49 protein-coding genes are annotated in these 57,671 nt (G+C 52.1%); 29 read left to right on the forward strand and 20 right to left on the reverse strand.

Annotation, left to right across the window (positions count from 1 at the left end; translation table 11 throughout):
• Positions 1-160 precede the first annotated feature (160 nt).
• The gene (gene ldtB, locus LVQ79_RS12280) at positions 161-1,081 is read right to left on the reverse strand and encodes a L,D-transpeptidase (RefSeq protein ID WP_034458635.1); all 921 of its coding nucleotides are present in this window, start codon (positions 1,079-1,081) and stop codon (positions 161-163) included.
• A 228-nt stretch (positions 1,082-1,309) separates the two neighbouring features.
• Between ldtB and LVQ79_RS12285 the strand changes: the two genes are divergently transcribed.
• A complete protein-coding gene (locus tag LVQ79_RS12285) occupies positions 1,310-2,905 on the forward strand; it encodes an ABC-F family ATPase (RefSeq protein ID WP_232865153.1) in 1,596 nt (531 codons plus the stop codon).
• A 48-nt stretch (positions 2,906-2,953) separates the two neighbouring features.
• Here LVQ79_RS12285 and LVQ79_RS12290 read toward each other — a convergent pair whose 3' ends face one another.
• On the reverse strand, positions 2,954-5,317 hold the full coding sequence (locus LVQ79_RS12290) for a glycoside hydrolase family 31 protein (protein WP_232865154.1): 2,364 nt from the start codon (positions 5,315-5,317) through the stop codon (positions 2,954-2,956).
• 15 nt (positions 5,318-5,332) lie between these two features.
• The gene (locus LVQ79_RS12295) at positions 5,333-6,634 is read right to left on the reverse strand and encodes an MFS transporter (RefSeq protein ID WP_151994476.1); all 1,302 of its coding nucleotides are present in this window, start codon (positions 6,632-6,634) and stop codon (positions 5,333-5,335) included.
• Positions 6,635-6,930: 296 nt separating this feature from the next.
• Here LVQ79_RS12295 and LVQ79_RS12300 point away from each other — a divergent pair, with 296 nt between their 5' ends.
• Positions 6,931-8,004: a LacI family DNA-binding transcriptional regulator gene (locus LVQ79_RS12300; protein ID WP_232865155.1), complete on the forward strand. Its 1,074-nt coding sequence runs from the start codon at positions 6,931-6,933 to the stop codon at positions 8,002-8,004.
• Here the strand turns inward: LVQ79_RS12300 and moeB are convergent.
• Complete coding sequence (moeB, locus tag LVQ79_RS12305) at positions 7,992-8,753, reverse strand: molybdopterin-synthase adenylyltransferase MoeB (RefSeq protein WP_232865156.1); 762 nt, start codon at positions 8,751-8,753, stop codon at positions 7,992-7,994. The two genes, LVQ79_RS12300 and moeB, sit on opposite strands and share 13 nt — an antisense overlap.
• Positions 8,754-8,755: 2 nt before the next feature.
• Entirely contained in the window at positions 8,756-9,988 is a 1,233-nt protein-coding gene (moeA, locus tag LVQ79_RS12310) for a molybdopterin molybdotransferase MoeA (protein ID WP_232865157.1), read from the reverse strand.
• Between the two features lie 394 nt (positions 9,989-10,382).
• Between moeA and LVQ79_RS12315 the strand changes: the two genes are divergently transcribed.
• The 5 genes from LVQ79_RS12315 (at position 10,383) to gsiD (ending at position 16,665) form a co-directional block, all read left to right on the forward strand.
• On the forward strand, positions 10,383-11,330 hold the full coding sequence (locus LVQ79_RS12315) for an isoaspartyl peptidase/L-asparaginase (RefSeq protein ID WP_232865158.1): 948 nt from the start codon (positions 10,383-10,385) through the stop codon (positions 11,328-11,330).
• Positions 11,330-13,180, forward strand: coding sequence for a glutathione ABC transporter ATP-binding protein GsiA (gsiA, locus tag LVQ79_RS12320; RefSeq protein WP_232865159.1), 1,851 nt, complete (start codon positions 11,330-11,332; stop codon positions 13,178-13,180). Before LVQ79_RS12315 ends, gsiA begins: the two co-directional genes overlap by 1 nt.
• A gap of 37 nt (positions 13,181-13,217) precedes the next feature.
• A complete protein-coding gene (gsiB, locus tag LVQ79_RS12325) occupies positions 13,218-14,756 on the forward strand; it encodes a glutathione ABC transporter substrate-binding protein GsiB (protein ID WP_232865160.1) in 1,539 nt (512 codons plus the stop codon).
• A gap of 74 nt (positions 14,757-14,830) precedes the next feature.
• Positions 14,831-15,751: a glutathione ABC transporter permease GsiC gene (gene gsiC, locus LVQ79_RS12330; RefSeq protein ID WP_232865161.1), complete on the forward strand. Its 921-nt coding sequence runs from the start codon at positions 14,831-14,833 to the stop codon at positions 15,749-15,751.
• Positions 15,752-15,753: 2 nt separating this feature from the next.
• Positions 15,754-16,665, forward strand: a complete 912-nt coding sequence (gsiD, locus tag LVQ79_RS12335; RefSeq protein WP_232865162.1) for a glutathione ABC transporter permease GsiD — start codon at positions 15,754-15,756, stop codon at positions 16,663-16,665.
• Between the two features lie 97 nt (positions 16,666-16,762).
• Here the strand turns inward: gsiD and rimO are convergent, their stop codons facing one another.
• Positions 16,763-18,076 (reverse strand): 30S ribosomal protein S12 methylthiotransferase RimO, encoded by a 1,314-nt coding sequence (gene rimO / locus LVQ79_RS12340; protein ID WP_034496944.1) that lies wholly within the window; start codon positions 18,074-18,076, stop codon positions 16,763-16,765.
• Positions 18,077-18,283: 207 nt separating this feature from the next.
• On the opposite strand from rimO, the gene LVQ79_RS12345 reads away from it, so the two are divergent.
• From LVQ79_RS12345 to LVQ79_RS12360, 4 genes are all read left to right on the forward strand, one after another.
• Positions 18,284-18,592: a hypothetical protein gene (locus tag LVQ79_RS12345; protein ID WP_232865163.1), complete on the forward strand. Its 309-nt coding sequence runs from the start codon at positions 18,284-18,286 to the stop codon at positions 18,590-18,592.
• A 3-nt stretch (positions 18,593-18,595) separates the two neighbouring features.
• Positions 18,596-19,804: a serine hydrolase domain-containing protein gene (locus tag LVQ79_RS12350; RefSeq protein ID WP_232865164.1), complete on the forward strand. Its 1,209-nt coding sequence runs from the start codon at positions 18,596-18,598 to the stop codon at positions 19,802-19,804.
• A 142-nt stretch (positions 19,805-19,946) separates the two neighbouring features.
• Positions 19,947-20,330, forward strand: a complete 384-nt coding sequence (locus LVQ79_RS12355) for a biofilm formation regulator BssR (RefSeq protein ID WP_255666865.1) — start codon at positions 19,947-19,949, stop codon at positions 20,328-20,330.
• A gap of 102 nt (positions 20,331-20,432) precedes the next feature.
• Positions 20,433-21,545, forward strand: a complete 1,113-nt coding sequence (locus tag LVQ79_RS12360) for a PQQ-dependent sugar dehydrogenase (RefSeq protein ID WP_232865165.1) — start codon at positions 20,433-20,435, stop codon at positions 21,543-21,545.
• A gap of 10 nt (positions 21,546-21,555) precedes the next feature.
• Here LVQ79_RS12360 and LVQ79_RS12365 read toward each other — a convergent pair whose 3' ends face one another.
• Complete coding sequence (locus tag LVQ79_RS12365; protein WP_232865166.1) at positions 21,556-22,182, reverse strand: glutathione S-transferase family protein; 627 nt, start codon at positions 22,180-22,182, stop codon at positions 21,556-21,558.
• Between the two features lie 250 nt (positions 22,183-22,432).
• Here LVQ79_RS12365 and dacC point away from each other — a divergent pair, with 250 nt between their 5' ends.
• On the forward strand, positions 22,433-23,638 hold the full coding sequence (gene dacC / locus LVQ79_RS12370) for a serine-type D-Ala-D-Ala carboxypeptidase (protein WP_232865167.1): 1,206 nt from the start codon (positions 22,433-22,435) through the stop codon (positions 23,636-23,638).
• 138 nt (positions 23,639-23,776) lie between these two features.
• On the opposite strand, the gene deoR is transcribed toward dacC, so the two are convergent.
• Both deoR and ybjG read right to left on the reverse strand, forming a co-directional pair.
• Complete coding sequence (deoR, locus tag LVQ79_RS12375) at positions 23,777-24,541, reverse strand: DNA-binding transcriptional repressor DeoR (protein WP_232865168.1); 765 nt, start codon at positions 24,539-24,541, stop codon at positions 23,777-23,779.
• 71 nt (positions 24,542-24,612) lie between these two features.
• Positions 24,613-25,221, reverse strand: coding sequence for an undecaprenyl-diphosphate phosphatase (gene ybjG, locus LVQ79_RS12380; RefSeq protein ID WP_232865169.1), 609 nt, complete (start codon positions 25,219-25,221; stop codon positions 24,613-24,615).
• Between the two features lie 200 nt (positions 25,222-25,421).
• Here ybjG and LVQ79_RS12385 point away from each other — a divergent pair, with 200 nt between their 5' ends.
• On the forward strand, positions 25,422-26,642 hold the full coding sequence (locus tag LVQ79_RS12385; protein ID WP_232865170.1) for an MFS transporter: 1,221 nt from the start codon (positions 25,422-25,424) through the stop codon (positions 26,640-26,642).
• A gap of 84 nt (positions 26,643-26,726) precedes the next feature.
• On the opposite strand, the gene LVQ79_RS12390 is transcribed toward LVQ79_RS12385, so the two are convergent.
• The 6 genes from LVQ79_RS12390 to metG all read right to left on the reverse strand — a co-directional run bounded on the left by LVQ79_RS12390 (position 26,727) and on the right by metG (position 34,056).
• Complete coding sequence (locus tag LVQ79_RS12390; RefSeq protein WP_232865171.1) at positions 26,727-27,785, reverse strand: ABC transporter ATP-binding protein; 1,059 nt, start codon at positions 27,783-27,785, stop codon at positions 26,727-26,729.
• A gap of 2 nt (positions 27,786-27,787) precedes the next feature.
• The gene (locus LVQ79_RS12395) at positions 27,788-28,648 is read right to left on the reverse strand and encodes a carbohydrate ABC transporter permease (RefSeq protein ID WP_232865172.1); all 861 of its coding nucleotides are present in this window, start codon (positions 28,646-28,648) and stop codon (positions 27,788-27,790) included.
• Positions 28,626-29,531 carry a carbohydrate ABC transporter permease gene (locus LVQ79_RS12400; RefSeq protein ID WP_232865173.1) on the reverse strand — a complete coding sequence of 302 codons (906 nt, stop codon included), beginning with the start codon at positions 29,529-29,531 and terminating at the stop codon, positions 28,626-28,628. Before LVQ79_RS12400 ends, LVQ79_RS12395 begins: the two co-directional genes overlap by 23 nt.
• A 9-nt stretch (positions 29,532-29,540) precedes the next feature.
• A complete protein-coding gene (locus tag LVQ79_RS12405; RefSeq protein ID WP_232865174.1) occupies positions 29,541-30,872 on the reverse strand; it encodes an ABC transporter substrate-binding protein in 1,332 nt (443 codons plus the stop codon).
• A 23-nt stretch (positions 30,873-30,895) separates the two neighbouring features.
• Positions 30,896-31,831 carry a TauD/TfdA dioxygenase family protein gene (locus tag LVQ79_RS12410; RefSeq protein ID WP_232865175.1) on the reverse strand — a complete coding sequence of 312 codons (936 nt, stop codon included), beginning with the start codon at positions 31,829-31,831 and terminating at the stop codon, positions 30,896-30,898.
• A 191-nt stretch (positions 31,832-32,022) separates the two neighbouring features.
• A complete protein-coding gene (gene metG / locus LVQ79_RS12415; protein ID WP_232865176.1) occupies positions 32,023-34,056 on the reverse strand; it encodes a methionine--tRNA ligase in 2,034 nt (677 codons plus the stop codon).
• A 163-nt stretch (positions 34,057-34,219) separates the two neighbouring features.
• Between metG and apbC the strand changes: the two genes are divergently transcribed.
• From apbC to LVQ79_RS12445, 6 genes are all read left to right on the forward strand, one after another.
• Positions 34,220-35,332 (forward strand): iron-sulfur cluster carrier protein ApbC, encoded by a 1,113-nt coding sequence (apbC, locus tag LVQ79_RS12420; protein WP_232865177.1) that lies wholly within the window; start codon positions 34,220-34,222, stop codon positions 35,330-35,332.
• Positions 35,333-35,823: 491 nt separating this feature from the next.
• Positions 35,824-37,512, forward strand: a complete 1,689-nt coding sequence (locus tag LVQ79_RS12425; RefSeq protein WP_232865178.1) for a sensor histidine kinase — start codon at positions 35,824-35,826, stop codon at positions 37,510-37,512.
• The gene (gene btsR, locus LVQ79_RS12430; protein WP_232865179.1) at positions 37,506-38,234 is read left to right on the forward strand and encodes a two-component system response regulator BtsR; all 729 of its coding nucleotides are present in this window, start codon (positions 37,506-37,508) and stop codon (positions 38,232-38,234) included. The genes LVQ79_RS12425 and btsR overlap by 7 nt, the downstream gene beginning before the upstream one ends.
• Positions 38,235-38,290: 56 nt before the next feature.
• A complete protein-coding gene (locus LVQ79_RS12435) occupies positions 38,291-38,554 on the forward strand; it encodes a type II toxin-antitoxin system Phd/YefM family antitoxin (protein WP_151994450.1) in 264 nt (87 codons plus the stop codon).
• Positions 38,538-38,807, forward strand: a complete 270-nt coding sequence (locus tag LVQ79_RS12440) for a Txe/YoeB family addiction module toxin (protein ID WP_151994449.1) — start codon at positions 38,538-38,540, stop codon at positions 38,805-38,807. The genes LVQ79_RS12435 and LVQ79_RS12440 overlap by 17 nt, the downstream gene beginning before the upstream one ends.
• A gap of 85 nt (positions 38,808-38,892) precedes the next feature.
• The gene (locus tag LVQ79_RS12445; RefSeq protein ID WP_064512387.1) at positions 38,893-39,363 is read left to right on the forward strand and encodes a YehS family protein; all 471 of its coding nucleotides are present in this window, start codon (positions 38,893-38,895) and stop codon (positions 39,361-39,363) included.
• An 89-nt stretch (positions 39,364-39,452) separates the two neighbouring features.
• Here the strand turns inward: LVQ79_RS12445 and LVQ79_RS12450 are convergent, their stop codons facing one another.
• Positions 39,453-40,421 carry an XdhC family protein gene (locus tag LVQ79_RS12450; RefSeq protein ID WP_232865180.1) on the reverse strand — a complete coding sequence of 323 codons (969 nt, stop codon included), beginning with the start codon at positions 40,419-40,421 and terminating at the stop codon, positions 39,453-39,455.
• 2 nt (positions 40,422-40,423) lie between these two features.
• Positions 40,424-40,996 (reverse strand): nucleotidyltransferase family protein, encoded by a 573-nt coding sequence (locus tag LVQ79_RS12455; RefSeq protein WP_232865320.1) that lies wholly within the window; start codon positions 40,994-40,996, stop codon positions 40,424-40,426.
• Positions 40,997-41,199: 203 nt separating this feature from the next.
• Between LVQ79_RS12455 and LVQ79_RS12460 the strand changes: the two genes are divergently transcribed.
• The 3 genes from LVQ79_RS12460 to LVQ79_RS12470 are packed head-to-tail and all read left to right on the forward strand — an operon-like array spanning position 41,200 to position 45,781.
• The gene (locus LVQ79_RS12460; protein WP_232865181.1) at positions 41,200-43,989 is read left to right on the forward strand and encodes a xanthine dehydrogenase family protein molybdopterin-binding subunit; all 2,790 of its coding nucleotides are present in this window, start codon (positions 41,200-41,202) and stop codon (positions 43,987-43,989) included.
• A complete protein-coding gene (locus LVQ79_RS12465; RefSeq protein ID WP_120065299.1) occupies positions 43,986-44,540 on the forward strand; it encodes a (2Fe-2S)-binding protein in 555 nt (184 codons plus the stop codon). Before LVQ79_RS12460 ends, LVQ79_RS12465 begins: the two co-directional genes overlap by 4 nt.
• Complete coding sequence (locus tag LVQ79_RS12470; protein ID WP_232865182.1) at positions 44,537-45,781, forward strand: cytochrome c; 1,245 nt, start codon at positions 44,537-44,539, stop codon at positions 45,779-45,781. Before LVQ79_RS12465 ends, LVQ79_RS12470 begins: the two co-directional genes overlap by 4 nt.
• 93 nt (positions 45,782-45,874) lie before the next feature.
• Here LVQ79_RS12470 and LVQ79_RS12475 read toward each other — a convergent pair whose 3' ends face one another.
• Positions 45,875-46,030 (reverse strand): hypothetical protein, encoded by a 156-nt coding sequence (locus LVQ79_RS12475; RefSeq protein ID WP_232865183.1) that lies wholly within the window; start codon positions 46,028-46,030, stop codon positions 45,875-45,877.
• A gap of 120 nt (positions 46,031-46,150) precedes the next feature.
• On the opposite strand from LVQ79_RS12475, the gene LVQ79_RS12480 reads away from it, so the two are divergent.
• Positions 46,151-46,294, forward strand: coding sequence for a hypothetical protein (locus LVQ79_RS12480; RefSeq protein ID WP_232865184.1), 144 nt, complete (start codon positions 46,151-46,153; stop codon positions 46,292-46,294).
• A 391-nt stretch (positions 46,295-46,685) separates the two neighbouring features.
• Entirely contained in the window at positions 46,686-48,485 is a 1,800-nt protein-coding gene (locus tag LVQ79_RS12485; protein WP_232865185.1) for a carbon starvation CstA family protein, read from the forward strand.
• Positions 48,486-48,536: 51 nt separating this feature from the next.
• Here LVQ79_RS12485 and LVQ79_RS12490 read toward each other — a convergent pair whose 3' ends face one another.
• Positions 48,537-48,920 carry a hypothetical protein gene (locus tag LVQ79_RS12490; protein WP_232865186.1) on the reverse strand — a complete coding sequence of 128 codons (384 nt, stop codon included), beginning with the start codon at positions 48,918-48,920 and terminating at the stop codon, positions 48,537-48,539.
• Positions 48,921-49,121: 201 nt separating this feature from the next.
• A complete protein-coding gene (locus LVQ79_RS12495) occupies positions 49,122-51,536 on the reverse strand; it encodes a DUF3772 domain-containing protein (protein WP_502258314.1) in 2,415 nt (804 codons plus the stop codon).
• A 438-nt stretch (positions 51,537-51,974) separates the two neighbouring features.
• On the opposite strand from LVQ79_RS12495, the gene fimA reads away from it, so the two are divergent.
• The 5 genes from fimA to sfmF all read left to right on the forward strand — a co-directional run bounded on the left by fimA (position 51,975) and on the right by sfmF (position 57,474).
• On the forward strand, positions 51,975-52,526 hold the full coding sequence (gene fimA, locus LVQ79_RS12500) for a type 1 fimbrial major subunit FimA (protein ID WP_154155513.1): 552 nt from the start codon (positions 51,975-51,977) through the stop codon (positions 52,524-52,526).
• 117 nt (positions 52,527-52,643) lie between these two features.
• Positions 52,644-53,339, forward strand: a complete 696-nt coding sequence (fimC, locus tag LVQ79_RS12505; RefSeq protein WP_255668943.1) for a type 1 fimbria chaperone FimC — start codon at positions 52,644-52,646, stop codon at positions 53,337-53,339.
• Positions 53,340-53,373: 34 nt separating this feature from the next.
• Entirely contained in the window at positions 53,374-55,941 is a 2,568-nt protein-coding gene (locus LVQ79_RS12510) for a fimbrial biogenesis usher protein (RefSeq protein WP_232865187.1), read from the forward strand.
• A 17-nt stretch (positions 55,942-55,958) separates the two neighbouring features.
• Positions 55,959-56,963: a type 1 fimbria D-mannose specific adhesin FimH gene (fimH, locus tag LVQ79_RS12515; RefSeq protein WP_232865188.1), complete on the forward strand. Its 1,005-nt coding sequence runs from the start codon at positions 55,959-55,961 to the stop codon at positions 56,961-56,963.
• Positions 56,956-57,474 carry a fimbria assembly protein gene (sfmF, locus tag LVQ79_RS12520; protein WP_232865189.1) on the forward strand — a complete coding sequence of 173 codons (519 nt, stop codon included), beginning with the start codon at positions 56,956-56,958 and terminating at the stop codon, positions 57,472-57,474. The genes fimH and sfmF overlap by 8 nt, the downstream gene beginning before the upstream one ends.
• Positions 57,475-57,671: the final 197 nt, after the last annotated feature.

The following is a 57,671-nucleotide window of genomic DNA, read 5'->3' on the forward strand; positions in this document are numbered from 1 at the left end:
TTACAGCAACGCAGCGATGCTAAAACTCCCCTCGAGGCGTGAGCGTGAATATGCAAGGGAAGTGAGAGAAAAAAGGTCGAAATATCCCTTAAAAAACAATGCCGGTCACCTTAAGTGACCGGCATTAACCCGCAGGTCGCTTTTTTGCTCAAGCAACAGATTAGTTCAGGCGAACCGGCATACCGGAACGGCCCAGAATAGCCTGGTCTACCACGGCGCTATCAACATCAGGCTGAGCGGTAATCGCAGTCACATTGCTTTTCAGCGTGATTGGCACGATCTCAGTTGAGTTGAACTGTTCTTCAGTTGTAGACAGTGGGTTGTGTACTTCAATGTAGCGCGAACCATCAGGCTCAACAGTTGCTTTCACTGGTTCATTGATGAACTGAACACGCGTACCGACTGGCACTTTCTCGAACAGGAACTTGATGTCTTCATTACGCAGACGCACGCAACCGTGGCTTACACGCAGGCCGATACCAAAGTTCGCGTTGGTGCCGTGAATTGCATACAGGCGGCCAATGTACAGTGCATACAGACCCATAGGGTTGTCTGGGCCAGCTGGAACAACGGCTGGTAATGGCGTACCGGCAGCGATGTATTCTGCATGCATTTTTGCAGTCGGCGTCCAGGTTGGGCCTGCTTTCTTACGTTCTACTTTAGTCGTCCAGTTCAGCGGGGTGTCTTTACCCAACTGGCCGATACCGATTGGCAACACGATTACAGTGTTAGTACCCGCAGGGTAATAGTAGAGGCGCATTTCAGCACTGTTGATGACAATGCCTTCATGAACGGTATCCGGCAGGATGAGCTGCTGAGGAATGTTCAGGATGGTGCCTGGTTTTGGCAAATACGGGTCAACGCCTGGGTTTGCTTCCAACATGTTGGAAAGCCCCATTTGGTAACGCGCTGCATATTCTTCCAGCGGTGCGGTGCTACCTTCAGGAATTGTAACAACCTGGTTTTGACCAATCAGACGGCTGCCATCGGTTGGCAGAGGATAGGTCACGGCAGAAGCTGTTTTGCTAAAAGCCACAACAGCCACAAATGCCAGTAAAATTGTGCGTAGTTTCATATTCATGTTATGCAATGTATTTATGGCCATGCAGGCTAGTTAGTGAAGAAACGGAGCGATTTGAGCGCGCATTATATGTGCATTCCCTCAGCCTGGGAAATCAGATGTGGATTAAATCACACTTTTTTGCATATTGATTATTTTATCACCAGCGCACAAGCAGAGCGATCTGCACGTTGAGTTATGGCATAATGTGCCCGATCTCACATATTACAATTTTACCAGGACATCTCTGTGCTAGTTTCCAGTAACGTCACAATGCAGTTCGGCAGTAAGCCGTTGTTTGAAAATATTTCTGTCAAATTTGGCGGCGGCAACCGTTACGGCTTGATCGGCGCTAACGGTAGCGGCAAGTCTACCTTTATGAAGATCCTCGGTGGCGATTTAGAGCCAACGCTGGGTAACGTTTCACTTGATCCGAACGAACGCCTCGGTAAGTTGCGTCAGGATCAATTTGCCTTTGAAAAATTCACCGTTCTCGACACGGTAATCATGGGCCACGCTGAACTCTGGGAAGTAAAAGAAGAGCGCGACCGTATTTACGCGTTACCAGAGATGAGCGAAGAAGACGGCTACAAAGTGGCCGACCTGGAAGTCCTTTACGGCGAAATGGACGGTTACACCGCTGAAGCACGCGCGGGTGAGCTGCTGTTAGGCGTAGGCATTCCTGTAGAACAACATTACGGCCCGATGAGCGAAGTTGCTCCGGGCTGGAAACTGCGCGTGTTGCTGGCGCAGGCACTGTTCTCGAACCCAGAAATCCTGCTGCTTGATGAACCGACGAACAACCTGGACATCGACACCATTCGTTGGCTGGAAACCGTGCTCAACGAACGTAACAGCACCATGATCATCATTTCGCACGACCGTCACTTCCTGAACATGGTGTGTACTCACATGGCGGATCTGGACTACGGCGAACTGCGTGTTTATCCAGGCAACTACGACGAATACATGACAGCGGCAACACAAGTGCGTGAACGTTTGTTGTCTGATAACGCGAAGAAAAAAGCGCAGATTGCTGACCTGCAATCCTTCGTTAGCCGCTTTAGTGCCAACGCCTCTAAATCTCGCCAGGCGACTTCTCGTGCTCGCCAGATTGATAAAATCAAACTGGACGAAGTTAAAGCATCCAGCCGTCAGAACCCATTCATTCGCTTCGAGCAGGACAAGAAACTGTTCCGTAATGCGCTTGAAGTTGAAGGTCTGGCTAAAGGCTTTGATAACGGTCCGCTGTTCAAAGGCGTTAACATGCTGCTGGAAGTGGGTGAGAAACTCGCCATTCTGGGTACCAACGGCGTGGGTAAAACTACTCTGCTTAAAACTCTGGTCTCTGAACTGACGCCAGATGCAGGTACTGTGAAGTGGTCTGAGAACGTGCAAATCGGCTATTACGCACAGGATCACGAATACGAATTTGAAAATGACCTGACTGTGTTCGACTGGATGAGCCAGTGGATGCAAGAAGGTGACGACGAGCAAGCGGTGCGCAGCATCCTTGGCCGTCTGTTATTCAGCCAGGACGATATCAAAAAGCCTGCGAAGGTGCTGTCCGGTGGTGAAAAAGGCCGCATGTTGTTTGGTAAATTAATGATGGAACGTCCTAACGTTCTGGTCATGGATGAACCGACCAACCACCTGGATATGGAATCCATCGAATCGTTGAACATGGCGCTGGAAATGTACCCGGGCACGCTGATCTTCGTTTCTCATGACCGTGAATTTGTTAGCTCGCTGGCAACCCGCGTGATTGAGATTACCCCAGAGCGCTTGATTGACTTTACCGGTGGCTACGAAGATTACCTGCGTAGTAAAGGTATTGACGGCTAATTTAGCGTTAAAAGAAAAAACCGCCGAATTCGGCGGTTTTTTTATGTTTCAGATCTTCCAGCTATCCTGTTCTTTCCCATCAACGATCAAACGGCGCTTCTCACCCACCGGCAACGTTAACGTCATCTCTTTCCACGCTGGGATGTAATCACCTTTGCGGATGAACTCCACGCGGATCTCGTCTGCCGTGCAGCGAATTTCCCAGTTCAGCCACAGCGCGTTGCCTTGCTGATAACCCCATGACTCGCCGTCATCTTCAAACAGGCTACCGTGAGAAACACCGCTACCTTGCAGCGGATACACTTTCAGCTCACGTACATTATCAGCGCTCGCTAACACATGCGTAATACGTGCAGAATGCGGCAGGGCAGCACCAGCGCGAACCAGTAGTGGCAGGCGTTCCAGCGGGGCGTCGATAACAATACTCTGGCCACCGCTATACCATTGGCCGGTGTAATAGTCGTACCAACCCGCGCCGTTTTCAGGCAGCCACACTTCACGCTCACGTTGGCCTTCTTCCACCACGCTTGCCACTAACACATCACGACCCAGCATAAAGTCGTCGCACTCTTCGAAAGTTTTCGCGTCGTGTTCGTGGTCGAGGAACGTCGGGCGCAGCATCGGCTCGTCGTCTGCATGCGCCTGCCACAGCAGGGTGTAGAAGTACGGCAACAGACGATAACGTGTTTCGATAGCACTGCGAATGGCTGGAGTTATCGATGCATACATCCACGGTTCGTTGACGGTGCTATCGTCATTCCACGAGTGAATAGTGAAACGCGGATGCATCACGCCGTTTTGTACCCAGCGCACAAACAATTCGGCTTCAGGTTTGTCGCCTGAAAAACCGCCGACATCGTGCCCCACGTTATACAACCCAGACAGACTCATGCCCACGCCCATACGGGTGTTGTAGCGCAGCGTATTCCAGTTGGTGCGGTTATCGCCGCTCCAGGTTTGCACGTAACGTTGCATCCCGGCGCAACCGGAACGTGAGATCAAGTATGGGCGTTTTTCGGGAGCAAACTTCTGCTGTGCTTCCAAAGAGGCGCGCATCATCAGCAGTGGCATCACGGGGCGGATATTTTTGATAGCGATCTCTTCACCAAACCCGTGGCAGCGCGCTTCGCCGTCCCACACTTCGTATTCGTTATTGTCATTCCAGGTCGAGTCGATGCCCATTTCCAGCAACTGCGTGGTGACCCCGTTCTGCCACCATTTCACCGTTGCCGGATTGGTGAAATCAAGATGCGAACCTTCGTCATCCCAGAATATAGATCGTTCCGGGCTATCTAACTCCGAATCCTTAATAAACAGACCTTGCTCTACCACTTCCTGATAACGCGGGTGATCCTGCAACAGGCACGGCTTAATATTTGCCGCCAGTTTAATGCCTGCGTCGTGGAACGACTGGCTCATCACTTTCGGTTGCGGAACCTTGTCGTAGTTCCAGTTAAACACGTAGCGCTTGTTATTGATCGAGGTATAACCCGATGACAACTGGAACGAATCGCAAGGGATCGCGTGCTCGTCGCACAGTTTGATAAAGCTCATTAGCTGGTTTTGCGCGTCCGGTGCATCGGTGTAATGCATGGTCGAACCGCTGTAACCGAGGCTCCATTTCGGGCCAAACAGTGTTTTACCGGTCAGACGTACAAACGCTTTGGTGACGTCTAAAACCTGCGGGCCGAGGAACAAGTAGTAATCGACATCGCCAGATTCTGCCTGCCAGCGACGGTAGGGCAGGTGATAGTTGTCGATCTCATTACCCAGATCCAACCAGCAACTGCTCAGGTTGTCGTAAAACATCCCGAAACTGACATCCGGACGGCGCGTAATGGTGAACGGAATGTGTTTGTACAGTGGATCGGTAGACTCCGCGTTATAGCCCATGGCATCGAGGTTGCGCATTTCATAACGCTTGCCGGTACGCTGCAACGGGCCCGCTTTTTCGCCTAAGCCGTAATACTGTTCTTCTTTATAGCGACGCTGATAGTGAGCCACACCGTCGCCATGGGTTTTTAGCAGATAAGCGCTGGTCGGGCGGTCGCTGGCGAGCATCTGCCATTCGTCTGCCTGATTCAGATATTCCCACTCCAGCCATAGCGGCTGGTGGACGGTGACACGCAGTTTATCGGTGCTAATGCGAAGCGTATCGCCGAGTTCTTCCATGGTGAAACCCGGCAACGCAAAACCTTCCAGGCTTTCGCGGTTACGCCCTTCCCAAGGCACATCATTTTCTGGCGCGATACTCCACGTACGGTTCAGCGCCAGCTTGTTTTCGCGTTTAATCAGCACGCGGAACATGCCTTGTTCCAGCACAAAAAGGTTCAGGCGGTGCTTCCCATCCACGCTCAATTCCACGTGGTTGGCATCAGACTTCAATAGTGACCAGTTCTTCAAAATTTTCATCGTTCACAATCCGTTTCAGGCACGCTTGGTGCGACGTTCAGCAATAAAAGAAATCAGGAATACAGCGCCAATCAGGTCAAAGAAGCCCATGGCGATAAAGAGAGGGTTGTAGCCAATTTTGTCAGCGGTGACACCAATCAGCAGTGAGAACAAGAAGCTGGCAATCCAGGCGGCAGAGCCACGCATGCCGTTGACTGTGGCCATCTGGCCTTTATCAAAGGAGTCCACTACCAGTGCACTCAACATGCAGGAGATGATCTGGTGCCCGAAGCCGCCGACTGAAATCAGGGCGATGGTGACGTACGGGTCTTTGGTGATGGCAACCAATGCCAGAGAAATCATCAGGAATGCGCCGGTAACCGAACTTGCCACGATGGAGTTGGTGCGGGAGCAACCAAACCAGCGGGTATAAAGCTTGGTCAGATAGCCACTTGCCACACTACCGAGGTCAGCTGCGAGGAATGGCAGCCAGGCAAACATGGCGATTTGTTTGAGGTCCATACCTCGTTCGTTTGCCAGATACAGCGGAACCCAAAAACTCAGTACCGCCCAGGCTGGTTCAGCCATAAATGCCGGAATCGCGATACCGTAGAAACGTTTATTTTTGCCAACCGTTTTCAGTGCAGTCAGGAAAGGTAATTTCACCGCAGCGGGTTCGTTATCCTGCTTGATGAACTCCAGTTCATCTTTGCTCAGATTCGGGTGTTGTTCAGGGTTGTGGTAGAACAACCACCACAAAATCACCCACAACATTGCCAGCACGCCGGTAAACATAAATGCACCCTGCCAGCCGAAAGAGGCATGAGCAAAATAGACAATTGGCGGAGCAAGCATCGCACCTATAGAGAAACCAACTCCAGCCCAACCTGCGGCAATCGGGCGTTCTTTTTTCGGGAACCATTCGCCAATCGTTTTGGCGTTCGCAGGCGTTGCGGCAGCTTCTGCGCCACCCATAAAGAAGCGCAAAATTGCCAGATGCATCCAGCTACCGGCACCCGCGTGCATCACGCACACCACAGCCCAGATCCCGGCACAAATCAGGAAGCCGAGTTTCAGGCCGATGACATCAATCAACCAGCCGCAAATTGGCTGGAACAGGGTATAGGCAAGCTGGAATGAGGCGACAATCCAAGAATATTGCTCGGTGGTAATGCCGAGGCTGGTTTTCAGCTCTGGGGCTAAAATACCCAGTGAGTTACGGGTGATGTAGTTAACGGTAACGCCTAACAAAAACAGGACCAGCACCCACCAGCGAAGGTTGCGGACGGTGCGCTTTGCCTTAATGGCGGTAACTCCCGGATTTATGCCATGACTCATGTCGTTCTCCACGTAGAAACAGTGTCTATCGGAATGTTTGCCACAATTTTGAAATTGTGAAAATTGTATCTAATTGATTAATAATTATTTTATTTGCTTATTGCCGCGATAAGGCAGGCTCAGTTGCGGCAATGGAGAGAGCGTAAAACAGTTATAAAATGGTCAATAGCGACTTTCATGCAAAAATTTTCATATGAAAGAAGAATTCGTGCGTTCGATAACGAAAATGCCAGTGATAAAGCCCTACACTTCATCGTGAAAATTTTTTCATTGGTGAAATGGGCGCAGATCACAAAATGAGTAAAAAGCTAAAAATTGCCGAAATTGCTGCCGAAACAGGGCTTTCAATTAGCACTGTGTCACGCGTGTTGGCTGGAAAATCGAACACCAGCGAACAAGCTCGCCTGCAAGTGCTGAACTGCGCTGGTCAAAAAGGCGTGCTGGCAGGAATGGCGGCGGGGCGCATGTTACTTAATAGTTTGGTCGTTTTTGCCCCGCAGCGTGCGTTCGATGAGCGATCTGACGTCTTTTATTATCGTGTTACACAGGGCGTGAGTAAGGCGTTGGCACCGCATGAAGTGCGGCTGCGCTACTGTGCTCTCGAAGAAAACGACAGTGATGCCAATATGTTTCTGAGCAAAATGAATGAAGTGGAGACGGAAGCGGCGATCCTATTAGGCATTGATGATCCACACATCCACGATCTGGCGTTCGATCTCGGTAAGCCCTGCGTGTTGATCAACTGTCGCGACCGCAAAATGCGCCTTCCCGGCGTTGCACCCGATCACCAACTGATTGGCGACTATGCGGCAAGCTACTTATTTGAGCAGGGGCACAAAGCTGTGGTTAATTTGCTCTGCCTGCGCCGCTATACGATGGAGTTACGTCTGGCCGGGATTCGTGATGCCTGGGATGCTAACAATCTGCGATTTGATGATGCGCAGCATCTGATTACCGCGCAAAATTTCAGTGCTAAAGAGAGCGAAAGATTAATCAGTGAGTTTCTGGAAAAAACGCCTCGTCATCAGCTACCAACCGCCTTGTTAGTCGGTGGGGATTTTATGGCTGCAGGGGCTGTAAGCGCACTTCAAAATGCGGGACTACGCGTGCCGCACGATATTTCAGTAATGAGTATCGACGGCTTTAACCTGGCCGCTATTCATGATGTGCCGCTGACCTCGGTTCATGTACCGCGTGACCAGCTTGGCGAAGAGGCCGTGCATATACTCCAGCAACGTTTAATTCGTCCGGATGCACCGGTCGGGAATTTACTGCTCAATGGCATGCTGGTAGTGCGCGATTCAGTGCGCCGTATTCGCCCGAACAAGAGCCATACGGCGGTCAGTAGTGTAGGGCTTTATGACGAGTGAGTTCCGCACACTTCACAGTGCGAATTTCGCGGCAGTTTCATTTCGCGGAATTGGCAGGTCATCGCATCGTACATCACGATTTTTCCGCTTGCTGGTGTGCCGTAATTAGCCAGTAGCTTGATGGCTTCCATCGCTTGCAATGAACCAATTACCCCGACTAGCGGGGCCATCACGCCCGCTTCCACACAGGTCAGCGCATTCTCGCCAAACAGGCGGCTCAGGCAGCGATAACAAGGTTCGCCATCCTGATATGTGAACACGCTGATTTGCCCCTCCATGCGAATGGCAGCACCGGAAACCAGCGGTTTTTTCAGCGTAAAACAGCACTGATTCAGCTGATTACGAATCGCCACGTTATCGGTGCAATCCATCACCAGGTCGTGCTCAGCAATCAATTCCAGCAACTGCGCTTCGTCTAACAGCGCATTGATAGCATCAATCTGAATATGCGGATTAATTGCCGCCAGCGCATCCCTTGCAGAATCGACTTTTGGCTGCCCGATAGTGGCATCACGATGCAGCGTCTGGCGCTGCAAATTCGACAGCGCCACGGTATCAAAATCCAGCAATGTCAGGTGCCCGACACCCGCAGCGGCAAGATACGGGGCGGCAGCACAACCCAGCCCGCCAAGCCCAACAACCAATGCACGCGCAGCTTTCAACGCTTCCTGCCCGTCGAAATCAAAACCGCGCAGAATAATCTGGCGGTTATAGCGCAGCATTTCCTGGTCGCTTAATTCAGCGCTCATCTTTAGCCCCCGAACAGGTGATTGAATGGTTCAACCTCAACCCAATCGCCTGCATCAACATTGCCACGCTCGCGTTCCAGCACGATAAAACAGTTGGCCTGGCTAAATGAGCTGAAAATATGCGAGCCCTGGTGGCCGGTGCTCAGCACTTCTAATTGCCCGTCTTCACCGGTGCGCATGATGCCGCGTTGGAAATCGAGGCGGCCCGGAGACTTTTTCAGGCGTCCGACCGTGCGAGCACGCTGGCGTGGTGGCAGGGCATTTCCTTGCTGACCACTTAATTTGGCTAATAACGGCTGCACGAGTTGATAGAAAGTGAGTGCCGCAGAAACCGGGTTACCCGGCAGGCCGCAGAACCAGCTGTTTTTCAGGCGGCCAAAGGCAAAAGGTTTGCCCGGTTTAATTGCCAGTTTCCAAAAACCAACTTCGCCTAACTCTTCGAGCAATTGCTTGGTGTAATCCGCTTCACCGACGGAAACACCGCCGCTGCTGATAACCACATCGGCCTGGCTGTCTGCTTCGATAAATGCGGCGCGCAGGGCTTCGGGGTCATCACGAATAATCCCTAAATCGATAACGTCACAGCCCAACTGCTCCAGCATGATATGCACAGCAAGGCGGTTGGTGTCGTATATTTGACCGTCGCCAAGTGGTGTGCCCGGTAGTTGCAGTTCATCGCCGGTTGAGAACACTGCCGCGCGAACTTTGCGTAATACCGCGACTTCAGGAATACCCAACGAGGCAATCAGCGGTAATTCCGCCGCCGTCAGCTTTTTACCCGCAGACAACACGCTGCCGCCCTGGCGAATATCTTCACCGCGCAGACGCACGTTTTGCCCGTTTTTCACCGCTTCGTTAAAGCGCACGCCGCTTTCAGTCACGGTAGCTTCTTCTTGCATCACAACGGCATCGGTTCCTTGCGGCACAGGCGCGCCAGTCATAATACGAATGCAAGTGCCTTGCGGCCATTCGTCGGCAAAAGGCTGCCCGGCAAAGGCTTTTCCTGCTACCGGCAACGCTGTTCCCAGAGCCAGGTCTTTCAGACGCACCGCATAACCGTCCATTGCTGAATTATCAAAACCCGGAACATCAATTGGAGAAGTGACAGGGTGCGACGTAATGCGCCCACACGCCTTCAGCAAAGGGATAGACTCAGATTCGGTGACAGGAACAATACGCGAAAGCATCTGTTCCATTGCGGTTTCAAGCGGGATAAGCCCGGCGGTAAATTCCATGAAAGCTCCTGCGGCGCGGGAAAAATATGTCGGACATTATGGCAGAGAAACGCCGCTGGCTGATATACCCGTCATACTTCAAGTTGTGGGGGTGTTGGCTGCACTCACTTACCCCAGTCACTTACTCAAGTAAGCTCCTGGGGATAAGCTCCCTTGCCGCGTTACTCGGCGAAGCCTCGCCCCTTTGGGGCCAGCGCAAGCGCTGTTCAAAAGGCTGAAGCCTTTTGTCCCACAACTCGAATTATTTAGGGTAAGAGGAGTAACCCAAGGCACCATTTACCTTTACATCACATTTACATCTTTCTATATTCAAAAATCGTCTCAAGCCGGTTCGACTAATCTGATATTTATAGAGAAAGTAAAACCGGACTTACCATGACAGGGCTACGTCGACATGACCAAAGCAGTAATTGCTATCCACGGTGGCGCAGGAGCCATCACTCGCGCGCAACTCAGCCCTGAAAAAGAGCTGCTTTACATCAAAGCGTTATCGGAAATCGTTGAAGCAGGCCAGGCGTTGCTCGAAGCGGGTGGCACTGCGCTGGACGCGGTGACTCAAGCGGTGCGCATGCTCGAAGAATGCCCGCTGTTTAACGCCGGGATCGGCGCGGTCTTTACCCACGACGGCACCCACGAACTCGATGCCTGCATTATGGATGGCAACACCCTTGAAGCCGGTGCGGTGGCGGGTGTGAGCCATATCCGCAACCCGATTCTGGCGGCACGCCAGGTTTTGGAGCACAGCCCGCACGTTTTGCTGATTGGTAAAGGTGCTGAAAACTTTGCCGAACAGCAGGGGCTTGAGCCGGTTTCGCCCGACATCTTCTTTACTCAGCAGCGCTGGGATCAGTTACAGCTCGCCCGAGCAAGCCAGCAAACCGTGCTGGATCACGACGAGCCTATTAACCCCGGCACCAAATTTGGCACCGTCGGTGCCGTCGCGCTCGATCAATATGGCAATTTGGCGGCAGCCACCTCAACGGGTGGCATGACCAACAAAATGCCAGGCCGTGTTGGAGACTCACCGATTATCGGCGCTGGCTGTTACGCCAATAACGCAAACGTCGCGGTCTCATGCACCGGAACCGGTGAAGTGTTTATGAAGACACTGGCGGCCTACGATATAGCGGCTCTGATGGAATATGCAGGTCTCAGCCTGCATCAGGCGACAGAACGTGTGGTGATGGAAAAACTCCCTGCGCTAGAAGGCAGCGGCGGAGTGATTGCCATTGATAGCGAGGGCAATGTGGCACTGCCTTTTAACAGCGAAGGAATGTATCGCGGCTACGGTTACGTGGGTGATGCTCCGAGCGTCGGAATCTATAGCAGCCAGGAGCATTGATGCCCCATAGTCACGAACTGCCCGATGATGAAGTGCTATCTGTCAGTGCACTCAACGTTAGCTTTCGCCAGGAAAAAGTCGATACCCAGGCGGTGTCAGACCTGTCATTTACGCTAAAGCGTGGTGAAACACTGGCGATTGTCGGGGAGTCTGGCTCAGGGAAATCAGTCACTGCTTTGGCGTTAATGCGCCTGCTCGACAAGTCAGCGAGCCTTGTCGGAAGCGAAAAAGTCCTGCTGCGCCGCCGAAATGGCCAGGTAATTGAACCCGCAGAGTTAAGTTCATCGCAAATGCGTCATGTGCGCGGTGCGGATATTGCGATGATTTTTCAGGAGCCGATGACATCGCTAAACCCGGTGTTTCCGGTTGGCGAGCAAATCGCAGAGTCTATTCGTTTGCATCAAGGGCTCGATAAACACGCGGCGATGGAGGAAGCGCGCCGTATGCTCGAACGGGTACGTATCCCAGAGGCGAAAGCCATTTTAGGGCGCTACCCGCATCAGCTTTCAGGAGGCATGCGCCAGCGTGTGATGATTGCCATGGCGCTCTCATGCCGCCCGGCGGTGCTGATTGCCGATGAACCGACGACGGCACTGGACGTCACCATCCAGGCGCAAATCCTCCAGCTTATTCGCGTCCTGCAAGATGAAATGCAAATGGGGGTGATTTTTATCACTCACGATATGGGCGTGGTGGCGGATATTGCGGACCGCGTGTTGGTGATGTATCGCGGTAAGGCGGTTGAAACGGGGACTGTGGAGCAGATTTTTAATGCACCGCAGCATCCTTACACCAAAACATTACTGGCTGCGGTGCCACGCCTTGGTGCGATGAATGGGCGCGATTTGCCCTGCAAATTCCCGCTGATTGATCCAGATAATCCAGAGCAACAAGAACCGGAAACGGAGCAAGACACCGTCGCCCCCGGTTCCGTTCCCATTTTGCAAGTCAGCGATTTAGTGACACGTTTTGATATTCGCAGTGGCATTTTTAACCGCGTCACCAGCCGTGTTCATGCGGTGGAAAAAGTGAGTTTTGATTTATGGCCGGGCGAAACGTTAGGACTGGTGGGAGAGTCGGGTAGTGGCAAATCCACCACCGGGCGGGCGTTATTGCGGCTGGTAGAAACCCAGGGCGGCAGCATTCGCTTTAACGGGCAGCGCATCGACACGCTGTCAAATGCGGACATGCAGCATGTACGCAAAGACATCCAGTTTATCTTCCAGGACCCCTATGCCTCGCTCGACCCACGCCTGACGGTGGGTTATTCGATTATGGAACCATTACTGGTACATAACGTAATGCCCAAAGAGCAGGCTCAGCAACGTGTAGCCTGGTTGTTGGAGCGTGTTGGTTTGCTGCCCGAACACGCCTGGCGTTATCCGCACGAATTTTCTGGCGGGCAACGCCAGCGTATTTGCATTGCACGAGCGCTGGCACTTAATCCCAAAGTGGTGATTGCCGATGAATCCGTCTCGGCGCTGGATGTTTCGATTCGCGCGCAAATCATCAACTTATTACTCGACCTACAGCGCGAATTTGGCATTGCCTTTTTGTTTATTTCTCATGATATGGCGGTGGTGGAGCGTATTTGCCATCGCGTTGCGGTGATGTATCTCGGGCAAATTGTTGAAATAGGCCCGCGACGCGCGGTGTTTGAAAACCCGCAACACCCGTATACCCGAAAATTAATGGCGGCGGTTCCGGTTGCAGATCCCGCACATCGTCGTCCAAAACCGGTTTTGCTTTCTGATGACATCCCCAGTAGCACGCACAAACTGGGGAGTGAACCGAAGGTTGCAACGCTTGTAAATGTGGGACCGGGGCATTTTGTCGCCCGGCCCCAGTAAAAATAATATTCCGGCCAAGGATAAACAGGGGAACACAATGACCATATTTGAGAATAAAAAATGGCTGCTGGCAGCGGGTCTGGCGACCAGCGTCATCGCTACACCGGCATTTGCTGCAAAGGATGTTGTCGTCGCTGTTGCATCCAACTTCACTACGCTTGACCCGTATGATGCCAATGACACGCTTTCACAGGCGGTAGCAAAGTCGTTTTATCAGGGGCTGTTCGGCCTTGATAAAGAGATGAAACTGCAAAATGTGCTGGCGGAAAGCTACACCGTTTCTGACGATGGACTGGTTTACACCATCAAACTGCATCCGGGCGTTAAATTCCAGGATGGCACCGACTTCAACGCCGACGCGGTGAAAGTGAACCTTGATCGCGCCAGCAATCCGGAAAACCATCTCAAGCGCTATAACCTGTATAAAGCGATTGCAAGCACCGAAGCGGTTGACGCCAACACCGTGAAAATCACGCTGAAACAGCCATTCTCGGCGTTTATTAATATTCTTGCCCACCCGGCAACGGCGATGATTTCCCCGGCGGCGCTGAAAAAATACGGCAAAGAAATTGGCTTCCACCCGGTGGGCACCGGCCCGTATCAGCTGGATACCTGGAACCAGACCGATTTTGTGAAGGTGAAGAAATTCGACGGTTACTGGAAACAGGGCCTGCCAAAACTCGACACTATCACCTGGCGCCCGGTAGTTGATAACAATACCCGCGCGGCCATGCTGCAAACCGGCGAGGCGCAGTTTGCCTTCCCAATCCCTTACGAGCAGGCAGGGGTGCTTGAGAAAAACGACAAGCTGGAACTGGTGGCTTCACCTTCCATCATGCAGCGCTATCTCAGCATGAACGTGACGCAAAAGCCGTTTGATAACCCTAAAGTACGTGAAGCGATTAACTACGCGATTAATCGCCAGGCACTGGTGAAAGTGGCGTTTGCCGGATATGCGACCCCAGCCGAAGGCGTTGTGCCGCCATCAATCGACTTCGCGCAAAAATACAAACCATGGCCGTATGATCCGGCAAAAGCGCGTGAACTGCTGAAAGAAGCGGGTTATCCGAACGGTTTCGAAACCACCTTGTGGTCATCGCACAACCACAGCACCGCCCAGAAAGTATTGCAGTTCACCCAGCAGCAACTGGCGCAGGTCGGCATTAAAGTGAAAGTCACGGCGATGGATGCCGGGCAGCGTGCCGCTGAAGTAGAAGGCAAAGGACAGAAAGAGAGCGGTGTGAGAATGTTCTACACCGGCTGGTCGGCCTCGACCGGCGAAGCAGACTGGGCACTGTCGCCATTGTTTGCCTCATCAAACTGGCCGCCAACACTGTTTAACACCGCGTTCTACAGCAACCCGAAGGTTGATAAAGATTTGACTGAGGCGCTGAAAACCACCAATCGTGATGACAAAGCGAAGTTGTACAAAGACGCGCAGGACACCATCTGGAAAGAGAATCCATGGGTGCCGCTGGTGGTCGAAAAACTGGTTTCTGCACACAGCAAAAACCTTAGCGGTTTTTATGTGATGCCGGATACCGGATTTAGTTTTGATGATGCGGATTTGAAATAACAACGGACTGTGCTGTTGTAAGGTGGATTAGCGTAAGCGACATCCACCGCAATACTTAACCCGATGGAGCGCCATTGTTTAACTACTTCCTCAAACGTCTGCTGGGTCTTATCCCTACACTGTTGATTGTCGCGGTGCTGGTGTTTTTGTTCGTCCATATGTTGCCTGGTGACCCGGCTCGCTTGATTGCCGGGCCGGAAGCAGACGCCACAGTTATCGAGATGGTGCGTAAACAGTTAGGGCTGGATTTGCCGCTGTGGCAGCAGTTTTTGCATTACATCGGCAATATTTTGCAGGGCGATTTCGGCACATCAATGGTCTCGCGCCGCCCGGTTTCCGAAGAGATCGCCAGCCGCTTTATGCCGACCTTCTGGCTGACGATCACCAGCATGGTTTGGGCAGTGATTTTTGGCCTGTTCACTGGCATTGTTGCTGCCGTCTGGCGCAACCGCTGGCCAGACCGGCTAAGTATGACCATTGCGGTATCCGGTATCTCTTTCCCGGCATTCGCCCTTGGTATGTTGCTGATGCAGGTTTTCTCCGTCGAACTGGGCTGGTTGCCGACCGTAGGAGCCGATAGTTGGCAGCACTATATTCTGCCCTCGGTGACGCTTGGCGCAGCGGTAGCGGCGGTAATGGCGCGCTTTACGCGAGCCTCGTTCGTTGATGTGTTGCAAGAAGATTACATGCGTACCGCACGCGCTAAAGGTGTGAGCGAAACGCTGGTAGTTATCAAACACGGGCTGCGCAATGCGATGATCCCGGTTGTCACCATGATGGGCCTACAGTTCGGCTTCCTGCTTGGCGGCTCAATTGTGGTCGAAAAGGTGTTTAACTGGCCGGGCCTTGGGCGCCTGCTGGTGGATTCGGTTGAGATGCGTGATTACCCGGTGATTCAGGCGGAAGTGTTGCTGTTCTCGCTGGAATTTATTGTTATCAACTTAGTGGTGGATCTGCTCTACGCCGCCATTAACCCAGCTATCAGGTACAAGTAAGGATGCGACTCTTTAACTGGCGCCGCCAGGCGGTACTGAACGCGATGCCGATAGTTCGGCCACAGCAGGTGCGCACGCCCTGGCACGAATTTCTGCGCCGCTTGCGTAAGCAACCTGTGGCAATGTTTGCTGGGATGTTCGTACTGTTTTTGATTGTTATTGCTCTGATTGCACCGTGGATTTCCCCATTCGATGCGGAAAACTATTTTGATTACGACCGGCTCAACGATGGTCCGTCGATGCTGCACTGGTTTGGCGTGGATTCCCTCGGGCGCGATATCTTCAGCCGCGTGCTGGTTGGCGCACAAATTTCTCTGGCTGCCGGTGTGTTTTCGGTACTGATCGGCGCGTTGATTGGCACGTTCTTCGGTTTGCTGGCCGGTTATTACGAAGGCTGGTGGGACAGGGTGATTATGCGCATTTGCGATGTGCTGTTTGCCTTCCCTGGGATTTTGCTGGCGATTGCCGTCGTCGCGGTGATGGGCAGCGGCATGTCGAACGTGATTATCGCGGTGGCGATTTTCAGTATTCCGGCCTTCGCCCGCCTGGTGCGCGGCAACACGCTGGTACTAAAACATCAAACCTTTATCGAATCAGCACGCAGTATCGGTGCCTCGGACGCGACCATCATCTTTCGCCATATTCTGCCGGGGACGGTTTCGTCGATTGTGGTCTATTTCACCATGCGCATTGGCACGTCGATAATTTCTGCGGCGAGTTTGTCGTTTTTGGGTTTAGGTGCACAGCCGCCGACGCCGGAGTGGGGCGCGATGCTCAACGAAGCGCGAGCGGATATGGTGATTGCGCCGCACGTGGCTATCTTCCCGAGCCTGGCGATTTTCCTGACGGTGCTGGCGTTTAATTTGCTGGGGGATGGGCTGCGCGATGCGCTTGATCCGAAGATCAAAGGGTAGTCAGAGGATAAAAAAAGGTGGATGTCGCTTGCGCTAATCCACCTTACAACGTCTTTTCGTAGGTCGGATAAGCATAGCGCCATCCGATATTCAGAAATTAAACCACTGAACCCCACAGGTCATATTCATCCGCGTTTTCAACCTTCACGCGCACCACATCACCTGGTTTCAGCTTCGTTTCGCCATTCAGGTAAACCGCGCCGTCGATTTCTGGAGCATCCGCCATGCTGCGGCCAATCGCGCCTTCTTCGTCAACTTCATCAACGATAACCAGAATTTCGCGACCCACTTTTTCTTGCAGACGTTCAGCAGAGATCTGCTGTTGTAGCTGCATGAAACGGTTCCAGCGTTCTTCTTTTACTTCTTCTGGCACAGGATCGGCCAGTTCGTTGGCGGTCGCACCTTCAACCGGGCTGAACTTAAAGCAACCGACGCGATCCAGACGCGCTTCTTTCAGGAAGTCGAGCAGCATCTGGAAATCTTCTTCGGTTTCGCCAGGGAAGCCAACGATAAATGTAGAACGCAGAGTCAGATCCGGGCAGATCTCGCGCCATTGCTTAATGCGCTGCAACTGGCGATCAACACTGCCTGGGCGCTTCATCAGCTTCAGAATACGTGGACTGGCGTGCTGTAGTGGGATATCCAGATACGGCAGGATTTTGCCTTCCGCCATTAATGGGATCACATCATCAACGTGCGGATATGGGTAAACGTAGTGCAGACGCGTCCAGACGCCGAGTTTAGCCAGTTGCTCACACAGGCTAACCATGCTGGTTTTCACCGGCTCACCGTTGTAGAAACCGGTGCGGTGCTTCACATCCACGCCGTAAGCTGAGGTATCTTGCGAAATCACCAGCAGCTCTTTCACGCCCGCATCAACCAGACGTTTCGCTTCAGACAACACATCGCCAATCGGACGGCTGTCCAGATCGCCACGCATTGAAGGGATGATGCAGAAGGTACAACGGTGGTTACAGCCTTCGGAAATTTTCAGGTAAGCGTAGTGACGCGGGGTCAGTTTCACGCCTTGTTCCGGCACCAGGCTCAAGAACGGGTTGTGTTTTGGTTTCGGCACATAGTGGTGAACGTGCTGCAAAACTTGTTCGTAGCTATGCGGGCCGGTGATTTCCAGAACTTTAGGGTGCACTTCGCGGATTTGATCTTCTTTGGCCCCTAAACAGCCGGTCACAATCACTTTGCCATTTTCATTCAGCGCTTCACCGATCGCTTCGAGCGACTCTTGTACGGCACTGTCGATAAAGCCACAGGTGTTAACGATAACCATATCGGCATCATCATAGCTAGGCACTACATCGTAACCTTCGGTGCGCAGCTCAGTCAGAATTCGTTCAGAATCGACGAGGTTTTTTGGGCAGCCGAGGGAGACAAAGCCAATACGGGGTTGTTGCATGGGTTTTACGCTCACAAATTAAACAGAAATAAAAACCGGGCGATTCTACACGGGTTTGGGGCGTGGCTCTACTGGTTGTTTTTTTCCAGCGCACAAGATGAAATTTCAGAATCATTGAAGTGCCTTAGTTTTTGCTTACCAGGGGCGCTGGTTCTATTATCTTCCCGCCTTGTTTATTCTTAACGTCCCGCTTAAAGAGATAATCACATGATGAGAAAAATTATAGCCCTTTCCGGGATGCTGGCCGGTGCCTTGCTGTTATCTGGCTGCAACATTATTCCTACGCCGCTGAACACCCCGCCAGCCACGGCGCAGAAGTTTGTTTGCGGTGGTGAGAAACTGGCAATCGATGGTGATTATGCCTGGTACAACGGCGACCGTTATTCTTACCAACGTATGAGCGGCGGCCAGGCGTTTTACCGTTACCACAGCAGCAATTTCGGCCTGAAGAAAGTCGGTGAAACCCGCACCATGTTCATCGGCCTCGACGCCAAACCTTGTGTGGCGGCAAACTAATTGATGAATGCATCCCGTCGCCTGAGTACGCTGCTGCTCGGTTTTATGTTGGCGGGGTGTGGAACGCTGTCGAACGTCGCACCCGAAGCCGAAGTGCCGCAAAAAGCACAGCGTGTTTGTGGCGCATCAGAACCACGCGATATCAACCAGTGGCTTCCCGCCATGGTTGAGGAGCAATCACCCGGCATGGTGGTTGGGGTGATTGATGCCAGTAATCAACGCCATTACTGGCATTTTGGTATCACCGATGCCGAGCATCAATTCCCGGTTGATGAACGCACGTTATTTGCTGTCGGCTCGCTCAGTAAAGGCATGACCGCCGAAGCGACGGCGGTGCTGGTGGTACAAGGGCGTTTGCATTGGTCGGATACCCTTGAAACTTTGTTGCCACCGTCGGTGCCATTAAGTGCTGACGCGAAAAAAATCACCTTGCTGCAACTGGTGACGCACACTTCTGGCCTGCCACGGCAAAATATGGATTTGCCGATGCTCACCGCGTTTATTCGTTATCTCGGCAACGGTGAGAATTTTTACGCCCATCTCGATAGCGATAACGTGGTCGCCGACCTGGCTGATTTCGCAAAACCTTCCGGCAATGAGCCGCGCTATTCCAATCTCGGCTATGCGGTGCTGGATTACGTTCTGCGCTACCAGACCGGCCAGCGAGCTGACCAACTGGTGCAATCTATGATCTTTGATCCTCTCGGGATGCATAACAGCAGTTTTACCCCGAAAAAACTGAAAAGCTATCCGCTACGAGCCATTGGCCATGCGGGAAGCCAGCCGAAGTTTATTCCGCGTGGGCAAGTCGTGCCTGACTGGCAGTTCACCGGCAATATGCTTGGCGCGGGTGGTTTGTATACTGACACTGCCGATTTACTGACTTTTGCCGCCGCGCATCTCGCCAGCACTGGTGATGCAACGTTGGATAAAGCGATTCACGATACGATGCAGGTCTATTATCCGCGGGATAAAGAAGCCGCCAATATTGCCTGGGTGACAGATACCTATGGTGAGCAATCCATCACTTATCAGGTGGGATATATTGGCGGTTACTCCAGCTATATAGGTATTGACCGCGTGAATCATTTTGCCGTTGTGGTGCTGCAAAACAGTTTCACCTGGCAAAATAACCTTGGGCACAGTGTGTTACGCCAGATGCTTGAGGAGCAGCGTCAGGCTGCGACCTGTAGTGTCAATGCCGCTGCGTAATCCTTTGTTTCACTGCGATTGTTAGCCATTGTAAAGGTTGTTGCCGGGGATCAAAAAACACGGCAAAAAAGACAGGGTAGCTTAAAATTTATCCACACTATAAGTGTGTGTTATCGATTCCAACCACATGGAGGGTAAATGCATGACTGGGGAGCCACTCAAACGAGATCTCTTGAAAAAGATGATTATCGCCAAAATAGACATCGCCGCTTATCTCTCTTTGAGAAAAGCCAAAGGCTATATGTCTGTGATTGAAACTGAGCATCTGCGCGATAACCTGTTCGACCTGTCTACTGAGTATCGTGAGAAGGCCATACGCCTCAAATTCCACCTTGCAGCGCAAGAAATGGAAAGTATTAACCACGGAATGAGTGCGGTGTGTTCTGCCGGAGTTTGCCTGATGACCGGGCGCCACGATTGCCCACAATATATCGCCATCGATGCCGAAAAACTGGAAAGCTGCCTGTCTGAACTTTCCGACAGCCTGAAAGATATTATGGGCCACCAACTGGCCGTAGAGTCGTGATATATGGGGGAGGCGACTCCCCCAATTTAAGTTTTTGTAAAATTGCCATCCTACCAATCCTGGAAGACTAACCTTATCGGGTAAACCGATAAGGAGAAGGTTATGCCACGGTCGCCATTATGCTCATTCATCGCTGCAACATTATTATTTTCAGCAAGCTTCAGTTGGGCTGCGGAAGTCAAAGTTGAGGTGCTACAAAGCAAGCTCGACCACCCATGGTCGTTAGCTTTTTTGCCTGACAGTAAAGGGATGCTTATCACACTGCGTGATGGGCAATTGCGCCGTTGGCAGCCAGGTGAAGGGCTGAGTGACCCGATTGTGGGTGTGCCGAAAGTCTGGGCGCATGGGCAAGGCGGGTTACTGGATGTTGTTCTGGCACCGGACTTTGAAAAAAGTCGACGCATCTGGCTGAGTTTTGCCGAAGGCAACAGCGAAGACAAAGCGGGAACTGCCGTGGGTTACGGTACTTTGAGTAGCAATATGCAGCGGCTGGAGAATTTCAAAGTGGTCTTCCGCCAGGCGCCAAAACTCTCCACCGGCAACCACTTCGGCGGACGCATGGCATTTGATGGCAAAGGCTATCTATTTATTGCGCTTGGTGAGAATAACCAGCGCGCTACCGCGCAGGATCTGGATAAGCTGCAAGGCAAAGTGGTACGCCTGACGCAAGACGGTGAGGTGCCGCAGGACAATCCATTTGCAGGTAAGCAGGGCGCTCTTAGCGAAATATGGTCTTACGGGCACCGCAACCCACAAGGGCTAGCGTTTAATCCCGCCAATGGCGAGCTGTGGCTAAATGAGCATGGCCCACGTGGGGGCGATGAAATAAACGTCTCGCAACCGGGTAAAAACTACGGTTGGCCGCTGGCAACCTGGGGCATTAATTACAGTGGTTTGCCGATTCCCGAAGCGAAAGGTGAAATCGTAGCAGGCACGGAACAGCCTGTTTATTACTGGAAGGTTTCCCCGGCGGTGAGCGGCATGGCGTTCTATAACAACGATAAGTTCCCACAGTGGAAAGGGAAGCTGTTTATCGGTGCGCTAAAAGAGAAGAACCTGATTGAGTTGACGCTGAACGGCGATAAAGTCACCGGGCAAAAGCGTTTGCTGGACGACCACGGGGCGCGTATTCGTGATGTGCGCGTCGGCCCGGACGGTTATCTTTATGTCCTGACCGACGAGTCTGACGGGCAATTACTGAAAATTAGCCCATAAGCCTAGTGTATTAACTTAACGGAATCATCACGACTTTCTTGAATGCCGGGCGCTGGGTCAATTGCTGATACCAGCGTTGCAAGTTCGGGAAATCGTTCCACTGCACGTCGAGATTAAGCAGGTTGTACACGCTTGGGGCAAGGGCGATATCCGCAACGCTGAACGCATCGCCTCCCAGCCATTTTTGCTTCGCCAGTTCCGCTTCAACTATGGCAAACAGCGCGTTGCATTGCGCGATACTCTCGTCGATCAGTTTTTGACTGCGTTCTTCCGGCGCGATTCGCACCAGGCTGAAAAACACGCCGCGATGTGGGCCAGCAAGCGTTGTGCCTGCCCAGTCCATCCATTTTTCACCACGCGCGCGAGTGGCGGGATCGGCAATCCACAAAGTCTCTTTGCCATACTGCGCGGCAAGATAACGCACGATGGTATTGGATTCCCATAACGTTAAGTCGGTGGCGTCATCATGAATACACGGCACCAGCGCGTTGGGATTCATTGCCAGATATTCAGCATCGTGGGTTTTACCAAATTTGCCACCCGCAGGAACTGATTGATATGCCACACCTAATTCTTCCAGGCACCACAACACTTTCTTCACATTTGTCGAATTGTCTCTACCCCAAACTGTGATCATTTTGTTTCCTCTGTATGTGGGTTTGCACTTCAGTATGCCGTGGGCTGATGAAGAAAACAGCAGTGAACATCAACGGCAGGTAAAAAACTCATCAACGTGGCGGCAAGTCGCGCAGTTATCGAATAAACTTAAAAAACTTTACCAACACTATGTTTCATTATGTGGTTTCGCAAGTTAGCTTACTGGCAACTTGAACGATTGAGTAACGGCGTGCGTCGTGACTTTTTTAGAATGGATACTGGGTGGTGTTATGAAAACTTTGCAAATCCCTGCTTCGCTACGAGCATTACTGGCAGGTACAACCCTGCTGTTGATAGCCGCGCCTGCGGTTAGTGCAGAACAGACTGCTGATGCACCGCAAGTTGATGCTAAAGCCTGGATCTTAATGGATTATGCCAGCGGCAAAGTTCTGGCCGAAGGCAATGCTGATTCCCAGCTCGATCCGGCGAGTCTGACTAAACTGATGACCAGCTATGTGGTTGGGCAGGCTATCAAGGCTGATAAGATCAAGCTTACCGATATGGTCACCGTTGGCAGAGACGCGTGGGCAACCGGTAATCCTGCGCTGCGTGGTTCCTCACTCATGTTCCTGAAACCAGGCGATAAAGTCTCGGTTGAAGATTTGAATAAAGGTGTAATTATTCAGTCAGGTAACGATGCCAGTATTGCAATTGCTGATTATGTGGCAGGCAGTCAGGATTCTTTCGTCAGTTTGATGAACAACTATGCGCAGAAACTCAACCTGACCAATACCACTTTTAAAACGGTACATGGCCTGGACGCACCTGGGCAGTTCAGTACCGCACGCGATATGGCACTGCTCGGCAGGGCATTGATTCATGATGTGCCAGAAGAGTACGCCATCCACAAAGAGAAAGAGTTCACCTTTAACAACATCAAGCAGCCGAACCGTAACCGCTTGCTGTGGAGCTCTAACCTTAACGTAGATGGCATGAAAACCGGCACCACTACAGGGGCGGGCTACAACCTGGTGGCTTCGGCGACTTCTGGTGATATGCGTTTGATTTCCGTGGTGCTGGGCACTAAAACCGATCGTATTCGTTTCAATGAAAGTGAAAAACTGCTGACGTGGGGCTTCCGCTTCTTTGAAACCGTTACACCGATTAAACCGGATGCCACTTTTGTTACTCAACGCGTGTGGTTTGGGGATAAAAGCGAAGTGAATCTCGGGGCCGGTGAAGGTGGCTCTGTCACTATTCCTCGCGGCCAGTTGAAGAACCTGAAAGCGAGCTTCTCTCTGACCGAACCGCAGCTTACCGCGCCGCTCAAGAAAGGCCAGGTAGTTGGTACTATCGATTTCCAGCTTAATGGTAAATCAATTGAACAGCGCCCATTGATGGTGATGGAAGCAGTCGAAGAGGGTGGTTTCTTTAGCCGGATGTGGGATTTTGTGTTGATGAAGTTTCATTCTTGGTTCGGCAGCTGGTTCTCGTAATTCCTCCTTCATACTTCGAGCCGCAGATGTGTTGGCTGCGCTCGTGAACCCCAGTCACTTACTTATGTAAGCTCCTGGGGATTCACTCCTTTGCCGCCTTCCTGCGACTCGAATTATTTTGGAGGAGCTATTTATTGTTCACCATTGCAAAGAAACATTCTCCGACGCGGCAAATTCAACAAACGCCGCGTCAGGTTCTTCGTTACTGATAATCAAATCAAAAGCAGCAAGTGGCCCCATGCAGGCTGAACGTACTTTGCCGAATTTACTGCTATCCACGACCAGCACACGCTGTTGTGCCATCGCTAACGCCCAATTTTTTACTGGCAGCTCATCGAGATTAAAACAGGTTGCTCCGTGACGGGTATGAATGCCTGCCGCTGAGAAGAAGGCGATATCCGGGCAGAAATTGTTCAGGCACTCCTGGAAGTTAATCGGCTTGAAAATCGCATTGCTGGAATGAAACTCACCCCCGCTCAAAATCACCCGGCAGCCTGGTTTATCTTGTAGCGCCAGGAAGGTGTTTAACGAATAACATACTCCAGTAAATTGCAGCTCATCGTCCAGCGCTTCAATGATGTATGGCGTGGTGGTACCGCAGTCAAAAAATACCGTCTGAAGTGGGCGAACCATTGCTGCTGCAAGGCGCGCGGCATGGCGTTTCTCGTCAATACGGCGGGTTTTCTGATCGCTTAACAAATAATGGTTGGCGGTGACGCTACGTGGTTCGAGCACCACATAGCCGCCCAATAACACCACGGGACCGGATTCACTGTTGAGATCGCGGCGAATAGTCATTTCAGAGACACCGAGTAGCGCGGAAGCCTCTTTAAGGTGAATTTTGTCGCTGCGTTTAAGCGCCTGAATCAGGCGGTTGATGCGTTCGTCGCGCCGGGTTTCCATGATGCCCTCTGAATATGAAAAACCCGGCATCGCCGGGTTTCGATTAACGCATCTTACCTTTGCAAAAACAGTTAGTCACGCACCCAGCCTTTGCGGATTGGCAGGGCAAAACAGAATCGATAAGCCTGATGCAGGCGGGCGTGAAGTTGTACCCCGAACCAGTTCCATACCATTTGAGCCAGTAAACAAGAACACAGGCCCACCAGTAACCCGCCGAGCATATCCAGCGGCCAGTGCACGCCGAGATACACACGCGACCAGGCAATCGCACAGCCAATCACAAATAACACTACGCCCGACCACACGCGGTGCCAGAACAAAAATGCCAGCGCGAAGGTGAAAATCACCGTGCCGTGGTCGCTTGGGAAGGAGTCATCCGGTGCGTGGTGCAGGAAGTTGTAGCCAAAGCCAGTGACAAACGGCCTGTCATGCGGGAAAGCATGGCCGATAATCCACGACAGCGACACGCTAATAATGATGGCCAGTGCGGTTTTGATCACCACGACACGTTGCGCGGTCATCTGGCGGCGTTGCCCCCACAACCACAAAATGGCAATCAGTAATGGCACGATGCTAATCAAATCTTTGGCGATAAAAATGGCAAATTTAATCAACCATTCAGAAGAATCCGGTGTTGCATTAATCAGCAGAAAGAGCGACTGATTGAGTTGTTCGATCATAACGTTTTGAGTTCCTTAGCCCGTCAAATGAAGATGATGCCGCACGCCCTGCATCGTGACTATAGGACGACAGCCTACTTTGAGCTTCTTAAGAAAACCTTAAACAAAACAGCGATTCTCTCCCTTAAATAACAATTCACTATCTACCGCGCAGGCAATTTATTACACTTCGTTCGTTTTTCTTCTCCTTTGAGTTTCTCATGCAAAATAATAAGCGACTGGGTCGCCAGGCACTGCTATTCCCGCTGTGCCTGGTGCTCTATGAATTTTCTACGTATATCGGCAATGACATGATCCAGCCAGGCATGCTGGCGGTTGTCGAACAATACAACGCGGGGATCGAGTGGGTGCCGACCTCCATGACCGCGTATCTGGCTGGTGGCATGTTCTTGCAGTGGCTGCTGGGGCCGCTGTCCGACCGTATTGGCCGTCGTCCGGTGATGTTGACCGGCGTGGTGTGGTTTATCGTCACTTGTCTTGCGACATTGCTGGCGCAAAACATCGAACAGTTCACATTCCTGCGGTTCTTGCAGGGTGTGAGCCTGTGCTTTATTGGCGCGGTGGGTTACGCGGCGATTCAGGAATCGTTTGAGGAAGCGGTGTGTATCAAAATCACCGCTTTGATGGCGAACGTTGCGCTGATTGCACCGCTGCTCGGCCCGTTGGTTGGGGCCGCATGGATCCACTACGCGCCGTGGGAAACGATGTTTGTGCTGTTTGCAGCGCTGGCAGCATTCTCATTTTTCGGTCTGCATCGTGCGATGCCGGAAACTGCGACGCGCCTGGGCGAAAAGCTCTCGCTGCGCGATTTAGGCCATGATTACAAACTGGTGCTGAAAAACGGACGCTTTGTGGCCGGTTCGCTGGCTATCGGTTTTGTCAGCCTGCCGCTGCTGGCGTGGATTGCGCAATCGCCGATTATTATCATTAGCGGTGAAAAGCTCTCGACCTATGAATACGGTTTATTGCAGGTGCCAATTTTTGGCGCGTTGATTATTGGCAACCTGGTGCTGGCGCGGTTAACTTCTCGTCGTAGCGTGCGTTCGCTGATTATCATGGGTGGCTGGTGGATTGTGCCGGGGCTAGTAGTTGCCGCTGTGGCGACAGTGGCATCAACGCACGCTTATTTGTGGATGACTGCCGGGTTGAGTCTCTACGCATTTGGTATTGGCCTTGCTAACGCAGGACTGGTGCGCCTGACACTGTTTGCGAGTGATATGAGCAAAGGCACCGTTTCGGCGGCGATGGGGATGTTGCAGATGTTTATCTTCACCGTGGGTATCGAAGTGAGCAAACATGCTTATCTGTTAGGTGGGAATGGTTTGTTCAGCCTGCTGAATTTGTTGGGTGGTGTGATTTGGCTGGGCCTGATGTTTGTATTCTTAAAAGATAAGACGGTCGGCAACAGAACGGATGCGTAATTTTCTGGCCTTGCGGTAAAGGGTCATTGAGGATTCGTCACGTTCAGGGGAAGCCGGTGTGTGCTGTTCCCCTGAACGCCAGCGCTAGTTAATCCGTGCGCCGCTGTGCTCATCAAACAGATGCGCTAGCTGAACGTCTGGCAGTAACCGCATTTCACTCCCCGGTTTTGTTTGTATCCTGTCTCTGAATACCGCAATCGCCTTTTGATTACCGATATTAAGGGCAATCTGTGTTTCTGCACCGGTGGGTTCTACGACATTCACTTCTGCCACCACCCCTCCTTGTGTAACCTGAGAAAAATGCTCTGGCCGCACGCCGTACAAGACTCGCTGCCCCTGTACGACGGCAGGAACGTTGGCTAACGGCAGGCGCAAACCATCATCGGTGACCACCGATTCACGGTCGACTTTGCCACTAAGTAAATTCATTGAAGGTGAACCAATAAACCCGGCGACAAAAGCATTACGTGGGCGGTCGTACAACTCAAGTGGCGTACCGACTTGCTCGATGACACCATCTTTGAGCACCACAATCCTGTCGGCCATCGTCATCGCTTCGACTTGATCATGAGTCACATAAACCATGGTGGCGTTCAGGCGCTGGTGCAGTGCTTTAATTTCGGTTCTCATCTCGACCCGCAGCTTGGCGTCAAGGTTTGACAGTGGTTCGTCAAAAAGGAACACGCGCGGGTTGCGCAGAATAGCTCGCCCCATGGCCACACGCTGACGCTGGCCGCCAGAAAGCTGGCCAGGTTTACGCTTGAGCAACAAGGATAAACCCAGCGTTTGTGCCACCTGAGCGACGCGTTCATCAATCAGCAGTTTTGCCACGCCCTGCATCTTAAGCGAAAACCCCATGTTCTCTGCCACGGTCATATGCGGGTATAACGCATAATTCTGGAACACCATCGCGATGTTTCGATCCTGTGGGGAAATATCGTTAACGATTTCACCATCCAGCGCGATTTCGCCGTCGGTAATGCTTTCAAGCCCGGCGATCATGCGCAGCAGGGTGGATTTCCCACAGCCAGAAGGGCCAACCAGCGCGACAAACTCGCCTTCGTGAATGGTTAAGTCCAGCCCGTTGATTATCACGTTATCTTCATAACGTTTATGAATATTGCTTAACGTAATCGTTGCCATGATTAGTCCTTGAGACCGCCTGCGGTGAGGCCGTGAACCAGATAGCGGCGCACCAGCAGCGTAAATGCCACAACCGGAAGCATGACCAGCGTGCCGCTGGCCGCTATTTTGCTCCACTCCCACCCCTCATACTGGAGAAAGTTAACGATAGCCACTGGTGCCGTGACGGCCTGAGTGCGAGTCAGGATCAAGGCATAGAAGAAATCGTTCCACGAAAATATAAAACACAGAATGGCGGTCGCTGCTAAGCCAGGAGCCACAAGCGGTAGCGTGATGGTCCAGAACGTTCGCCATATAGAACAACCATCAAGCCAGGCCGCTTCTTCTAAAGCTGTAGGGACGGCTGCAAAAAAGGTCTGCATCAGCCAGATAACAATCGCCAGATTAAAGGTGAGATAGACAATCGCCAGCCCGATGACGGTGTCCTGCAACCCTAACCAGCGCCAGGCGAGATAAAAGGGGATGGTGAACGCGATGGGCGGTGCCATACGGGTCACCAGGATCCAGAGTGCCACGTATCTGCGCCCGGGGAATTGCCAGCGTGTTAATACCCATGCCGCGGGAACGCCGATGACCAGAGAAAGCCCTGTTGACAGCGAACTCACCAGCAGACTGTTACCGAACGAGTGGAGAAAATTCCCCTGCCAGAGTGCGCGAAAGGCGTCCAGCGTCGGGGTAAACCACAGCGTGAGATCAAACACCTCAATGGCCGGGCGAAATGCCATCACCACCATCCACAGGAACGGGGAAAGCACTGCTAACAGTAATAGCCAGGTGGCGACTTCCCGACTGCCGCGCAGACGAAATGGCTTTCTGCGTCTGGTGCTACCAGACACTTGTTCAAGCGCTAGCTTTTCGCTCATCGCTCCACCCCGCTTTGCCAATGATATAGCTCAGTACAAATACCCCGACCAGAATCACCACCGCGATCGCGCTGCCATAGCCCCAGTACGAGAAATTAAACGCCTGAATGAAACCGTAATAGTTGGTGACTTCAGTGACTGTGCCTGGGCCACCGTCGGTCAAAATGTAAATCAGCGGAAAGGCTTTAAAGCTGTCGATAAGCCGGAAGAGGGCGCAGACCACCAGCACCGGTTTGATGTAGGGCAACACGATATAGCGGAAGATATTATGTGCACGCGCGCCGTCCAGACTTGCGGCTTCCAGCGGGTCACGTGGGATCATCTGCAAAGCCGCGAGCACCATTAACATGGTAAACGGGAACCACTGCCAGATATCCGCCACCGCAATCGCCCATAAAGCCGTCGCGGGATTGGCAATCAGCGAATTGAGGGTGATTCCCCAAAGCTCTAAGACTTGATGCAGCGGGCTAATATCCGGGGTGTAAATGATTTTCCAGATAAGCGCCACGATAATCGGTGGTAGCACCATGGGAATCAAAAATAATGTCCTGGCAGTATGCAACCACGCTGAGGTGCCATTTAAAAGCAACGCTAATCCCAACCCAATAATCACCTGGAATAACACACTGACTAACGATAATTTTATTTGCGTAATAATAGAATTAAGAAAGCGTGGGTCCTCGAGAAGTTGCCGATAATTAATTAACGGGTCGCTAAAATTAAATGTTTCCTGGGGATTCGTCAGGCTTAATGGTGTCAGGCTGGTAATGACTAATGCCATCGCCGGTAATAACGTAATCACCACCAGCAAAATAATCGACGGCATTAACCCAGCCAGCCAGGCGTTGCGCTGTTGGCTACGCCAGTTGGTTTTACCCTTCATCAAGGCTCCTTAGATTTTTGCACCCGAGCGTCGGAGATCGGCAATCGACGCGGTTTGAGCCTGCTGCATCGCTTGTTTCGCTGAAAGCTGACCCGAAATAATCAACGCGATAGCCTTGTTGAGCTGCTGATCAACCTGAGGGTAAACATCCACGGTGCGGTATTTCATATAGCCACCCTGGGCTGCACGTTCAATGGCGCTGAGCGAAAGCTGGGCCAAATCGACACCGTTGATAATTTGCTTACTGCGATAGGCCTGGGAATCAATATCGCTTCGACGTGTTGGCGAACCGTACCCCGCCTGAACCGCCCGCTGCGTGGTTTGCTTAGAAAGCGCCCACTGAATAAATGCCCACGCCGCTTCTTTATTTTTCGAACCGGCAGGGATGCCCAGCGCGTGTACCGCCATTCCTGGGAAGCGCCCTGCAGGCCCTTGTACCAGTTGGCCGAAATTCACGGTTTTTAATGTGCGTGAAGATGCCGGATCGCCAAGCTGCGCCAGGTAGGCCTGGCTTGAGTCGGAGAAATTAACCCGTCCTAATTTTAGTGCCTGAGTCGATTGATCGGCGGTGTAAGTCAGGCCACCGTTCGGGCCAAACTCGCGGATAAGTCGTGCAAAATAGTCCGCAGCGGCGATAGCCTCTGGGGTATCAAGTGTCGGGAACAGGTCGTCAGGCGGATTGCGAAAGACGTTGCCACCAAACGCTTGCAGATAAGGAATGAACGTCCAGCCGTAATGGCTATCGGTCACATAAGCCGACACACGTTCCTTTTTATTGACGGCCTGGAAAACCTTAACCAGATCGTCGGTGGTGTCAGGGTATTTAAGCCCTGCTTGCGTCACCAAATCAAAGCGCGAGGCACCTGATAGCATCCCTTCGAGCACCCAGGGAATACCGTAAAGTTTGCCATCCCGCCCGGTTTCCGGCCCCAGCCCACCGGCCAGGAAATCGTGCACATCCCACTCGGCACTGGTCAGATTTGGGTTAGCGATGAATTCGTCCAGCGGTGTTAACCAGCCGGAGTTTATCCAGCGGCTGGTGTAGATAAAGGTCACGTTGACTACGTCGTAGGCGGAACCTTTGGTGGATAACTCGAGGTCCGCTCGCTGGTTATAAACTGGAAACGCGGGCGTATCGAAGTTCACTTTCGCTCCGGTCAACACTTCAAATTCCGGTAGCCACTGGCGCAGTAAAGTGGGGTAGGCGGTGCTAAACGTCGAGACATTCAGCGTCACGCCATCATACTTTTTGGCACCGTTAGCGCCGCGTGCAAAAGACGGTACCATCGCATACACCCCGAAGGCCGCCATCGCTTTCAATAAATCCCGACGTTGCATCATTCTCTTCCTTTTTATTTCGCGGCTTAAGCCACTTCGCTGACGGGAGATTGCGCGTCCGGGCGGCTCAGGGTGCGGCTACGGCTGCCATCAACGGCAACAGCGGCATCGCCCTCAATGGTGACGCGGCGTACGAGGCGCGGTTGCGTACCGTAATCATTGACCGCGTAATGCTGGGTGGCCCGGTTATCCCAAATCACCACGTCATCTTGTTGCCACTGCCAGCGCACGGTATTTTCCAGTTGGATGACACGGTTTTGCAGCAGCTCAAACAGGCGTGATGATTCACGGCTGCTAAAGCCAGATAAGCGTTTGAAGAAATGCCCGAGCAGCAGTGCTTTTTCGCCGCTTACAGGGTGCACATGGACAACCGGATGCTCTGCCTCATAAACCGCAGAAACAAAGACTTTACGGTGATGATCCAGACGCTGCTGTTCGGCCACAATACGGTCTGCGCCATAGTCATAATCATTGCTGTGAACCGCTCGCAGGCTTTCAGCAAAGCGCTTTAACTCTTCAGGCAGGTTTTCATAAGCCGTCGCGGTATTTGCCCACACGGTATCGCCACCGTATTCAGGAATTTTGACGCCACGCAAAATAGAAATTTTTGGGAAAGCTTCAACGAAGGTGACATCGGTATGCCAGGAATCTGCTCTGCCGCCGCCTTTAGAGGCATCCAGTTCGAAGAGTTTGGTACCGGTAGGTGCCGGGACGGTAGGATGTGCGACAACTTTGCCAAATCGTGCACCAAATGCCTGGTGAGATTCGTCATTTAATTGTGTCTGCTTACGGAAAAAGAGAACTTTATATTTCACCAGCGCAGCTTCTATTTGCGAAAATATATTTTCATCGATGTCAGGTGTTATTTTGAAGTCAACAATCTCAGCGCCAATATTTCCGGCAACGCGGCGAATAGTCAGGTTTTTAAATTCAACGTCAGAATGTGAAGAATGAATTGTCATAGTGGCGGACCATTAATGGAGAAGTGAGTCCGCAGTATAAAAATTACAAATTGATAACTTAAATAACGATTACGCATAACTTAAAGATTTGCTGGTGGCAAAGCTAAGTTAATTTTTAGATATATACCCTTGGCGGGAAATAAAAATGGCTCCCGGTTAGGGGAGCCATTAAAGATGTTACTCAGTTGCGATTACTTAACTGCCATACCGGCTTGCGCACCGCTGTCCGGGCTTAACAGGAAGATATCTTTCCCGCCAGGACCTGCCGCCATCACCATCCCTTCCGAGATGCCGAAGCGCATTTTACGCGGTGCCAGGTTTGCCACCATAATGGTCAGACGGCCTTCCAGCGTGGCCGGGTCTGGATAAGCAGAACGGATGCCGGAGAATACGTTACGTTTCTCACCGCCAAGGTCCAGCGTCAGACGCAACAGCTTGTCAGAGCCTTCAACAAATTCCGCTTTTTCAATAAGTGCAACGCGCAGGTCCACTTTCGCGAAATCATCAAACGCGATGGTTTCACCAATCGGGTCATCAGCCAGTGGGCCAGTCACCGGAGCGGCAGCCGCTTTCACTTCTTCTTTCGACGCTTCAACCAGTGATTCAACCTGTTTCATCTCAATGCGGTTATACAGCGCTTTGAAATTATTTACTTTGTGGTCGAGCAGCGGCTGCTGGATAGCATCCCAGCTCAGTTCGCAGTTCAGGAATGCTTCAGCACGTTCAGCAAGCGTAGGGATAACCGGTTTCAGCCAGGTCATCAGCACGCGGAAGAGGTTAATACCCATGGTGCAGATGGCTTGCAGGTCAGCATCACGGCCTTCCTGTTTTGCCACAACCCACGGAGCCTGCTCATCGACGTAACGGTTTGCAACGTCTGCCAGCGCCATGATTTCACGCACGGCTTTACCAAACTCACGGCTTTCCCACGCTTCGCCGATGCTTTGTGCCGCGTCGGTAAAGGTTTTGTACAGCGCCGGGTCAGCAATTTCAGCAGACAGCTGGCCATCAAAACGCTTGGCGATAAAGCCGGCGTTACGCGATGCCAGGTTAACCACTTTGTTAACGATGTCGCTGTTCACACGCTGCACGAAATCTTCCAGGTTCAGGTCGATATCGTCGATACGTGAAGAGAGCTTAGCGGTGTAGTAGTAACGCAGGCTATCGGCGTCAAAGTGGTTCAGCCAGGTGCTCGCCTTAATGAACGTGCCGCGAGATTTGGACATCTTCGCGCCATTCACCGTCACATAGCCGTGAACAAACAGGTTGGTTGGCTTGCGGAAACCGCTGCCTTCCAACATGGCAGGCCAGAACAGGCTGTGGAAATAAACGATGTCTTTACCGATGAAGTGATACAGCTCGGTGGTGGAATCTTGCTTCCAGTATTCGTCAAAGCTTTCTGTATCACCGCGTTTGTCGCACAGGTTTTTGAATGAACCCATGTAGCCAATTGGCGCATCCAGCCAGACGTAGAAGTATTTGCCCGGTGCATCAGGAATTTCGAAACCGAAATAAGGCGCATCGCGGGAAATATCCCACTGTTGCAGACCAGACTCGAACCACTCCTGCATTTTGTTCGCCACTTGTTCTTGCAGCGCACCGGAACGAGTCCATGCTTGCAGCATTTCGCTAAACGACGGCAAATCAAAGAAGAAGTGCTCGGAATCACGCATTACAGGTGTTGCGCCAGAAACCACGGATTGCGGGTTAATCAGCTCGGTTGGGCTGTATGTTGCGCCACAAACTTCACAGTTATCGCCGTACTGGTCAGGTGCTTTACATTTCGGGCAGGTGCCTTTTACGAAACGGTCAGGCAGGAACATGCCTTTTTCCGGGTCGAAAAGCTGAGAAATAGTGCGGTTTTTAATAAAACCGTTCTCTTTCAGACGGCCATAAATCAGCGACGCCAGCTCGCGGTTTTCGTCGCTGTGCGTGGAGTGATAGTTATCGTAGCTGATGTTAAAGCCAGCAAAATCAGTCTGATGCTCCTGACTCATTTCGGCAATCATCTGCTCTGGGGTAATCCCTAACTGCTGTGCTTTCAGCATGATAGGCGTACCGTGTGCATCGTCTGCGCAGATGAAGTTAACCGTGTTGCCGCGCATTCGTTGGTAACGGACCCAGACGTCAGCCTGGATGTGCTCCAGCATGTGACCAAGGTGGATTGAGCCGTTAGCGTACGGAAGTGCGCACGTTACCAATAATTTTTTCGCGGTATGAGCCATAGTAGAAATTGCATCTTCTAAATAGAAAAGGGCCTTAGATGTTAACTGAGAGCCGCCTTGTGGTAAACCACACAAGGCGATCAAGGAAATTTTATCGCGCCTGGTCGCATCTGGTATGCTTAACAAACTGCAATGTCCGACAATAAAAACATAAGGAGCCGGGATGAATTCGCAATCCCCGTCAAGTCGTTCCCCCGAGCAGCTACGCGCGATGGTCGCCGGGACACTGGCCAATTTTCAGCACCCAACCCTCAAACATAATCTGACCGCGCTTAAAGCCTTGCATCATGTCGCGATGTTAGACGACACGCTGCATGTTGAGCTATTGATGCCGTTCGTCTGGCGCAGTGGTTTTGAAGCGCTGCAAGAGCAGTGCAGCTCGGATTTGCTACGCATTACTGGGGCGAAAGCGGTGGACTGGAAACTCAGCCACAACATTGCCACCTTAAAGCGTGTGAAAAATCACCCCGGCATTAATGGCGTGAAGAACATTATTGCGGTGACCTCAGGCAAAGGCGGTGTCGGCAAGTCGAGTACCGCGGTGAACCTGGCGCTGGCGCTGATTGCCGAAGGGGCGAAAGTCGGGATTCTGGATGCGGATATTTATGGCCCGTCTATCCCAACGATGCTGGGTGCGGAACACGAACGCCCAACGTCTCCCGACGGCACGCATATGACGCCAATTCTGGCGCATGGCCTGGCAACCAACTCCATTGGTTATCTGGTCACTGATGAAAACGCCATGGTGTGGCGCGGGCCGATGGCCAGCAAGGCACTCTTGCAGATGCTGCAAGAAACCATGTGGCCGGATCTCGACTATCTGGTGCTGGATATGCCGCCAGGCACCGGTGATATTCAACTCACACTTGCGCAGAACATTCCCGTAACGGGTGCTGTTGTGGTGACCACGCCGCAAGATATTGCGTTGATCGACGCCCGTAAAGGCATTGTGATGTTTGAGAAAGTTGATGTGCCAGTGCTGGGTATCGTTGAAAACATGAGCATGCATATTTGCAGCAACTGCGGTCACAATGAGGCGATTTTTGGCACCGGCGGGGCACAGAAACTGGCGGATCAATATCACACCAGATTACTGGGCCAGTTGCCGCTGCACATTACTCTGCGTGAAGATCTTGATGCCGGTAAGCCAACGGTGATCAACCGTCCAGAAAGCGAGTTTACCGCTATCTACCGTCAACTGGCGGGTAGCGTTGCAGCGCAGCTTTACTGGGAAGGCGAAGTGATCCCTGCGGATATTGCGTTCAGAGCGGTTTGATTTAAAACCACCTTCATCCCTGCCTTCTCCCTGAGGGAGAAGGAGAAAACCAGCCTCTTTCCCTCCCCTGGGGGCTGTCTCTTATACACAACTCACCCGGGCATTTTGTCAGGGTGAGACCTGTAAGCCTCGTTGATTTTCCGTTCACCCGTGCGTTCTGTTATCTCTTTAATTCCCGAAAACGGTGAACGTATCAAGGGGTTAACGCCAACCCCTTGATAATCCAGGCGCCCGGTCATTAAATTGCCGGGAGTCCGGGTTCTTAGGGTGACGACGGTGGTCACCCTAAGACGTTCACCAGTTCAGTGGCTATATGAAACAATGAACATCGGGTGAACGGAACTGTCTCCCTTCTCACAAAGATGTGACTAAGAGACAGCCTGGGGAGAGGGATATTTATTCCCAAAATCAAAAATTATTGAAACCCTTCAAAGAAAGTTAAGCCACATCGTTGTATGTTACGCGCCGTTTAACACTCAATGGCGGGCGCAATGTACGAGTTTAACCTGGTGTTACTGCTGCTTCAGCAGATGTGCGTCTACCTGGTTATCGCCTGGTTGATGAGTAAAACGCGACTGTTTATCCCGCTGATGCAGGTCACAGTACGTTTACCACACAAATTACTCTGCTACGTCACGTTCTCCATTTTCTGCATTATGGGCACCTATTTTGGGCTGCACATCGACGATTCCATTGCTAACACGCGGGCGATTGGCGCGGTTATGGGCGGGTTACTCGGCGGGCCGCTGGTTGGCGGACTGGTGGGTTTAACCGGGGGCTTACATCGTTATTCGATGGGAGGCATGACTGCGCTAAGTTGCATGGTTTCCACCATTGTCGAAGGGCTACTTGGTGGGCTGCTGCACCGTTTGCTGATTCGTCGTGGGCGCAGCGATTTGCTGTTTAATCCGTTGACCGCAGGCGGTATTACGCTGCTGGCTGAATTCTTCCAGATGGGCATTATTTTGTTGATTGCTCGCCCGTTTGCCGATGCGTTGAATCTGGTGAAAAGTATCGCCGCTCCGATGATGATAACCAACACCGTGGGTGCTGCGTTATTTATGCGTATTTTGCTCGACAAGCGCGCGATGTTTGAGAAATACACCTCGGCATTCTCGGCAACCGCGTTAAAAGTTGCGGCCTCGACAGAAGGGATTCTGCGCCGGGGTTTTAACCAGGAAAACAGTATGAAAGTGGCACAGGTGTTACATCTGGAGCTGGATATCGGAGCCGTTGCTATTACCGATCACGAGAAGCTGCTGGCGTTTACTGGAATCGGTGCCGACCATCATTTACCTGGCAGCCCGATCTCGTCTGAATATACCTGGCAGGCAATTGAACGCGGCGAAGTGGTCTATGCCGACGGCAATGAAGTGCCGTACCGTTGTTCACTGCACCCGCATTGCAAACTCGGTTCGACGCTTGTTATCCCTCTGTACGGTGAAAATAGCCGCGTGATTGGCACCATCAAACTTTATGAAGCGAAGAACCGCCTGTTTAGCTCAATTAACCGCACGCTGGGTGAGGGCATCGCGCAGCTGCTATCTGCGCAAATTTTAGCGGGGCAATATGAACGACAAAAGCAGATGCTTACGCAGTCAGAGATCAAGCTTCTGCACGCACAGGTGAACCCGCACTTTCTGTTTAACGCTTTGAATACGCTGGTGGCGGTGATCCGCCGGGATAACGAGCAGGCCTGCCAGTTGGTGCAATATCTCTCGACGTTCTTTCGTAAAAACCTCAAGCGCCCAAGCGAGATTGTGACGCTCGCCGATGAAATCGAACATGTAAATGCGTATCTGCAAATCGAACAGGCGCGTTTTCAGTCACGTTTACGCGTGCAACTGAATATTCCTCAGTCACTTTCGCAGGTGCAGTTACCGGCTTTCACTCTGCAACCCATTGTTGAAAATGCCATTAAGCACGGCACTTCGCAGTTGCTTGGTGTTGGGGAGGTGACGGTTAATGCTTGCCAGAATGGAGATTATTTGCAGCTTTCTATTGAAGACAACGCCGGTTTATATCAGGAAAAAAACACGTCCAGTGGACTTGGGATGAGTCTGGTAGATAAACGTCTGCGCGCCCGTTACGGCGATGATTGCGGTATTAAAGTGGATTATGAGTCAGATCGATTTACCCGTATTACTCTACGTTTACCTCTGGAGGAAACCCCATGTTAAAAGTGCTGATTGTCGATGATGAACCGCTGGCGCGAGAGAATTTGCGCATCATGCTGCAAAACGAGCCTGACATTGAAGTCGTGGGGGAGTGTGGTAATGCGGTAGAAGCCATCGGCGCGGTGCATCGCTTGCATCCGGACGTGGTGTTTCTTGATATCCAGATGCCGCGCATCAGTGGGCTGGAAATGGTGAGCATGCTTGACCCTGAACAGCGCCCCTACATCGTATTTCTCACCGCCTTTGACGAGTACGCGGTGCAAGCTTTTGAAGAACATGCGTTCGACTATTTGCTTAAACCAATAGACAGCAAACGGTTGGAGAAAACCCTACACCGCCTGCGCCATGTGCGCGTCGATCAGGATATGACACTGCTTGCGCCTAACCAGGAAGATCTTAAATTTATCCCTTGTACCGGGCAGAGCCGGATTTACCTGCTCCAGATGGAAGAAGTGATGTATGCCAGCAGCCGCATGAGTGGGGTATATGTCACCAATGCGCAGGGCGCTGAAGGCTTTACCGAACTGACGTTGCGCACGCTCGAAAGCCGCACACCGCTGGTGCGCTGCCATCGTCAATACCTGGTCAATATGGTGCATCTCAAAGAGATCCGCTTTGAAGATGGCGGGCAAGCCGAGTTGATGCTGCGCGACGGGCAGTCAGTCCCGGTGAGTCGGCGTTATTTGAAGAGCCTAAAAGAGGCACTGGGGCTAAAGGCAGTCTAGTTTTTATCCATTTGCTGACTTATACTTGTACTATAAATTGCACAAGTGGAGCGATCATGCAGGTTATTACATTCTCCGAAGCCCGTAATCGGCTCAAAACGGTTCTTGATGAAGTTGTAGACAATGCCGATATCACGGTTATCACCCGTCGGGATGCTGAAGATGCGGTAGTGATGTCACTGGATTACTACAATTCTTTGATGGAAACCGTACATCTGCTGAGTTCTCCGGCAAATGCGACTCGCCTGATGGAATCCATTGCGCAGGCACAGGCAGGCAAAATCTCACGGAGAGAGATTATCGATGAAGACGGCGAATAGGCTGCTCGCGTGGACCGATCACGCCTGGGAGGATTATCTCTGGTGGCAAACGCAGGATAAAAAAACCTTAAAGCGCATCAATAAACTCATTGAAGATGCTCAAAGAAATCCTTTTGATGGACTGGGAAAACCTGAACCTTTACGTGAAAACCTCAGCGGGCTGTGGTCCCGACGAATCAATGATGCTGACCGTCTGGTTTATAGTGTTAGTGACGACCTCCTCACCATTTTCCAGTGCCGACTTCATTACTAAATCTGCGCGCGGCAGCAGAACGCTATATACTGCCCGCTTTAGAAATACCCCCGCTTGCAAGATTTAGAACGAGAGAATCACCACTATGATGAATAACGACGTATTACGCAGCGTGCGCTACATGCTGAATTTGGGCAACGACGACATGGTGAAAATCTTCGCCCTGACCGACACTGCCGTTACTGCCGAGCAGATTGTTACCTGGACCAAAAAAGAAGACGAAGAGAACTTTAAACTTTGCCCGGATATCCTGATGGCAAACTTCTTGAACGGCCTGATTTACTTCAAGCGCGGCAAAGACGAAAGCAAACCGGCACCAAAAATCGAACGCAAGATGACCAATAACATCATCCTGAAAAAGCTGCGTATTGCGTTTGATTTGAAAACTGACGACGTGCTGGAAATTCTGACCTCACAAGAATTCCGTATCTCTATGCCAGAAATTACCGCGATGATGCGCGCCCCAGAGAACAAAAACTTCCGCGAATGCGGCGACCAGTTCCTGCGCTACTTCCTGCGTGGTTTAACTGCACGCGTACACGTAGCGAAGAAGTAAGATTTATTGCGCTTATCCACTATACGAATGCATTTCGTAGGTCGGATAAGCGCCAGCGTCATCCGACACAAAACCTCGAATATCCGATGCTATCCCCGCGCTTCGTTCTTCCGCTTCACAATATCTGCCATCACCGCCAACGCAATTTCAGCCGGCGTTTTGCTGCCCAGCGGCAGGCCAATCGGCGCATGAATACGCTGCAACTCTTCAGGATTTAATTCGGCGATTTTTTGCAAACGCTCCAGCCGCTTTGCGCTGTTTTTCTGCGAACCCATTGCGCCAATATAAAACGCGGGCGTATTCACCGCTTCCATCATGGTTAAATCATCCATGCGTGGATCGTGGGTTAGCGCGACAATTGCCGTATTCGCGTGGCAGGAATTTTGTTCGAGATAGTTCGCGGGAAATTGTTTCAGCAGCGTGATGTCGGCTTTAAGCTGTGCGGAGAAATTTTCCAGCGCTTCCGGGCGATTCTCGCAAACTAAGACTTCAAAACCCAACGAGCTGGCAAAATCGGCGCAGTACAGCGCAACGCTGGAAAGCCCGGCAATTAGCAGGCGCGGGGCGGCGGCGACATGCAAAGTAATCTGCTGCCCGTTGCGCTCAACCTGGGTGATATCGGCAAATTCGGTAACTTCAAGGTGGCGACAAGGCTCGGGAAGCGTCAGACGTTTTTGCAAGGCAAAATGGCCAGCCAGCGCAGCGGCCATCTTTTCCAGATACATAATATTGCTGGGGGTGGCAGAGAGATATTCCACCAAAATATCCAGCATCCCGCCGCAGGGCAACGCAATACCCGGCTCCAGACCACCTTCGCCATAACGTACAATCTGGCTGGCTTGCTGATATTCACCCTGAGCAATACGCTGCAAAAAATCCTCTTCTACACAGCCACCGGAAAGTGAACCACAAAAACGATTGTCGGCTGTTGCCACCATTAACGCACCTGGTGAACGGGGTGAGGAACCATAGGTATTTAAAACCGTACATAACCAGACGGGTTGTTGTTCCAGCCATTCACGAGCCTGGTGAATCACACTAATATCAATGTGTTGCATGATTACTCACTCCTTTGAACCAGTTGTGATGGGAGATCAAAATCGCGCTGGGAATCGGCATCTTCAATTTCGATGAGGTGCACGGACTCGCCACGTAACAACTCACGCGCGCCGTTGTCACCGGTTAACTGACTGAGTTTGCTGTACCAGTTACGGTCGAAGGCCACGGGATGACCCGGTTGTGTGCTAACACATGGCCGCACCAGCGTGTGAGATTTCAGTGCATCGGCCACCTCCACAAACACCGCCGGTGGAACAAAAGGCATATCCGCAAGATGAATCAGCCAGCCTTGCCAGTACGCATTCGCGCGAACACCGGCTGCGATCGACTCACCCAACCCAGAACTTTCAATCAGCGTAACGGGAATCTGCTGTGCGAGGCACAACGCTTGAACCTTGCTGTTTTCCGGCCGCGTCACTACATGCACTTGCAGGCCAGAAGCCAGTGCATTACATAGCGTTTGCGCAAACACGCTGTTGTCGTTGAGCAACGCGTTAAGTTTATTGCCTTCGCCGCCCGCTTTTTTGAAGCGTTCGGCACATCCTGCGGCGGCAATAATAATGCCTGCTTTCATGTTCAAGGGTGATTCCTCACTACCTTCCTGATTACGCAATATGATGTGTAATTTGCGCAACAATGTTTTTTTTATGAAAATGAGATGTTAATTCTCACATGGTTTAGCTTAAATATATATACTTATATTCACTACGGAAATGAATAAGAACTACGCATAATTGTTTGAAAAAAAGACAATAATAAATTTAAATGGGATGTTTTATGAGCAATTTTAATCCATCACGGCGCAGTTTTATTAAACGCGCGGTGGTAGCCGGAGTCGCGGTGTATCTTGCCCCTCTCTATAGCCGTGCGTATGCCGCGCTGTTCGAACAAAAAATTCTGCACTCGCCGAACTGGGATGCTAAAAACAAACGCATCCGTTTCCGAATCGACGGGCAATCAAAAGTGATTGGGCAGAAAGTTTTTGCCCGTGATATTCGTGCGATTGACATGCCTCATTGGCCGCAGAAACAGGCTCACGCCTTTATTTTGCGCACCACTAAAGCCGACAGGCTATTTAGCGGTATCGATCTCTCTTTATTGGGCGATGAGCTGAAACCGGATCGCATCGTCACCGCTGAGGATCTGGCGCGTGATGGCCTGGCATTCCCGGCGTTCTACGGCGAAGACATGCTGCTGCCAACCGGCAAAACTCCGGCGTATCTCGGCCAGGCCGTGGCGATTTTGATCTACCACGATTTTGCCCGTTTCCGTTTCGCCAAAGACAAACTGAAATTCAAAGATGAAGTGATTCAGTACGGTGCCGAAACCGGCCCGCTGGAACGTGACCCATGGGGAACCTTCCGCTTCGTGCGCGTCGGCGGCGCTACCTCGCAGGATGACGATCATTTCTCCAGCCTGAAAGACATGCCGATTTTCCCGGTGTCGATGAAAAAGCATTTGCCGGTTTGGCCGGAAGGGCGCGAAGGCGGCAAGCTGGATGAGGAAGGCATGTTCTATGCTTCTCAAATTGCCGCCGAGCTGAAAAACCCGCCGCAGAACTGGCTGGTGATGAACCGCCGCTACACCTCGCAATCCATCGACACCGCCGCTCTTGAGCCGGATAACGCCAACGGCTGGTTCGACACTGCCACACAAACGCTGCATATGGTGGTGCCGACGCAGTCCCCGCAGGAAGTGGCCGACGAAATGCCGCGCATGCTGGCAAAAGCCACTGCGCCGGTAAAACAGCTAATTCTGCATCCGTGTTACACCGTGGGCTACGGCTCGAAAGATCACTATAACTTCCCGTATTACGGCGCGGTTGCCGCGATGTATGGCGACGGTCATCCGGTGCGCCTCGCCAACGACCGCTACGAGCAGTTCCAGACCTCAATCAAACGCCACGCGTTTGACATGAATTACACCATCGCGGTGAACAAACAGACCGGCGTGCTGCAATCGTTTTTAGGCGATATGACCGCCAACGGCGGCGGGCGCAGTAACTTTACGCCATCAGTTGCCATGGTCGGCGCTACGGCTGCGCAATCCATTTACTACTTCCCGAAAAGTGATTTGTCGGCAGTCGGCATCGCTTCCCGCGCTATTGACGCCGGTTCCGCTCGCGGCTACGGCACGTTGCAAAGCATGGCCGCCACCGAAATGATGGTTGATGAAATCGCCGCCGAGCTGAATATCGACCCAATCGAATTCCGTATGCGCAACGCGCTGAAATCCGGCATGAAAAACACCCAGGGCGCCATTCCGGCCGGGGCGATTCGCGTGGATGAAGTGCTGGCGAAAGCGGCAAAACATGAAATCTGGCTGAAACGTGCTGAACGCAAAGCCGAATTTGAAATGAAAAATCCGGGCAAGCGCTACGGCGTCGGCTTCGGCTGCGTGCAAAAAGACTTTGGCACTGGTGCCGAAACCTCGTTTGCGCGTGTGGAATTGAGCGCCGACGGGCGCATCACGCTGCACCACAGCGGCGCGGAAATGGGCACCGGCATGTCGACCTCGCAATCGGTATTGTGCGCGCAATGGTTGGGGAAACCTGCCGACGAAGCGCATTTCTCCGTCACCGACTGGAGTTCACTGCCGATTGTCACCAGCGGCGACCCGTACATTATGTCCCAGGAAGAGCAGGACAAACTGGCGGCTAATCCGGCGTGGTCACCGTCTTACTGCTCGCCATCGAGCGCCAGCAACTCGGCCTTTTACTTCTCGCACAGCACGCGTGAAGCGGCGCGTTTAGTCTTCGAACAGGGCGTGTGGCCTGCGGCGATGGCAATCTGGAGTACCGGAATCGGCGGCGGCCAGGCGGCACCGTTAGTGGTGCGTATCGACGACGCCCGTTGGGTTGAAGGTGGCTTAACCGCGGCCGGAATGGAAATTCTCAGCATCGAATTGTTGGCGAAAAAAGCCCACGAAATGGGGCTGATGACCGGTGCTGCGGTGCACGTATTTAACCGCTGGCAGTGGGCAGAAGCTGATTTCAAACTGGGCGAACAAAGCCGACGCCTGCCGATTGACGGCCTGTCGGTGCGCAACGGCAACGGCGAATTCGTAACGCTTGCTCGCGAACACGTTTATTACCCGCCAACCCAGCGTAACAACGCGGCGGTGACGTACTACAGCGCGGTTGGCACGCTGGCAGAAATTGCGGTCAGCCTCGCAACCGGCGAAGTCGAACTGCTCAATCACCACTCGATTATGGAATGCGGCAACTTGATTGTGCCGGAACTGGTTTCCGGGCAGTTGCAGGGCGGGCTGGCGATGGGTATCGGCCACGCGCTCCACGAATATTTACCTCTCTACGAAGACGGGCCGGGTAACGGAACATGGAACTTCAACCGTTACCACATGCCGCGCGCCAGCGATGTTGCAGTCTGGAAACAGACCGGCGATATCCTGCCTGCGCTTTCGGAAACTGATCCACCAAAAGGCATGGCGGAAGTCGTGATGATCCCGGTAGTCGCCGCGATTGTTAACGCCCTTGCCGACGCCACCGGTCACCGTTTCCGTGATTTGCCTGTCCGTGCTGAAAATATTCGTGAGGTATTACCATGAGCATCAAAACCAAACCAATGACCCTGACCATCAACAATAAACCGTACGGCCCGATTGACGTGCCGGAAGGGTTGATGATGATCGATTTCCTCCACGAATACGTTTATCTGACCGGTTCGCGCCTCGGCTGTGGGCAGGGCATTTGCCACGCCTGTGTGGCGATTGTCGATAATCCAAGCGGCACCAGCGAAGAAGTGCGCACCTGCATTACCGGCGCGCATTTCTTTAACGGCAAAAAAGTCCGCACCGTGGAAGGCCACGCTAAAGTTGACGAGCAGGGCGAAGTCGTCGAGCTTTCGCCAATCCAGCAGTCATTCCTCGATCACTACAGCTTCCAGTGCGGCTACTGCACGCCGGGCTTTGTGAATGCCGCGACGATTTTTGTTGAGAAACTCAAGCGCGAGCCGATCGAGCGCGACGAACTGGAAGGCGCAATTTCCCAGGCGCTGGAAAACCACATCTGCCGCTGCACCGGCTACGTGCGTTACTACGAAGCCGTGCGCGACGTGGTGCTGAAAACGCCGGGGCTGGTGAAGGAGGCGGTGAAATGAAAAAGCGTCTCACGCTAATCGTATTGGTGATTATCGCCATTATCGTGGCGATTCTGTACTGGCGGGAATACCGCACCTATGACGGCCCGGTGCAAAAAGTCACCGCCAGCAAAGAGCAAATCGAGCGCGGCAGTTATCTTGCCAAAGCGGCTGACTGCGCGGCTTGCCACACGGCATCCGGCGGCGCACCGCTGGCGGGCGGCTACCCGCTGGAATCCCCATACGGCACGATCTACGGCAGCAACCTGACCCCGTCGGCTGATTACGGAATTGGTCGCTGGACGAAAGATGATTTCTATAAAGCGTTGACCGAGGGCGTTGGCCCAACCGGACGCCATCTGTTCCCTGCGATGCCATACACCTCGTACAAAAATATTTCGCGCCAGGATTCTGACGATATTTACGCGTATCTGATGACCCGCCCGGCGGTAGACGTGAAGACGCCGGATAACGAAATGACCTTCCCGTTCAACCAGCGTATCGCGCTGATTGGCTGGAATATTATGTTCCATGACAAAGATCCATTGCCTGCTATTTCCACCGGCAACTCAGCCGACTGGCAGCGTGGGCGTTATCTGGCTGACGTGCTTGGGCACTGTGGCGAATGCCACACCGAACGCGGATTACTCGGCCAGATGAAGCTCGACAAAGCGATGCAGGGCGGCGAGTTAGGGCGCTTTATGGCACCGGATATTACGCCGAAAGCGTTAGCGCAACGCGGCTGGACGCCGGGCGACGTGAAGCAATTCCTCACCACTGGCATTGCGCCACAGGGCAGTGCGTTTAGCGAAATGCACATGGTGGTGGATCTGAGCACGCAGCATTTGACGCCTGAAGATCAAAAAGCGATGGCGACGTACCTGATGGGCGAAGCGCCTCCGGCGGCGATCCCGGCGAAACTCGGCCAGGGTAACGAAGCAGGGCGCATGACGTATCTGGATCAGTGCGCTGGCTGCCACGCTCGTGAAGGCGAAGGCAAACCGCACGTTGCGGTTTCGATGCTCAACAACGCGACGCTGCGCCAGCCCGATGCGAAGAACCTGATCGTTTCGGTGATGGACGGCCTGCCTGCGCAGAATTTCCCTAACGGGGAGAGTATGCAAAGTATGCCAGGGTTTGGCGATCGTCTGAACGACGAGCAAATTGCCGAATTGGTGAATTATCTGCGTGTGACATGGGGTGGTTTGCCGGGGGATGTGACGGTGGATCAGGTTAAGGCGCTGAGACCAGCGCAGAAGTAAACTGGGGGATTATGTTGGGCACGGTGGTGTTCCGTTCACCTGGAAGTTATTAGATCCCATAAATATCGATGAACGGTGAACGGGTAAGGGGGATTACGACATCCCCCTTACGACCCCGTCGCCCGGCAAATCAATCGCCGCTGCGCGGTAAACACCGTTTTTCACCCAACATTCGGTGTCGTTCGCGACTCGTTTATTCGGCACATCCCTGTGCCGAACCACTTCGTGGCCAACGCAAGCGTTGTTCAAAAATGTTCCTGACATTTTTGTCCGACGATCGCTCACTCACGTGGTTCCCGACCACGTGACCCCGACTGAAGGGTAAAAAACGGCGCGATTGAAGCCGGGAACAAGGTCAAAACCAGCGCGGTGTGGTCTGTTGGTTTTGGTTTTGGTTTTGGTTTTGGTTTTGGTTTTGGTTTTGGTTTTGGTTTTGGTTTTGGTTTTGAAGTTGAAGTTGAAGTTGAAGTTGAAGTTGACCTTTGGTTCCGGCTTCAATCGCCTCCATTTTGAGTCCAGGTGGCCGGGTCCAGCCGTCGGGAACGGCTGGAGGGCGCGATCGTCTGGAACGAATCGCAACCGACCCGGACACGGAGGAAAAATGGAGGTTTACCGCTTGCGGCGATTGATTTGCCGGACGCCGGGGTTGCCAGGGGGCTGGCGTGAGCCACCTGGCACGTTCACCGTTCGCAGATTTATGAAGGATCGAAGTACTTTTAGGTGAACGGAAAACCACCGTCCTGGCATAGGACTCACTCTGACAAGAGGAAATCCAAAACCGCTCCCCCCCCATTTGCAACCGCTTAACTCCCCATTCAACCGCTCACCAAAACACCCGCCTATTGCATAACCAACCCATGCCAGCATAGCGCTGAACTTTTTACCTTTGGCAATGGAGTGGGTTATGCAACACGCACTAACTTTTGTTATCGCGACTTTGTGTGTTCTGACCATCTGCTATCGTCTTTATGGGGTGTTTTTCGTCCGTAAAGTTCTGAATGCTGATGACTCAGAAATCACACCGTCACATGTTCTTGAGGACGGCAAAGACTACGTCCCAACAAAAAAATGGGTTAACTTCGGCAGCCACTTTGCTGCAATCGCGGCAGCAGGGCCGTTAGTAGGCCCTGTTCTGGCGGCACAATACGGTTATCTACCGAGCTTCTTATGGTTGCTTATCGGTTGTGTGGTGGGTGGCGCGGTGCACGACACCGTGGTGCTTTTCGCCTCGATGAAACACCGCGGGAAGTCACTCTCAGAAGTGGCAAAAGCGGAACTTGGCCCGGTGGCTGGCTGGTGTACCGGGCTTGCGATGCTATTCATCATCACCATTACCATGGCGGGTTTGTCGATGGTGGTGGTGCATGCGCTGGAACGTAACCCATGGGGCACGTTTGCGGTGTTTATGACTATCCCTGTAGCGATTTGCGTTGGCCTCTGGGAGCGTTATACCGGCAGTATGCGCGGTGCAACCTGGGTTGGGATCATTGTTATCTTCGCCTGTGTGATCATTGGCCCATATATTCAGGAATCTTCATTTGGCGAGTGGCTGAGTCTTCGTGCCTCAACAGTGAGCCTGGTGCTGCCGTTCTACGCGTTCTTTGCTACCGCGCTGCCTGTCTGGATGCTGCTGACACCACGTGGTTATCTCTCAAGCTTTATGAAAATCGGTGTTTTCGGTGCGCTGGTCGTTGGTGTGGTGTTCATCAACCCGGAAATTCAGTTCCCGGCGGTGACGCAGTTCATCCATGGTAATGGCCCTGTACTGGCAGGCCCGGTATGGCCGTTTATTTCTATCACCATCGCCTGCGGCGCGATTTCCGGTTTCCATGCATTTATCGGTTCCGGTACCACGCCTAAGCAAATCGACAAATGGAACGATATTCTGCCCGTTGCTTTCGGTGCGATGCTTGCGGAATGCGTAGTTGGCGTGATGGCGCTTATCGCTGCCACCTCGTTGCATCCTGCTGACTACTTTGCCATTAACTCCTCGCGCGAGGTGTTTGCTGGCCTTGGTATGGATGTGGTGAATTTGCCGCAGCTTAGCGAATCTATCGGTCTTGACCTTTATGGACGTACTGGTGGGGCTGTAACACTTGCCGTCGGTATGGCTGATATCTTTACGCGTATTCCGTGGTTCAGCCATCTGGCATCCTACTTCTTCCAGTTTGTCGTGATGTTTGAAGCGGTGTTTATTCTGACAGCCGTAGACTCCGGTACTCGCGTTGCACGTTACTTGCTGCAAGATTTCCTCGGCGATATTTGGCCACCACTCAAACGCACTAACTGGATGCCGGGTGCAATTGGTTGCAGCATCGTCGCTTGCCTGTTGTGGGGCTATTTGCTGAACTCTGGCGATATCAACTCAGTGTGGGCATTGTTTGGTGTTTCTAACCAGCTAATGGCTTCAATTGGTCTGATGATTGGCGCAACCATTATTCTGCGTATGTCAGAAAAACGTTGGTACGTGCTGACCTGCCTGGTGCCACTGTCTTATCTATATGTGACAGTAAACTATGCGGCTTACTGGATGGTGAAAAACGTCTACTTCAATAGTGCAGCCAAAGGCTTCAACATTTTCAATGGGACGATTTCAATTGTGATGGTGGCATTGGGTCTGGTGATTATGGTGGCGTCGATTCAACGCTGGGTGGTGTTGTGGCGCGCTCGCGGGAATTCAGAACCGATTGAGTTGTTGTCTTAATAGCAATTGATTTGAACAGTGCTAAAAGCCGGTCTTCCATGACCGGTTTTTTTATTGGCAGGCTTTCGCTTCTGCTTTGGTCAGGTCACTACGGCTGCAATCCAGTGGACGACCGGATACGCCTTTAGCGTCAATGGCGGCTTGCTCTGCAGAGACAATCATTCCGTTTGCGCGATGTTTACCGGTCCAACTGACACCTGCAGTTCCGTCCGGATTTATGGAGATAGACAGCACAACGCCCTGGCCTGTCGCTTCGTAGTAGTTATCGTTCACCTTCTTCAGCTTCATCTCTTTGCCGTTCAGGTAAACCGGGCCGCCCTGGTCGATATGTACATCACCCGGGTGGCCTTTACCGTTGAACAGCGGCAGCGCAGCACTAGCAGAAAAAGCGACAAAACCCAGAACCATCACTAACGTTTTCAGTTTGCTCATCATTAACTCTCTTATCAGAATTTGTTCTCAATCTATTCACAAGCGTGAATATGAGAAGGGAAATATTTCCGGAGCGAGATAATGCTGCCGGGCGAGATGACCGATACTGATTTATATCAAATTGGTGAATGGGTTTTATGGTGAATATTCTTAATAGTGATAAATGATGGCCGCAATCTGGTTTAGCACATTGCGGCCAGGGATTTACTCTTCGGTTACAACTTTGCTTCTCGGCTGCTCAAGGATCATCGTTTGTGTCTGGCTAAGGCTAATTCCTGCCGCGCGCAGCATTTTGAGGATCTCATAAAGCAGGTCACTTCGCGTTGAGCTGACCATTCGCGGGCTGTTCACATAACCGGTAACGCTCAGCACAATCCCGGTTGGCCCCAGTTCTTTAAAGCTGACTGAGGGCTGAGGTGTTTCCAGAATTGATTCATGCAGATTATATGCCTCAAGCAGTAAATTACGGACTTGCTCAGGGTCGATATCCAGCGGGAAAGTCAGGCTAATCGTTGCGACACCCTGCGCATTGCCCATAGTGGCGTTTCGTACGTTCTGCGAAATAAGCTGGGAATTCGGCACAATGACCGTTGATTTATCGCCTAATTGAATCTCTGTGGCACGTACGTTGATACGCCGGATATCACCCTCAACCCCGCTGATACTCACCAGATCGCCCACTTTTACCGGACGCTCGGTTAACAGAATTAAGCCGGAAATAAAGTTCTTCACAATTTCTTGTAAGCCAAAACCGATACCAACCGACAGGGCGCTGACTATCCATGCCAGTTTGTTCCATTCGATACCGAGCATCGACAACGTGAGCATGATAATCAGCACGTAACCGACGTTAGTGAACAGTGTTACCAGCGAAGCACGCAGGCCGCGGTCCATATTGGTTTTTGGCAGGAAATCGTTATCCAGCCAGCGACGAGTTGAGCGCAGAACGTACCAGCCCACCACCAGACACAACACCGCATTAAGTGCATGTGCCGGGATGATGTTCATCCCTTCGAGGCCTTTACCGCCCCACATATCAGCGATTTTAGTCAGTAACTCCATTGGCGTTGTCGTGCCGAAGGTACCGTTAAGCAAAGCGACTGCTGCCATTACCAGCAGTGATGTCTTCCCAACCGCTGAGAACAACGTCGCTGCAAGCGACAGATGGCGGTCGTTGAGACTCAGCGTGCTTTTAAGGATTTTCCCGCTGTGGGTTGACGGAGAGAATACCGCTTCACACAAGTCCACCACGAAGTGAATCAGCAGATACAGGCTGCAAACCACCAGGCCAATCCACAACAATTCAAAGGTGACGAAACGGGCCAGTGGAATGTAGCCAATCAACAGCGCCAGCAGGATAACAAAAGCGGTGAGGCTGATGACGAGGTGAATAAGGCCCGCAACGGTTGAACGCGCTTCTGTTTGCTCGCCTTCGGCACGCATTTTCCTGCGTATCCGGTTGACGCGAACAGGTGCAATCAGGCAATTGAGCGCAACTAGCAAAGCGGCCAGACCATTACCAAATAACGTGGCATCGATACTCGCTCCAACCAGCGAGTTCAACTGCTCGATGATACCGAAGATAAATATGAAGGCTGCCAGTAAAATCGGGAATGACGCCAGCGTTTTTGCCAGCGGGTCGGCAATACCCGGCAGACGCCAGGAAGGGTGACTATTGGAGAGCAATGCGATGCCAAGACCGGCAATCACCGCGGAAAAATAGGTCAGCTCGACCAATTGTCCGGCAAACTCATTAACCCATGGTGAGGTATCAGGCAGGCGCGTGAAGTTATAGCACAGCAACTGCATGCTGATACCCAGCGTCAGCGTAGTACTTAAAGTTGTGAAACAGGCGAGGAAACTGCGGCGAAAGCGGCCTTGCGGCAGCCAGCGAGGCAGAATCCAGTTCATTGGTTTATCCAGCCCGAAACGACCAAATACCCCAATCCCCAGCGCGAGTAATAGATAGATACCCGAACCTATTCGCCATTCATCGCTCCAGGCCTCGGCCCAGGCATCACTAATCTGAGTGCCAAATTCACCGAAGCGTGCAGCGTCTTTGTCGTTGGGTTCGAATACGGGTGACCAGAATTTTTCGCCAAGAATACTGCCGGTATTCAGGGCAATTTGTGTTTTCAGCGCATCGCGGCGCAATCCAGAAATTTGCGAAGAGAGGTTTTGCGCGGCAACTGCAATGGCTTTGGTTTGCTCGATTTGTGTGGTGAGCAAGGTTTTACTGTTGTTCAGTTGTTTGCGTTGGCTAACAACTTGCGGCGTTTCGGCCAGTGCCCCTGGTGCCGGTGCCGGTCCAAGAACATCCAATTGCGCCTGAACCTGAGTTAATTGTGGTGCCAGTGCAACGGCGAGCTTATCGGCTTCACTCACCAATTTTTGCGAATCGTCATTTAGGCTGGTGAACTGTTTATCGGTTTTAGCCGCGGATACTCGCTGCTTAAGTGAATCCAGGCGCTTTTGCAACGCGGGAATGACCGTGCTGGCATTGATCTTAACCGGCTCTTCACTAGCTGTTTGCCCGGTAGGGTCATCCGCATGAGACGGGAAAGGCATCACCATTAAACAAGACAACAATGCCAACAGAAGCAAAGGCATTTTTAACATTTTTGGTATCATCAGGACAGATCCAGTGAATCAATAAATTAGCGGCGTAAAAACAATTTGCTAAGAATATCTTGAATTGGCGCTGAGTGTACCAGGTTTTATCTGTTTCATTCACCATGCGTCACCCTTCATGGTGCTTCTTCGTCAGCATCACTCATCCATCCGGAAGTCGTAGGTCGATATCTTAGAGCTTAATAGGACATTGCTGAGGCAAGATAAAGGTTTGTTACATGTTATTAAATATTCATTTAACTTAAATTGCTCATCGTCGAAGAGATGGTGTTTTAAATATTAATTTAGACTTCATTGCTAACGATAAATAAATGTCTCCTTAAGGATTGAGGTGAGGGGGTTGGCTATATATGACCCCGGTTATTCACTGGAATAATGAAGGATGCATTATTCACACAGGGTAATTTAATAATTAAAGGAATCTCGATGAAATTCAGCAAAATTGCGTCCTCTTTGGTTGCAGGTATTGCATTAGTGAGCGGTGCAGCACAGGCCGATGTAGTGACTGTAAATGGCGGTACGGTTCACTTTAAAGGTGAACTGGTGAATGCGGCCTGTGCGGTGAGCACGCAGTCTTCCGATCAAACGGTGAAACTGGGCCAATACCGTACGGCGGCGTTTACTAAAGTGGGTGACACCTCCGCGCAGATCCCATTCACCATCGTGCTTAACGATTGCGATACCACAGTCTCCACCCTGGCTTCTGTCTCATTCTCAGGCCAGACTGACGGCACCGACCCTACGCTTCTGGCGATTAACTCGGGTGACAACAGCACCACGGCTGGCGGCGTCGGTATCGAAATCCTCGACAGCAAATCGAAAGTGTTGACCCCGGATGGTACTGTCTTCTCCACCGCGCAGACACTGATTGACGGGACGAACACCCTGCCGTTCACCGCGCGCTATAAATCTACCGCAGCCATCGCAACAGCAGGCCAGGCCAACGCTGATGCGACATTTGTAATGAAATACGAATAATTAAGTTTTGCAGGGATAACGCAAGCCTCAGAAATGAGGCTTCTTTTATTGACGAACAGAAATTCATTATTCCTGAATTAAACATTTTAATGTTAGTAATAATGATGGTGCCGTGTGATGACGACTTTATTTAAACAAGGCTCGGCCATAATGCTGTGCCTGTTAATGTTTTGCTTTAATGCACAAGCTGCCGGGGGCGTTGCACTGGGTGCAACACGGGTTATTTATCCTGCCGAGGCAAAACAAACATCGCTCTCAATTAATAATAGTGATAACAAAGAGCGCTTTCTGGTGAACTCGTGGATTGAAAATAGTGCAGGTGCCAGAGATAAAAGTTTTATTGTCACGCCTCCGCTTTTTGTTAGTGAGCCATCGAGCGAAAACACACTTCGTATTATTTACGCCGGGCCACCGTTGCCAACAGACCGCGAAACTATTTTCTGGATGAACGTAAAAGCGATTCCCTCGGTCGATAAAAATAATCTCGACGGCAGCAACGTACTGCAACTGGCGATTTTGTCGCGCATCAAGCTGTTTGTGCGTCCTCAAAACTTGAAAATGCAGCCAGAAGAGGCGCTAAAACAACTGCGCTTTAGCCGCAGCGGCGGGCAACTGAGCGTTCACAATCCTTCACCGTATTACGTCAGCACCGTCAATCTGAAAGTCGGCAACGAAAAGCTCGCCAATACCATGGTCGCGCCAAAGAGCGTATCGCAAGTGGCGGTTTCGCCTGTGCTGAAAGGTGCTATCTCCTTCCAGACGGTGAACGACTACGGCGCGGTGACGCCTGTGCAAGCGGGCGTAATGCTGTGATGCAGGTAATCTGCGCAACAAGGATATCTGGCAGATGATCAACAAGTCAGTCACCCCGCTTGCAGCGATGATAGTAACCGCACTGTGGCCGGTAATCAGCTCCGGGGAAAGTTACTTTAACCCTGGGTTTTTGTCGGCAGAAGATGCCGCCGTGGCAGATTTATCGCGTTTTGAAAAAGGTAGCCATCAGGCACCGGGTGTCTATCGCGTGGACATCTTGCGTAACGATGAATTTATCTCGACCCAGGATCTCCGTTTTATTGCCAGCGACGCCAGTGGCGGAAAAGCAGAATCGAGCGGCCTGGTACCATGTCTCGACACTGACTGGTTGAAGCGCCTGGGCCTGAACATGCTCGCTTATCCAGCGCTTGCGAAGTTTAAGACCGGAGAATGTGTGCCGCTCGCGGTGCTGATCCCTGATTCCGAGACAAATTTCGATTTTGCCAAACTACGCCTGGATATCAGTTTGCCGCAGGCATCGCTGCTTAACAGTGCCCGGGGCTATATACCGCCGCAGGAGTGGGACGAAGGGATTCCGGCAGCGCTGCTCAACTACAGTTTTACCGGCAACCATGGCAGCGACGACGAAAACTATTATTTAAGCCTGCATAGTGGTGTGAACTACGGAGCCTGGCGGCTGCGTAACAGCGGTGCCTGGAACTACACTCGCGGTGATGGCTACCACGCTAACAGTTGGAACAACATCAGCACCTATGTGCAACGGACGATTATTCCACTCAAAAGCGAGCTGGTATTAGGTGACAGCAACACGGGTAGCGATGTGTTCGACAGTCTGGGATTTCGCGGGGCGCGGCTCTACTCGGCTGACAGTATGTACCCCGACAGCCTGCAAGGTTACGCGCCAACGGTACGTGGTATCGCGCGAACCCACGCTAAAATCACCATTCGCCAGAACAGTTTTGTGATCTACCAAAGCTACGTTTCACCAGGTGCATTTACTATCAGTGACCTCAATCCCACCTCTTCCAGCGGCGATCTGGAGGTCACTCTCGAAGAAAAAGACGGTACCCAGCAAAAATACACCGTGCCTTATTCCACCGTCCCGTTATTGCAACGGGAAGGGCGGCTGAAATTCGACCTGGTGGCCGGGGATTTCCGTAGCGGAAGCGACCAACAGGATACGCCATTCTTCACCCAGGCCACCCTGATTGCGGGTTTACCCTACGGTTTTACCGCCTATGGCGGCACTCAGCTTGCCGAAGACTACACATCAGTGGCGCTGGGGGCCGGGAAAAATCTCGGGGAGTGGGGGGCACTTTCAATGGATATTACCCACGCCAGCAGCCGACTTGCAGATGACAGCAAACATCAGGGCCAGTCGCTACGATTCCTGTACGCCAAATCCCTCAGCGGTTACGGCACTAACTTCCAGTTGTTGGGATATCGCTATTCCACGCGTGGTTTTTATACGCTTGATGAGGTGGCATACAAAAATATCGAAGGCTACGAATACGCCGATGAAGCGGATGGTGGACGCAAAAATGAGCCGGTTGTGCAGAGCTACCACAACTTGCGTTACAGCAAGCGCGGGCGATTTCAAATCAACGTTTCTCAATCGCTCGGTGATTACGGGTCGCTCTATGTTTCAGGCAGCCAGCAAACTTACTGGGAAACCAGCCAGAACAACACCTGGTATCAGGCCGGGTATGCCAGCGGCTGGCGCGGGATCAGCTACTCATTTTCGATGTCGTGGAGCAAATCCGTCGGGATCGCCGATAGCGATCGCATTATGGCCTTTAACCTTTCGGTGCCATTTAGCACCCTGCTGGGGCATGGCTATTCGCGCACCAGCACCATCGATCGCGCTTACGCCACTTTTGCTGCCAGTAACAACGCAGATGGCGATGCCACTGTGCAAACAGGTATCGGCGGAACATTACTTGAAGACCGAAACCTCAATTACAGCGTCACTCAAGGCCACAGCGACACTAACGGTTACAGCGGAAGTGCCTCGGCTAACTGGCAGGCTACCTACGGCACATTGGGGCTGGGCTACAACTACGACCGCGACCAACACGACTACAACTGGCAGGCTTCTGGCGGCGTGGTGGGTCACGCCGATGGCATCACGTTTAGCCAGCCGCTTGGTGACACCAACGTATTAATAAAAGCACAGGGAGCCAGCGGGGTTGGTGTCGAAAACCAGCCCGGGGTGAAAACCGACTGGCGCGGATATGCGGTGATGCCTTACGCCACGGTATATCGCCACAACCGTATCGCTCTCGATACCAACACCATGGATAACCACACCGACATTGAAAACAACGTCAGCAGCGTGGTGCCTACGGATGGCGCATTGGTGCGTGCGGAATTTAAGGCGCGCGTGGGCGTGCGGGCAATCATCACCGTAACCCGTGGTGGGCGAGCAGTACCGTTCGGCTCGGTGGTGCGCGAAGAAATCACGGGCATCACCAGTATGGTCGGCGATGACGGGCAAATTTACCTCAGCGGCTTGCCACTCCAGGGAAAACTACTGATTCAGTGGGGCGAGGGCAAAGGGTCACAGTGTTTCGCACCATTTACATTACCGCCTGAAAGCCTGAATCAGGCGATTGTCGTGGCGAATGCGACCTGTTCATAGGATTCAGGGATCTGTTTATGAAATTGATGACATCTTTAGCAGGGGCGGCGCTGTGGGTATATGCACTTCCGGCGTTTGCCACTGTCTGCCAAAACTCCAATGGCGTGCCAGCGGATATTTTTTACGATCTGTCCGACGTCTTCACCAGCGCAAACAATAACGTCGGGCAAATCATCACCCTCGCGGAAAAGTCGGGTTGGATCGGTGTCAATGCCACTTGTCCGCAAGGAACCACCGGCAACACCACGATGCGCAGTTACGTGAGTACCTTGCCGGTGCAAGAAGTGATCGGCGGTTACCAGTACATCAAGCTCAATGATTATCTCGAAGGGGCGATGAGTATCACGGACAGCTACGCCGGGCAATTTTACCCGCCGCGCAACTATATTCAGATGGGAACCCACGGCAATGTGTCCAAACAGCAGCCGTTTCCGGTTCAGGATTCGAAGCTGGTTTTTAAACTCAAAGTGACAAGGCGTTTTATCAATATGGTGCCGATTCCACGGCAGACCATGTTTACGGTATATGTCACGACGCGAAACACCGACCCACTCACCACTCCGGTTTATACCATTAGCTACAGCGGCAAAATTGAAGTGCCACAAAGCTGTGAAATCAACGCCGGGCAAATCGTTGAATTTGATTTTGGCGACATTGGTGCTGCGCTGTTTAGCCAGGCCGGGGCCGGGAATCGACCGCAAGGCGTGACGCCGCAAACTAAAACCATCGCTATTAAATGCACCAATGTGGCGGCGCAGGCCTATCTTTCTCTGCGGGTGGAGGCGGAGAAAGCGTCCGGTAATATGATGGTTTCAAATAATAACGATCTCGGGTTTATCGTTGCCGATAGCAGCGGAACGCCATTTATTCCTAACAATTTGGGCAGCAAAATCAATTTCCGTCTCGACGATGCAGCTGCGGCGCAAGTGGGGATTCGGGCCTGGCCGGTAAGCGTGACAGGGAACAAACCGTCGGAAGGGCCGTTTAGTGCGCGGGGCTATTTGCGGGTGGATTATGACTAAAATTGCGATGCTGCTGTGGTTGGCGGCAAGTCTGGCGAGTCATGCTCAGGCTGACACTTCGCTCGGGGCCATCAATATAGAACTTCGCGGCAACGTGGTGGATTTCAGCTGTTACGTCGAAATTGGGGATGACAATAAAACAGTGCAGCTTGGGCGTTGGCCGACCAAACAACTGCGCACCGCAGGCAGCACTACGCAAAGCATGCCTTTCACGTTGAAGCTGAACGGCTGCCCGCCGGGTGCAGCATCAATTACCTTTTCTGGGAAGCAAGCCACGGGTAACCCCGGTTTACTGGGGCTTAATAACACAAGCGGGGCGACAAATGTGGCCGTCGAGTTGCGCGATAAAGATAAAACCCGTCTGCCCCTTGAGCAGGCAAGCCAGGATGTGCCAGTCGATGCCAACGGAAATGCGGAATTAACTTTTTTTGCAAATTACATCGCGCTTGCCGATAACCCCCAAGCCGGGCAAGCCGACGCAGATGCCACGTTTATGATTAATTATTATTAGAAAGCCTATCTGGCATCATTAAATTAAATAAAAACCGGGCTCGAACCTAACGCCGTTAGTTTAAGAGTGAAATATCCGGGGCGACCACCGGGTTTGGCGTCCCTCCGGGAACCAAATTCCGGCGTTTCCCCTCATTCATTAGCTTAAATGAATGGTGTTAAGTAATAACCCGTTTTTTTTAATTTAAAATAGTAATG

This window comes from Buttiauxella cochleicola (assembly GCF_021282405.1).
In the GTDB taxonomy this organism is placed as follows: domain Bacteria; phylum Pseudomonadota; class Gammaproteobacteria; order Enterobacterales; family Enterobacteriaceae; genus Buttiauxella; species Buttiauxella massiliensis.

What these genes read in the sequence shown, in the direction of transcription:
- LVQ79_RS12510 (WP_232865187.1), top strand. Translation starts at nt 53,374, where the DNA reads ATGATCAACAAGTCAGTCACCCCGCTTGCAGCGATGATAGTAACCGCA.
- LVQ79_RS12410 (WP_232865175.1), bottom strand. Translation starts at nt 31,831, where the DNA reads ATGACAATTCATTCTTCACATTCTGACGTTGAATTTAAAAACCTGACT.
- LVQ79_RS12450 (WP_232865180.1), bottom strand. Translation starts at nt 40,421, where the DNA reads ATGCAACACATTGATATTAGTGTGATTCACCAGGCTCGTGAATGGCTG.
- moeB (WP_232865156.1), bottom strand. Translation starts at nt 8,753, where the DNA reads ATGAGCGCTGAATTAAGCGACCAGGAAATGCTGCGCTATAACCGCCAG.
- deoR (WP_232865168.1), bottom strand. Translation starts at nt 24,541, where the DNA reads ATGGAAACCCGGCGCGACGAACGCATCAACCGCCTGATTCAGGCGCTT.
- LVQ79_RS12425 (WP_232865178.1), top strand. Translation starts at nt 35,824, where the DNA reads ATGTACGAGTTTAACCTGGTGTTACTGCTGCTTCAGCAGATGTGCGTC.
- fimH (WP_232865188.1), top strand. Translation starts at nt 55,959, where the DNA reads ATGAAATTGATGACATCTTTAGCAGGGGCGGCGCTGTGGGTATATGCA.
- ybjG (WP_232865169.1), bottom strand. Translation starts at nt 25,221, where the DNA reads ATGATCGAACAACTCAATCAGTCGCTCTTTCTGCTGATTAATGCAACA.
- LVQ79_RS12490 (WP_232865186.1), bottom strand. Translation starts at nt 48,920, where the DNA reads ATGATGAGCAAACTGAAAACGTTAGTGATGGTTCTGGGTTTTGTCGCT.
- LVQ79_RS12355 (WP_255666865.1), top strand. Translation starts at nt 19,947, where the DNA reads ATGACTGGGGAGCCACTCAAACGAGATCTCTTGAAAAAGATGATTATC.
- LVQ79_RS12290 (WP_232865154.1), bottom strand. Translation starts at nt 5,317, where the DNA reads ATGAAAATTTTGAAGAACTGGTCACTATTGAAGTCTGATGCCAACCAC.
- sfmF (WP_232865189.1), top strand. Translation starts at nt 56,956, where the DNA reads ATGACTAAAATTGCGATGCTGCTGTGGTTGGCGGCAAGTCTGGCGAGT.
- btsR (WP_232865179.1), top strand. Translation starts at nt 37,506, where the DNA reads ATGTTAAAAGTGCTGATTGTCGATGATGAACCGCTGGCGCGAGAGAAT.
- LVQ79_RS12400 (WP_232865173.1), bottom strand. Translation starts at nt 29,531, where the DNA reads ATGAAGGGTAAAACCAACTGGCGTAGCCAACAGCGCAACGCCTGGCTG.
- LVQ79_RS12315 (WP_232865158.1), top strand. Translation starts at nt 10,383, where the DNA reads ATGACCAAAGCAGTAATTGCTATCCACGGTGGCGCAGGAGCCATCACT.
- LVQ79_RS12395 (WP_232865172.1), bottom strand. Translation starts at nt 28,648, where the DNA reads ATGAGCGAAAAGCTAGCGCTTGAACAAGTGTCTGGTAGCACCAGACGC.
- LVQ79_RS12390 (WP_232865171.1), bottom strand. Translation starts at nt 27,785, where the DNA reads ATGGCAACGATTACGTTAAGCAATATTCATAAACGTTATGAAGATAAC.
- LVQ79_RS12300 (WP_232865155.1), top strand. Translation starts at nt 6,931, where the DNA reads ATGAGTAAAAAGCTAAAAATTGCCGAAATTGCTGCCGAAACAGGGCTT.
- LVQ79_RS12460 (WP_232865181.1), top strand. Translation starts at nt 41,200, where the DNA reads ATGAGCAATTTTAATCCATCACGGCGCAGTTTTATTAAACGCGCGGTG.
- gsiD (WP_232865162.1), top strand. Translation starts at nt 15,754, where the DNA reads ATGCGACTCTTTAACTGGCGCCGCCAGGCGGTACTGAACGCGATGCCG.
- fimC (WP_255668943.1), top strand. Translation starts at nt 52,644, where the DNA reads ATGACGACTTTATTTAAACAAGGCTCGGCCATAATGCTGTGCCTGTTA.
- LVQ79_RS12455 (WP_232865320.1), bottom strand. Translation starts at nt 40,996, where the DNA reads ATGAAAGCAGGCATTATTATTGCCGCCGCAGGATGTGCCGAACGCTTC.
- ldtB (WP_034458635.1), bottom strand. Translation starts at nt 1,081, where the DNA reads ATGAATATGAAACTACGCACAATTTTACTGGCATTTGTGGCTGTTGTG.
- LVQ79_RS12345 (WP_232865163.1), top strand. Translation starts at nt 18,284, where the DNA reads ATGATGAGAAAAATTATAGCCCTTTCCGGGATGCTGGCCGGTGCCTTG.
- LVQ79_RS12435 (WP_151994450.1), top strand. Translation starts at nt 38,291, where the DNA reads ATGCAGGTTATTACATTCTCCGAAGCCCGTAATCGGCTCAAAACGGTT.
- LVQ79_RS12405 (WP_232865174.1), bottom strand. Translation starts at nt 30,872, where the DNA reads ATGATGCAACGTCGGGATTTATTGAAAGCGATGGCGGCCTTCGGGGTG.
- gsiB (WP_232865160.1), top strand. Translation starts at nt 13,218, where the DNA reads ATGACCATATTTGAGAATAAAAAATGGCTGCTGGCAGCGGGTCTGGCG.
- moeA (WP_232865157.1), bottom strand. Translation starts at nt 9,988, where the DNA reads ATGGAATTTACCGCCGGGCTTATCCCGCTTGAAACCGCAATGGAACAG.
- LVQ79_RS12465 (WP_120065299.1), top strand. Translation starts at nt 43,986, where the DNA reads ATGAGCATCAAAACCAAACCAATGACCCTGACCATCAACAATAAACCG.
- LVQ79_RS12295 (WP_151994476.1), bottom strand. Translation starts at nt 6,634, where the DNA reads ATGAGTCATGGCATAAATCCGGGAGTTACCGCCATTAAGGCAAAGCGC.
- LVQ79_RS12445 (WP_064512387.1), top strand. Translation starts at nt 38,893, where the DNA reads ATGATGAATAACGACGTATTACGCAGCGTGCGCTACATGCTGAATTTG.
- dacC (WP_232865167.1), top strand. Translation starts at nt 22,433, where the DNA reads ATGAAAACTTTGCAAATCCCTGCTTCGCTACGAGCATTACTGGCAGGT.
- LVQ79_RS12360 (WP_232865165.1), top strand. Translation starts at nt 20,433, where the DNA reads ATGCCACGGTCGCCATTATGCTCATTCATCGCTGCAACATTATTATTT.
- LVQ79_RS12440 (WP_151994449.1), top strand. Translation starts at nt 38,538, where the DNA reads ATGAAGACGGCGAATAGGCTGCTCGCGTGGACCGATCACGCCTGGGAG.
- LVQ79_RS12485 (WP_232865185.1), top strand. Translation starts at nt 46,686, where the DNA reads ATGCAACACGCACTAACTTTTGTTATCGCGACTTTGTGTGTTCTGACC.
- gsiA (WP_232865159.1), top strand. Translation starts at nt 11,330, where the DNA reads ATGCCCCATAGTCACGAACTGCCCGATGATGAAGTGCTATCTGTCAGT.
- fimA (WP_154155513.1), top strand. Translation starts at nt 51,975, where the DNA reads ATGAAATTCAGCAAAATTGCGTCCTCTTTGGTTGCAGGTATTGCATTA.
- metG (WP_232865176.1), bottom strand. Translation starts at nt 34,056, where the DNA reads ATGGCTCATACCGCGAAAAAATTATTGGTAACGTGCGCACTTCCGTAC.
- rimO (WP_034496944.1), bottom strand. Translation starts at nt 18,076, where the DNA reads ATGCAACAACCCCGTATTGGCTTTGTCTCCCTCGGCTGCCCAAAAAAC.
- apbC (WP_232865177.1), top strand. Translation starts at nt 34,220, where the DNA reads ATGAATTCGCAATCCCCGTCAAGTCGTTCCCCCGAGCAGCTACGCGCG.
- LVQ79_RS12350 (WP_232865164.1), top strand. Translation starts at nt 18,596, where the DNA reads ATGAATGCATCCCGTCGCCTGAGTACGCTGCTGCTCGGTTTTATGTTG.
- LVQ79_RS12365 (WP_232865166.1), bottom strand. Translation starts at nt 22,182, where the DNA reads ATGATCACAGTTTGGGGTAGAGACAATTCGACAAATGTGAAGAAAGTG.
- LVQ79_RS12385 (WP_232865170.1), top strand. Translation starts at nt 25,422, where the DNA reads ATGCAAAATAATAAGCGACTGGGTCGCCAGGCACTGCTATTCCCGCTG.
- LVQ79_RS12495 (WP_502258314.1), bottom strand. Translation starts at nt 51,536, where the DNA reads ATGTTAAAAATGCCTTTGCTTCTGTTGGCATTGTTGTCTTGTTTAATG.
- LVQ79_RS12470 (WP_232865182.1), top strand. Translation starts at nt 44,537, where the DNA reads ATGAAAAAGCGTCTCACGCTAATCGTATTGGTGATTATCGCCATTATC.